This window comes from Paenibacillus sp. HB172176 (assembly GCF_011947265.1).
GTDB lineage: Bacteria > Bacillota > Bacilli > Paenibacillales > Paenibacillaceae > Pristimantibacillus.
Genome location: NZ_JAATHD010000021.1, coordinates 56,930 through 114,337 on the forward strand (window position 1 = coordinate 56,930; position 57,408 = coordinate 114,337).

Annotated in this window: 53 protein-coding genes (1 of these 53 running past the window's edge); 33 read left to right on the top strand and 20 right to left on the bottom strand. The window is 52.1% G+C overall.

The features are described 5' to 3' along the window. The 7 genes from HFP08_RS21985 to HFP08_RS22015 form a co-directional block, all read left to right on the top strand. Positions 1 to 14, top strand: the 3' end of a protein-coding gene (locus HFP08_RS21985) for an HRDC domain-containing protein (RefSeq protein ID WP_168122766.1). 991 nt of this gene lie to the left of the window's left edge; only the last 14 of its 1,005 coding nucleotides appear in the window; the start codon falls outside the window, past its left edge; it ends in the stop codon at positions 12 to 14. Positions 15 to 168: 154 nt separating this feature from the next. Next, positions 169 to 630: a chemotaxis protein CheX gene (locus tag HFP08_RS21990; protein WP_168122767.1), complete on the top strand. Its 462-nt coding sequence runs from the start codon at positions 169 to 171 to the stop codon at positions 628 to 630. Positions 631 to 717: 87 nt separating this feature from the next. Continuing rightward, the gene (locus HFP08_RS21995; protein WP_168122768.1) at positions 718 to 1,491 is read left to right on the top strand and encodes an SDR family NAD(P)-dependent oxidoreductase; all 774 of its coding nucleotides are present in this window, start codon (positions 718 to 720) and stop codon (positions 1,489 to 1,491) included. 26 nt (positions 1,492 to 1,517) lie between these two features. Continuing rightward, the gene (locus tag HFP08_RS22000) at positions 1,518 to 2,978 is read left to right on the top strand and encodes a DEAD/DEAH box helicase (RefSeq protein WP_168122769.1); all 1,461 of its coding nucleotides are present in this window, start codon (positions 1,518 to 1,520) and stop codon (positions 2,976 to 2,978) included. A gap of 118 nt (positions 2,979 to 3,096) precedes the next feature. Further along, positions 3,097 to 4,314, top strand: coding sequence for an S-layer homology domain-containing protein (locus HFP08_RS22005; RefSeq protein ID WP_168122822.1), 1,218 nt, complete (start codon positions 3,097 to 3,099; stop codon positions 4,312 to 4,314). A 129-nt stretch (positions 4,315 to 4,443) separates the two neighbouring features. After that, a complete protein-coding gene (locus HFP08_RS22010) occupies positions 4,444 to 5,196 on the top strand; it encodes an ABC transporter ATP-binding protein (protein ID WP_168122770.1) in 753 nt (250 codons plus the stop codon). Then, a complete protein-coding gene (locus HFP08_RS22015) occupies positions 5,193 to 6,440 on the top strand; it encodes an ABC transporter permease (RefSeq protein ID WP_168122771.1) in 1,248 nt (415 codons plus the stop codon). Before HFP08_RS22010 ends, HFP08_RS22015 begins: the two co-directional genes overlap by 4 nt. Positions 6,441 to 6,558: 118 nt before the next feature. Here HFP08_RS22015 and HFP08_RS22020 read toward each other — a convergent pair whose 3' ends face one another. Then, entirely contained in the window at positions 6,559 to 7,857 is a 1,299-nt protein-coding gene (locus HFP08_RS22020; protein ID WP_168122772.1) for an aminotransferase class I/II-fold pyridoxal phosphate-dependent enzyme, read from the bottom strand. A gap of 220 nt (positions 7,858 to 8,077) precedes the next feature. Here HFP08_RS22020 and HFP08_RS22025 point away from each other — a divergent pair, with 220 nt between their 5' ends. After that, positions 8,078 to 8,863, top strand: coding sequence for a helix-turn-helix domain-containing protein (locus tag HFP08_RS22025; protein ID WP_168122773.1), 786 nt, complete (start codon positions 8,078 to 8,080; stop codon positions 8,861 to 8,863). A 36-nt stretch (positions 8,864 to 8,899) separates the two neighbouring features. Here HFP08_RS22025 and asd read toward each other — a convergent pair whose 3' ends face one another. Further along, complete coding sequence (gene asd, locus HFP08_RS22030) at positions 8,900 to 9,715, bottom strand: archaetidylserine decarboxylase (protein ID WP_168122774.1); 816 nt, start codon at positions 9,713 to 9,715, stop codon at positions 8,900 to 8,902. Positions 9,716 to 9,913: 198 nt separating this feature from the next. Here asd and HFP08_RS22035 point away from each other — a divergent pair, with 198 nt between their 5' ends. Beyond that, complete coding sequence (locus HFP08_RS22035) at positions 9,914 to 10,597, top strand: HAD family hydrolase (RefSeq protein ID WP_168122775.1); 684 nt, start codon at positions 9,914 to 9,916, stop codon at positions 10,595 to 10,597. Positions 10,598 to 10,686: 89 nt separating this feature from the next. Here the strand turns inward: HFP08_RS22035 and HFP08_RS22040 are convergent, their stop codons facing one another. Genes HFP08_RS22040 through HFP08_RS22065 form a run of 6 tightly spaced genes read right to left on the bottom strand, consistent with a single transcriptional unit; the run spans position 10,687 to position 17,481 of the window. Beyond that, entirely contained in the window at positions 10,687 to 11,862 is a 1,176-nt protein-coding gene (locus tag HFP08_RS22040) for a YheC/YheD family endospore coat-associated protein (protein ID WP_168122776.1), read from the bottom strand. Continuing rightward, a complete protein-coding gene (locus HFP08_RS22045) occupies positions 11,819 to 12,316 on the bottom strand; it encodes a GNAT family N-acetyltransferase (RefSeq protein ID WP_168122777.1) in 498 nt (165 codons plus the stop codon). The genes HFP08_RS22040 and HFP08_RS22045 overlap by 44 nt, the downstream gene beginning before the upstream one ends. Before the next feature lies 1 nt (position 12,317). Continuing rightward, the gene (locus HFP08_RS22050) at positions 12,318 to 13,472 is read right to left on the bottom strand and encodes a YheC/YheD family endospore coat-associated protein (protein WP_481856595.1); all 1,155 of its coding nucleotides are present in this window, start codon (positions 13,470 to 13,472) and stop codon (positions 12,318 to 12,320) included. Further along, complete coding sequence (locus tag HFP08_RS22055; protein WP_168122778.1) at positions 13,469 to 14,842, bottom strand: YheC/YheD family endospore coat-associated protein; 1,374 nt, start codon at positions 14,840 to 14,842, stop codon at positions 13,469 to 13,471. The genes HFP08_RS22050 and HFP08_RS22055 overlap by 4 nt, the downstream gene beginning before the upstream one ends. Positions 14,843 to 14,890: 48 nt before the next feature. Further along, positions 14,891 to 16,078, bottom strand: coding sequence for a YheC/YheD family endospore coat-associated protein (locus HFP08_RS22060; RefSeq protein WP_168122779.1), 1,188 nt, complete (start codon positions 16,076 to 16,078; stop codon positions 14,891 to 14,893). A 14-nt stretch (positions 16,079 to 16,092) separates the two neighbouring features. Next, the gene (locus tag HFP08_RS22065) at positions 16,093 to 17,481 is read right to left on the bottom strand and encodes a YheC/YheD family endospore coat-associated protein (RefSeq protein WP_168122780.1); all 1,389 of its coding nucleotides are present in this window, start codon (positions 17,479 to 17,481) and stop codon (positions 16,093 to 16,095) included. A 185-nt stretch (positions 17,482 to 17,666) separates the two neighbouring features. Here HFP08_RS22065 and HFP08_RS22070 point away from each other — a divergent pair, with 185 nt between their 5' ends. After that, complete coding sequence (locus tag HFP08_RS22070) at positions 17,667 to 17,969, top strand: hypothetical protein (RefSeq protein WP_168122781.1); 303 nt, start codon at positions 17,667 to 17,669, stop codon at positions 17,967 to 17,969. A 51-nt stretch (positions 17,970 to 18,020) separates the two neighbouring features. On the opposite strand, the gene HFP08_RS22075 is transcribed toward HFP08_RS22070, so the two are convergent. Further along, positions 18,021 to 18,371, bottom strand: coding sequence for a helix-turn-helix domain-containing protein (locus HFP08_RS22075; RefSeq protein ID WP_168122782.1), 351 nt, complete (start codon positions 18,369 to 18,371; stop codon positions 18,021 to 18,023). Between the two features lie 152 nt (positions 18,372 to 18,523). Between HFP08_RS22075 and HFP08_RS22080 the strand changes: the two genes are divergently transcribed. Further along, the gene (locus HFP08_RS22080) at positions 18,524 to 19,021 is read left to right on the top strand and encodes a hypothetical protein (protein WP_168122783.1); all 498 of its coding nucleotides are present in this window, start codon (positions 18,524 to 18,526) and stop codon (positions 19,019 to 19,021) included. A gap of 83 nt (positions 19,022 to 19,104) precedes the next feature. Next, on the top strand, positions 19,105 to 20,451 hold the full coding sequence (locus HFP08_RS22085; protein WP_168122824.1) for a DRTGG domain-containing protein: 1,347 nt from the start codon (positions 19,105 to 19,107) through the stop codon (positions 20,449 to 20,451). A 27-nt stretch (positions 20,452 to 20,478) separates the two neighbouring features. Here HFP08_RS22085 and HFP08_RS22090 read toward each other — a convergent pair whose 3' ends face one another. The 3 genes from HFP08_RS22090 to HFP08_RS22100 all read right to left on the bottom strand — a co-directional run bounded on the left by HFP08_RS22090 (position 20,479) and on the right by HFP08_RS22100 (position 21,967). Further along, the gene (locus HFP08_RS22090; protein ID WP_168122784.1) at positions 20,479 to 20,793 is read right to left on the bottom strand and encodes a YtpI family protein; all 315 of its coding nucleotides are present in this window, start codon (positions 20,791 to 20,793) and stop codon (positions 20,479 to 20,481) included. Between the two features lie 328 nt (positions 20,794 to 21,121). Then, a complete protein-coding gene (locus tag HFP08_RS22095; RefSeq protein WP_168122785.1) occupies positions 21,122 to 21,637 on the bottom strand; it encodes a sporulation membrane protein YtrI in 516 nt (171 codons plus the stop codon). A gap of 3 nt (positions 21,638 to 21,640) precedes the next feature. Next, positions 21,641 to 21,967, bottom strand: coding sequence for a YtrH family sporulation protein (locus HFP08_RS22100; protein WP_168122786.1), 327 nt, complete (start codon positions 21,965 to 21,967; stop codon positions 21,641 to 21,643). 81 nt (positions 21,968 to 22,048) lie between these two features. On the opposite strand from HFP08_RS22100, the gene HFP08_RS22105 reads away from it, so the two are divergent. The 9 genes from HFP08_RS22105 (at position 22,049) to ppk1 (ending at position 33,592) form a co-directional block, all read left to right on the top strand. Beyond that, positions 22,049 to 25,633 (top strand): DNA polymerase III subunit alpha, encoded by a 3,585-nt coding sequence (locus tag HFP08_RS22105; protein WP_240941717.1) that lies wholly within the window; start codon positions 22,049 to 22,051, stop codon positions 25,631 to 25,633. 70 nt (positions 25,634 to 25,703) lie between these two features. Continuing rightward, entirely contained in the window at positions 25,704 to 26,195 is a 492-nt protein-coding gene (locus tag HFP08_RS22110) for a phosphatidylglycerophosphatase A family protein (RefSeq protein ID WP_168122787.1), read from the top strand. A gap of 153 nt (positions 26,196 to 26,348) precedes the next feature. Then, positions 26,349 to 26,537: a glutamate decarboxylase gene (locus HFP08_RS22115; protein WP_168122788.1), complete on the top strand. Its 189-nt coding sequence runs from the start codon at positions 26,349 to 26,351 to the stop codon at positions 26,535 to 26,537. Positions 26,538 to 26,579: 42 nt separating this feature from the next. Continuing rightward, positions 26,580 to 27,449: an acetyl-CoA carboxylase, carboxyltransferase subunit beta gene (gene accD, locus HFP08_RS22120; protein WP_168122789.1), complete on the top strand. Its 870-nt coding sequence runs from the start codon at positions 26,580 to 26,582 to the stop codon at positions 27,447 to 27,449. Continuing rightward, positions 27,439 to 28,521, top strand: a complete 1,083-nt coding sequence (locus HFP08_RS22125; RefSeq protein WP_168122790.1) for an acetyl-CoA carboxylase carboxyltransferase subunit alpha — start codon at positions 27,439 to 27,441, stop codon at positions 28,519 to 28,521. The genes accD and HFP08_RS22125 overlap by 11 nt, the downstream gene beginning before the upstream one ends. A gap of 96 nt (positions 28,522 to 28,617) precedes the next feature. Next, a complete protein-coding gene (gene pyk / locus HFP08_RS22130) occupies positions 28,618 to 30,372 on the top strand; it encodes a pyruvate kinase (RefSeq protein WP_168122791.1) in 1,755 nt (584 codons plus the stop codon). A gap of 134 nt (positions 30,373 to 30,506) precedes the next feature. Next, complete coding sequence (locus HFP08_RS22135; protein WP_168122792.1) at positions 30,507 to 30,974, top strand: acyl-CoA thioesterase; 468 nt, start codon at positions 30,507 to 30,509, stop codon at positions 30,972 to 30,974. Positions 30,975 to 31,012: 38 nt separating this feature from the next. After that, positions 31,013 to 31,408 carry an FxsA family protein gene (locus HFP08_RS22140; protein ID WP_346768755.1) on the top strand — a complete coding sequence of 132 codons (396 nt, stop codon included), beginning with the start codon at positions 31,013 to 31,015 and terminating at the stop codon, positions 31,406 to 31,408. Between the two features lie 117 nt (positions 31,409 to 31,525). Beyond that, a complete protein-coding gene (gene ppk1 / locus HFP08_RS22145) occupies positions 31,526 to 33,592 on the top strand; it encodes a polyphosphate kinase 1 (protein WP_168122794.1) in 2,067 nt (688 codons plus the stop codon). 3 nt (positions 33,593 to 33,595) lie between these two features. Here ppk1 and HFP08_RS22150 read toward each other — a convergent pair whose 3' ends face one another. Further along, positions 33,596 to 35,125 (bottom strand): Ppx/GppA phosphatase family protein, encoded by a 1,530-nt coding sequence (locus HFP08_RS22150; RefSeq protein ID WP_168122795.1) that lies wholly within the window; start codon positions 35,123 to 35,125, stop codon positions 33,596 to 33,598. Between the two features lie 272 nt (positions 35,126 to 35,397). Here HFP08_RS22150 and citZ point away from each other — a divergent pair, with 272 nt between their 5' ends. The 7 genes from citZ (at position 35,398) to HFP08_RS22185 (ending at position 43,494) form a co-directional block, all read left to right on the top strand. After that, positions 35,398 to 36,510, top strand: a complete 1,113-nt coding sequence (citZ, locus tag HFP08_RS22155; RefSeq protein WP_168122796.1) for a citrate synthase — start codon at positions 35,398 to 35,400, stop codon at positions 36,508 to 36,510. 77 nt (positions 36,511 to 36,587) lie between these two features. Next, positions 36,588 to 37,883, top strand: a complete 1,296-nt coding sequence (gene icd, locus HFP08_RS22160) for an NADP-dependent isocitrate dehydrogenase (RefSeq protein WP_168122797.1) — start codon at positions 36,588 to 36,590, stop codon at positions 37,881 to 37,883. 87 nt (positions 37,884 to 37,970) lie between these two features. Then, entirely contained in the window at positions 37,971 to 38,918 is a 948-nt protein-coding gene (gene mdh, locus HFP08_RS22165; RefSeq protein ID WP_168122798.1) for a malate dehydrogenase, read from the top strand. Between the two features lie 101 nt (positions 38,919 to 39,019). After that, the gene (gene recQ, locus HFP08_RS22170; RefSeq protein WP_168122799.1) at positions 39,020 to 41,200 is read left to right on the top strand and encodes a DNA helicase RecQ; all 2,181 of its coding nucleotides are present in this window, start codon (positions 39,020 to 39,022) and stop codon (positions 41,198 to 41,200) included. Positions 41,201 to 41,302: 102 nt separating this feature from the next. After that, positions 41,303 to 41,722, top strand: a complete 420-nt coding sequence (locus tag HFP08_RS22175) for a hypothetical protein (protein ID WP_168122800.1) — start codon at positions 41,303 to 41,305, stop codon at positions 41,720 to 41,722. Positions 41,723 to 41,752: 30 nt separating this feature from the next. Next, positions 41,753 to 42,709, top strand: coding sequence for a sugar kinase (locus HFP08_RS22180; RefSeq protein ID WP_168122801.1), 957 nt, complete (start codon positions 41,753 to 41,755; stop codon positions 42,707 to 42,709). A gap of 2 nt (positions 42,710 to 42,711) precedes the next feature. Next, the gene (locus tag HFP08_RS22185) at positions 42,712 to 43,494 is read left to right on the top strand and encodes a DeoR/GlpR family DNA-binding transcription regulator (protein WP_168122802.1); all 783 of its coding nucleotides are present in this window, start codon (positions 42,712 to 42,714) and stop codon (positions 43,492 to 43,494) included. Here the strand turns inward: HFP08_RS22185 and nagA are convergent. Then, complete coding sequence (nagA, locus tag HFP08_RS22190; protein WP_168122803.1) at positions 43,491 to 44,687, bottom strand: N-acetylglucosamine-6-phosphate deacetylase; 1,197 nt, start codon at positions 44,685 to 44,687, stop codon at positions 43,491 to 43,493. The genes HFP08_RS22185 and nagA overlap by 4 nt on opposite strands. After that, positions 44,677 to 45,414, bottom strand: coding sequence for a glucosamine-6-phosphate deaminase (gene nagB / locus HFP08_RS22195; protein ID WP_168122804.1), 738 nt, complete (start codon positions 45,412 to 45,414; stop codon positions 44,677 to 44,679). The genes nagA and nagB overlap by 11 nt, the downstream gene beginning before the upstream one ends. A 203-nt stretch (positions 45,415 to 45,617) precedes the next feature. Between nagB and fni the strand changes: the two genes are divergently transcribed. Continuing rightward, entirely contained in the window at positions 45,618 to 46,694 is a 1,077-nt protein-coding gene (fni, locus tag HFP08_RS22200) for a type 2 isopentenyl-diphosphate Delta-isomerase (RefSeq protein ID WP_168122805.1), read from the top strand. Here fni and HFP08_RS22205 read toward each other — a convergent pair. From HFP08_RS22205 to HFP08_RS22215, 3 genes are read right to left on the bottom strand one after another with little or no spacing between them, the layout of a single operon-like run. Further along, positions 46,687 to 47,778: a Ger(x)C family spore germination protein gene (locus HFP08_RS22205; RefSeq protein ID WP_168122806.1), complete on the bottom strand. Its 1,092-nt coding sequence runs from the start codon at positions 47,776 to 47,778 to the stop codon at positions 46,687 to 46,689. The two genes, fni and HFP08_RS22205, sit on opposite strands and share 8 nt — an antisense overlap. After that, positions 47,778 to 48,878 carry a GerAB/ArcD/ProY family transporter gene (locus HFP08_RS22210; protein ID WP_168122807.1) on the bottom strand — a complete coding sequence of 367 codons (1,101 nt, stop codon included), beginning with the start codon at positions 48,876 to 48,878 and terminating at the stop codon, positions 47,778 to 47,780. Before HFP08_RS22210 ends, HFP08_RS22205 begins: the two co-directional genes overlap by 1 nt. Continuing rightward, the gene (locus tag HFP08_RS22215; RefSeq protein WP_168122808.1) at positions 48,875 to 50,206 is read right to left on the bottom strand and encodes a spore germination protein; all 1,332 of its coding nucleotides are present in this window, start codon (positions 50,204 to 50,206) and stop codon (positions 48,875 to 48,877) included. The genes HFP08_RS22210 and HFP08_RS22215 overlap by 4 nt, the downstream gene beginning before the upstream one ends. A 152-nt stretch (positions 50,207 to 50,358) precedes the next feature. Here HFP08_RS22215 and HFP08_RS22220 point away from each other — a divergent pair, with 152 nt between their 5' ends. Next, on the top strand, positions 50,359 to 51,357 hold the full coding sequence (locus HFP08_RS22220; RefSeq protein ID WP_168122809.1) for an MBL fold metallo-hydrolase: 999 nt from the start codon (positions 50,359 to 50,361) through the stop codon (positions 51,355 to 51,357). On the opposite strand, the gene HFP08_RS22225 is transcribed toward HFP08_RS22220, so the two are convergent. Together HFP08_RS22225 and HFP08_RS22230 are read right to left on the bottom strand one after the other, a co-directional pair. Continuing rightward, a complete protein-coding gene (locus HFP08_RS22225; RefSeq protein WP_168122810.1) occupies positions 51,344 to 52,951 on the bottom strand; it encodes a response regulator in 1,608 nt (535 codons plus the stop codon). The genes HFP08_RS22220 and HFP08_RS22225 overlap by 14 nt on opposite strands. Before the next feature lie 12 nt (positions 52,952 to 52,963). Beyond that, positions 52,964 to 54,577: a sensor histidine kinase gene (locus HFP08_RS22230; protein ID WP_168122811.1), complete on the bottom strand. Its 1,614-nt coding sequence runs from the start codon at positions 54,575 to 54,577 to the stop codon at positions 52,964 to 52,966. A 381-nt stretch (positions 54,578 to 54,958) separates the two neighbouring features. Here HFP08_RS22230 and HFP08_RS22235 point away from each other — a divergent pair, with 381 nt between their 5' ends. From HFP08_RS22235 to HFP08_RS22245, 3 genes are all read left to right on the top strand, one after another. Continuing rightward, complete coding sequence (locus HFP08_RS22235) at positions 54,959 to 55,813, top strand: ABC transporter permease (RefSeq protein WP_240941738.1); 855 nt, start codon at positions 54,959 to 54,961, stop codon at positions 55,811 to 55,813. Positions 55,814 to 55,846: 33 nt separating this feature from the next. After that, the gene (locus tag HFP08_RS22240) at positions 55,847 to 56,725 is read left to right on the top strand and encodes a carbohydrate ABC transporter permease (RefSeq protein WP_168122813.1); all 879 of its coding nucleotides are present in this window, start codon (positions 55,847 to 55,849) and stop codon (positions 56,723 to 56,725) included. A 188-nt stretch (positions 56,726 to 56,913) separates the two neighbouring features. Beyond that, positions 56,914 to 57,408 (top strand): transposase family protein (locus tag HFP08_RS22245; protein ID WP_481856596.1); only part of this gene is annotated, 495 nt, incomplete at its 3' end.

Here is a 57,408-nt window from a genome sequence, read left to right on the forward strand (position 1 = left end):
AGCAGGCTGGATAATTCTGTTAAATATGCTTCTTGGCATGGTATTCCGATAGGTCTAAAGATCGATATACAGAATTTGTAGTATACTTGTCCTATGGATTCGAGTATAATAATAGCAAATTAGACAAATTGCGAATATTGTCGAAAAACAAAGGAGCGCTCCCTCTTTATGAAGGCAGAATATATAAACCCGTTTCTTGAATCTGCAAAAATCGTAATTGAGCAAGTCGTTCAAATCCGACCTGCGACAGGACAGCTTGGTCTCAAGGACATTAAGTTTGTTGAGAATTATATATGGATACAAATCGGACTCAACGGACAGATGAACGGTGATATCGTATTCGGACTAAGTGAACAGGTTGCTCTCAAGATGGTGTCAGCAATGATGGGCGGCTACGCCATATCGGAGATAGACGAGATGGTGCGAAGCGCGATTTCCGAGCTTGGCAATATGATTAGCGGCAATGCCAGCACCATGCTGTACAATCAAGGCGTGCGCGTGGATATTACGCCTCCGAAGGTTATTCAATCCGCTCAATCCGCCGGCTTCTACGCGAAGCAGGCACTCACGATTCCGTTGATTATGGAAGGAATCGGAGAACTGGATATTCAAGTATTGGTCGCAAGTTAGACATGGGATACATTCAAAGCTCCTAAGGGAGCTTTTTTTTTGCTTCAATGGCAGGGATGAAGTAAACTTAGAGTTGGGTGATGCTGGGTGTTGAAAGACAAAGTGGTATTAATCTCCGGAGCCTCAAGCGGGATCGGCGCATGGACGGCGGCATTGTTGGCGGAAAAGGGAGCAATCCCGATTCTGACAGGTCGTAATCGGGCGAGGCTGGAAGAAGAGGCTCGCCGCATCAAAGGAAAATGCGCCTATTATGTTATGGATGTCACCAAGCAGGAGCAGATTGATCAAACGGTCGAGGCGATTATAAGAAAATACGGGAAAATCGATATTTTGTTGAACAATGCGGGATACGGTCAGTTTGAATCCTTCGCGGACATGCCGGCAGAGAGCTTCTCGGCGATGATGGATACGAATTATATGGGCATTGTTCGCTGTGTCAAAGCTGTCCTTCCGCAAATGTTGAAACGAGGCAGCGGGCATATCGTGAACATTGCCTCCATGGCGGGAAAGATCCCTTCGGCCAAATCAACCAGCTATACGGCTACCAAGCATGCGGTGCTCGGGTTTACCAATTCGCTTCGCATGGAGATGAGGCCTCTCGGCATTGCGGTGTCCGCGGTTAATCCCGGTCCGATCGATACGGCTTTCTTCACGCTGGCCGATCCATCCGGCTCCTATGTGAGCAATGTTCGTTGGTTCATGATGAAGCCGAGGTATGTGGCGAAGAAGATCGTCTCGGTTATGGAACGCCGGAAGGAGGAAGTGGATTTGCCGCTTGCGGCGGCAATAGGGATCAAGTTATATGGAATCGTTCCGCGTTTTGCAGATCGGGTTTTCGGCGGTCTGTTTAATCGAAAATAACGGTTCAGATAAGCGAGGGTAATAGAATGAGCGAAAAAACATGGAGCGGACTCGGCATTCGAGATCTTCTAATCGAATGCTTGAATCAGAACGGTATTGAACAACCCACCGAGGTGCAGGCGAATACGATTCCTCTACTATTGAAGGGAGAGGATGTCTCCGCTCGATCGCAGACGGGAACGGGGAAAACGCTGGCCTTCCTGCTGCCGCTGCTGCAGCAGCTTCAAGCGAATTCAAGCGCGATTCAGGCCGTCATACTCTCGCCGACGCAGGAGCTGGCGATGCAGATCGTTCGCGTTGCCGAGGTATACGCGGAGCCGCTTGGCATTCGGGTACAGCAATTAATCGGCGGTGCGGCAATGAAGCGGCAAATCGAGAAATTGAAGCTTCGTCCTCAGCTTGTCATAGGTACGCCGGGCAGAATTCACGAGCTCTTGAAGCTGCGCAAGCTCAAGCTTCAAGAGGTGAAGCATGTCGTTATTGACGAGGCGGATCAGGTGTTCCAGCTTGGCTCGACGAAGGAAGTGGAGACGCTGTTGTTCAGTATGGGCAAGGAGCGTCAGATGGTGTTCTTCTCGGCGACGCATCCTGAACAAATGGCCAGGTTCGAAGGCCGATGGATGCGTAATCCGATTCGAATTCAATTGACGCCCGAGCATCGCGTGTCCGAGAAGGTAAGCAATTATTTTGTCGTGAGCGACAAACGGGACAAGGCGGATACCGTTAGACGGCTTGTCCGAATGCTGAAGCCGCGGACTGCCTTATTGTTTTTGAACGACACGGATGAAATTGCGAATTGGCAATCCAAGCTGAGCTACGAAGGCTTTGACGTCGAAACCCTGTACGGGGATTCGGATAAGCAGAAGCGGGCGGCGACGCTCGCCAGATTCCGGGAAGGACAATGTCAGCTGCTATTGGCGACGGATGTAGCGGCCAGAGGTCTCGACATTGAAGGATTGCCCTTGGTGCTGCAGCTTGATCCTGCGACAGACTCGGATCATTATGTGCATCGCGCCGGCAGGACCGGACGCATGGGGAGAGAGGGCACGGTTATTACGATCGTCACGCCTCAAGAGCTGTTCATTATGGAGAAATTCCGCAAACAGCTCGGCGTCAATCTGCAGGAACGAATCATGTTCCGGGGCAGCCTGCTGACGAGCGAGGAGCTTCGGGAAGCGACCAAGCCGAAGCTGGGCCAAGCGGCTCAAGGAAAGCGCAAGACTGTCGCTGCCCGAAAGGTGGATGAATCCAGGACGGAAGAGCTTAAGCATCCTGACAATCATTCCAGCGAAAGCGCGGCGGTCAGCTCTAATCAAAGCGCCAATCCCAAACCGCAGTCTTATGGGAATGCTGGGAAGGTGAGCGATGGCAATTCCCGTCAACTAACTCCGAAGCCACCTAAGAAGAAGATCGTGAAGAGCGAAGGCAAGAACAAAGGTGCTCCGAAATGGTTGAAAGAGAAAAGGAGCTCCGCAAAGCCCGAATAGGTAAATAGTCATGAAATTGAAAACCACCCCTTGAAACTTTTTTCTATGCCCGAAAGGTATGGGCGTAGGAAGAAAGCGGTTCATCCGCAAATCGAATCCAAGGAGAGTGGTTTTCTTGATGAAGAAAAATTGGCTTAAAAAGGCTACAATAGCGGGTATGACAGTGGTAATGATGACAGGAGGCGCATCGGCGGCATTCGCGCATGGAAACGGGCATGACGGCAACAACGGAAGAAATAAAGATGACGGGAAAGGCGAATACAAAGAGAAAAATCATAAGATAACGTGGAAATTCAAGGATGAAGACGATTTGAAATGGGCGCTTGAATATATTATGCGCCTGGCGTCAAAGGGCGTATTCAACGGCTACGAGGACGGCACCTTCAAGCCGCAGCAGAAAATTTCGAGAATCGAAACTTTAACCGCGGCGGTCAGGCTGATGGGCCTTCAGGATCAAGCGGAATCCGCGGCCGAGATGAGCACAGAGCTGAATTTCAAAGATGCGGATAAAATCGCTTCGAAATATCCTTGGGCGGTTGGTTATGTAGCTGTCGCGCTCGAGAACGACTTGTTCGCGGAGACAGAAACAGAGGTTAAGCCTGAGCAGAACGCGACTCGTCTATGGTCAACGATTCTGCTCGTAAAAGCGCTCAAGCTTGACGATGAAGCCAAAAAGATGAACAATGCCCAGCTTGACTTCAAGGATGCCGACCAAATTCCGGCCGGAGCCGTCGGTTATGTCGCATTGGCCTTGGAGAAAGGTATAATTACAGGCTATAACGACAATGGCGTGAAGACCTTCCGTCCGAATCAACCGGTCACTAGAGCGGAGCTGGCGGCATTGCTTGACCGCACGGACGGCGAGATGCCGGATCAGGACGCCCAAGCGATCTATGGTGAGCTTAAAGCCGCTCCATCCGGCGGCAATATGACGTTGGTCAAGTCAGATGGAAGCGAACAAACTCTTGCGATTGACCCTACTGTGTTCATATTCAGAGATGACAAGAAAGCGTCGATCAGCGATTTGAAGGCTGGTGACGAGCTGTTCTTGCGCACTTATAATCAGAAGGTTGTATTCATCGAAGTAACGAAGAAAGCGGAAGAGAACGCGGCGTTCACGAAGCTGGGCATTGTCCAAAACCTCGGCTTTGATTCGAAAGCGGATCTCAATTCGATCACCATTACGAATATTCCGGCAGAAACCACGGTAACACAAAGTACTTACGCAGTAGATGATGATGTTGCGATCGTCGGAGATTCTTCCTTGTTGAAGGTTGGCCAATTAGTCGAAATCGCGGGTCATCACGAAACAGTCGAATCGATTACCATCAAGTAACCGCAGTCGTTCCTGTTTCAACCTCGAGCCCGTGCAGAATTATATTCTGCATGGGCTTTTGATATTAACGGATATTTTCGGTATGCTTAAGGCTGGGAATTATAATCTGGCTATTTGAAGGTGATAGGAATGAATACCATATTGCAAGTCGATCAGTTGTCAGGCGGCTACAGCCCGAAGCGGCCAGTGCTGCACGGGATCGACTTTCAGATTAAAGCTGGGGAAATGGTTGGATTAATGGGGCTCAACGGCGCCGGAAAAAGCACGACGATCAAGCATATTCTGGGCCTTATGACTCCGCATCAGGGAGAAATAAGAGTTGCCGGCTCGAGGCTGGAGGATGATCCGGAACGGTATCGGGGAGCATTCGCCTATGTGCCCGAATCCCCTGTGCTGTTCGATGAGTTGACAGTTGAGGAGCATCTGCGGTTAAGCGGCATGGCTTACGGCGTTTCGGAGCAGCTATACGAGCAGCGGAAGGAGATGCTGCTGGATGAATTTCAGATGAAATCGAAGCGCAAGGCTTTTGCAGCCCATCTCTCCAAGGGCATGAAGCAGAAGGTAATGATTATGAGCGCGTTTCTGTCCGCGCCCGCTCTCTACATTATCGACGAGCCGTTCCTCGGCCTTGATCCGCTTGGCATACGCTCGCTGCTCGACAGGCTGGTCGAAGTGAAGGAAAGCGGGGCGGCTATTCTCATGAGCTCCCATGTGCTCTCGACTGTCGAGGCCTACTGCGATCGCTTCATCATTATGCATCAGGGACGAATTGCCGCACAAGGCGAGATGAATGATATTCGAGCCGCAGCGGATCTTCATCCGAATAGCGGAACGCTGGAGGACGCCTTCTACAAGCTGGTGGCAGGAGGAGCTGCTCCATGACCGAACGAGAAAGCCTTGCCGCATTATGGAAGACGAGGGCGAGAAGCTTTCGCAAGGAAACGATTCCTTATTTCCGCTATATGGGCCAGAGTGGTTTTCCTTCCTTCTTGTCACTGCTCTTCATTGCGTCGGCTATAGGCTATTTCAAGCTGATCAGGGATTTGCCCGCTCACTTTCCAATCGCTGCAGTAGGCATTGTCGTCTTGACGCTTGTTATGGGCTGGAGTCCGCTTCGCACCTATCTGACTCAAGCGGATATTGTGTATTTAATGCCGAGGGAGCACGGGATGGGCGAATACATAAGACTTTCATACCGTAGATCGCTTTTCTTCAATGGTTTGATTGCAGCGGCTGTGCTGCTGCTTTATCTTCCGATTTATGTGCAAGGCGACGCGAACATCAATCCTTGGCTGCTTGCTTTGGGCGTAACGGCTTTGCAGTTCGGGAATGCCGCTCTCGGCTGGCAGGAGCGCAAGCTGGCATGGTCCGGAAGGAGACGAATCAACCGTCTCCTTCGCTGGATGCTGACCGCGGCCAGCCTTGCGGCGTGGCTGCTATGCGTTTGGTGGCAAGCGAGCTTGTTTATGCTGCTATGCGGTTTGCTCGCCTATTCCGTGAATCGAGCGACGAAGAAGCAGGCATTTCCATGGTATCGGCTTATTCAGGAGGAAGAGCGCATACGGAAAGCCTATTACGTCTTTTTCGGCATGTTCATCGATGTGCCCATCTTGTCCGCAACCGTCTCGAGACGCTCCTATCTCGCCTGGATGCTGCCGAGAATTGGATTCGGACGGCGCAATACCTATGTTTATTTGTTCGCTGCTTCCCTCTTCCGCACCGAAATCGCGGGAATACTGATTCGAATCTTGCTGTTGGGAGCGTTGGTCACCTATTGGTCCGCAGACGCCTTGACCTGGGATGGCTGGGCAGCCGCGCTTGTCTATGGTTTGTTTTCTTCCATCTATAGCTTGCAGTTAGGCGGTTTAAGACAGGTGCATCGTTTCTCCGTATGGAAGCATGTCTACCCGCTGCCAGGCGATGAGCTTGTCCGGCAATATATTCGAGTAGACCGAAGCGCGCTGCTGATTGGGCTCTTGCCTTTGTGGCTGGCAGCTGCCGCGCCAATGCTCCTGCATGGCGTATTCCTGCCGGCGTTGGCGGCTATAGCCGCAGCGCTGGGCTACGCTGCGATTCGTCCCGCGCGCATGCGGAAGAAGCTTGCCCTGGAAGCAGAGGAAGAGTGACAAGCGGGTTCGCATAGGGCAGATCGCCGCAAAAGTAAGATGAGACACAAAAAGCCCCTCCAGACATTATTAATCCAATGTCCGGAGGGGCTCTTCATCATTGCCAGGCGACGGAGGCTTAGTCGGCAAGGACATCTTGCACGGCTTGGTGAATCGTATCGAACAGCTCCTCCAGATTCTCTTCTTCAATGCAAGAGAAAGCTACCCGAAGATCATGCTCGCCAAGTGCGATCGTGCCTATACCGTATGGATCAAGCAACCGGCTGCGAACCGCTTCGGCTGAAGCTTCGGTTAGCTTCAGGCACATAAAATAACCGGAATTGAACGGATAGTAGGTCCACGCTCCATCATATCTGCCGCTGTCAAGCAAATCCTTGACGCAGTTGGCGCGTCCCTTCATGACCGCGTATTTCTGAGCCTTCTGATCATCGAATTGGGAAGACTGGAGCGCATGAAGGACGAAGGTCTGCGAAGGATGCGGGCCGCTGGAAATCGTAGCCCGAATGATGCCGAGCGTCTTCTGCTCCAAGGCGGCAAGCGCAGCCTGCGAGTTCGAAGCGTAGGTGATGAAGCCTACGCGGAAGCCCCAAACATATTCTTCCTTGGTCGCTCCGTCAATTTTCACCGCCAGCACGCGAGGGTGAACATCCGCAAGCTGCGAGAATAAAGATTCTTGCATGGAATCCTCGAAGAACAATCCGAAATAGGCGTCATCCGTCACGGCGACCACATTCACGCCTTCATTCGCCGCATCGACAATCGCCGCGGCAATTTCCGCTCCTTCCTTCGGTCCGGGCGTATATCCCGTAGGGTTGTTCGGGAAATTCAGCACGACGATGGCTTTGCCTTTATCCTTCTGAGCCAGCAGCGCTTGACGGAAGCCTTCGCTGTTAAACTGCATTTCTTCATTATATAGCGGATATTCGACCATCTCCGCGCCGCGGCGCACGCCGAAGGTGAGCTCATAATTTTCCCAGTTTTTGTCGGGAATAACGACGGCGTCTCCGCTGTCAGCGAACAGATCCGCGACGATGCTCAGTCCATGCGTAAGCGCGTTGGTGACAATCGGGTTGCCGAAGCCCTTGGCTTCAACGGCCGGATTTTCTTTGATCATTTTCGCGCGCCACGCGGAGCGAAGCTCGGGCTTTCCCGCGGGAGGCGCATATTCGTACAAATCCTTTGGTTTATAGCTGCTAAGCGTATCCTGAATCAGCTTCAGATGCATAGGCTCGCCGTTTTCAATCGCAATGCCGATCGTTGCATTGAACTTCTTCGCCTTCGCCTTTGCTTCAGCGGATTGACTGAGAATTCCCTCTTTTGGAAAGTAGAGGTCGCGGCCAAGCTTCGACAGCATGGCGAAGATATGCGGGTTTTCTTTCTGCAAGGTTTCGTTTAATTGCTCTGCTAATGGGTTCATGGATTGCATTCCATCCTTCCGAATTCTCCGTTTTGAAATCTTATTGAAATATAGAAAGGTTCGCATTTTCAATCTATGTTTGACTCGTGATATTATATCATCTTTAAGCGTGTCAGACCATGATCGTTTTGATTTTTTTCGATAATGGGCGTACTTTGATCCCGATTGATGTTGCTTGAAAAAAAGGATGAATTATAATGGGAATAGAGGAGGTTCGTACATGCTGCATGTGTCACCTGATTCACTTGGTTTGCTCCCGTCATTCGCGAAAATCGTCTGCGAGCCGGGCTGGAGATGGGCAAGGCGGGAGAAGCCCATGGCAAATTTCGACTTGTTCTATGTTTGGAGCGGCGAAGGAGAGGTCGAGGTTAACGGAACGCACTACGAGGTGGGTCACGGAAGCTGTTTTCTGTTCCGTCCGGGCGATTATACGAGCGCCACTCATCATCCGCAGAAGCCGCTTGTTTTATCTTATATTCATTTTGCCGTCAATGAGCAAATCGAACAGGTTCCAGAGCGATATCGCGTCTTGTCGGACACCGTCGATTTCGAATATATGCTCTCGCGTTACGTGAGGCTGTTCCTGGTTGAGACATACGCGGCGGAGGAAGAGGCGAGGCTGGTGCTGAAGCAGCTCTTGATCGGGCTGCTTCGCGCGGACAATGAAGCGCCGATCGAGAAGAAGGTCAGCAATCAATTGACGGAAGCGATTCACGAAATCGCCAACTATATTCGTCAGAATCCGGGCATACCGCATCGGGTGGAGAATCTGGCCTCGAGAGCGCAGCTTTCGCCGCGCTATTTCTCCATGAAATTCAAGGAGCTGATCGGCATGTCCGTGCAGACTTACATGATACGCACCCGCATCGAGCGGGCGCAGCATCTGCTCATGCATGCCGGCATGAACGTGACCGAGGTGGCGGATGCGCTCGGATATCGGGATATCTTCTTCTTCAGCCGCCAATTCAAGCAATATACGGGCAGAAGTCCCTCTGAAATTCGCTAATGCGTCATGAACGCATGAAGAACCCCAATCGTCTCTCTAGGACGATTGGGGTTCTTCATGCCTGCTATGCCATTCGCCGAGGGCTTCGCCCATGCGAATCTTCGATGGAACGGCGAGATTTGCGCGAGGCTCGAAGGCGCTCTCTTCGAGAAGGAGCACGACGGTGGAGCCGAACTCGAAGTAGGCGAGCTCGTCACCCTTCGCCATGACATCCCTCAGCGGAAGAACGTATTTGATGCTGCTGACATTCATGGCGCCTACCTTCACGATCGCAGCCTCTCCATGCTTGTGCGTCATATAAGTGACCAGCCGTTCATTGCGGCTGAGCACTCTCTTCATATGCGTAAGGCCGAAGTCGTTGACGGGATATACTCTGCCTTTCAGATGATCTCTTTCCATAATCTTGCCGCTGACAGGGACGTGGATGCGGTGATAATCCGTCGGGCTGAGGTAGAGAACGAAATAATAGCCATTATCATATTGGGCTGCCCGCGGCGATCCGCCGAGCAATTCGTTAATGGTGTAATTCTGTCCTTTAATATTAAGCAAGATGCCCCGGGAGACATGACCTGCCGCGGTTATCAAGGCGTCTACGGGAGAGGTCAGCGTATTCTCGTCTCCGTGAACGGGGCGCAAGCCCTTCTTCAGCCTTCGCGTAAAAAATTCATTCAAGGTGCGATATTCGGAAGCCGCCTTCTCTGCGTCTTGCTCGGCGATGCTGTAGAGCTTAATGAAACGGGGGATAAACAGTCGGCTTGCGGAAGATTGCGCGATTGACCCTGCGAGCTTGGATAACCACTTGCGAGAGCTTAATTCCGTCAATGTTCTCGCTACCCATTTGGAACCAGCCAATACCAACACATCCTTTTCTGAAAAAGAAACAGCAAAGCCGCGACGAGCTCCTGTTCATCCAACAGTTTGACATAATCCTTCTTAAGAATCAATAGTTTGCCGGAGGCTGATCCTGCGAGAATTCGACTGTATAACCCCTTTTCGATTAGAATAGAGAAAGTGGTCGAAGCCAGATTCATGATCAGGAGGAAGACAAGAATGAACAACATCGCTCAGACAAAACCCCTTGCCGTCATATTCGATATGGACGGTACCTTATTCGAGACGGATACGCTGTTGATCGAGGTGCATCGACGGGTATTTCAAACCTTGCGCGAGGAAGGCTTATACATGCAGGATGCTCCGCCGGTAGAGAAGCTGCTGGCCTGTCTTGGCATGGTTCTCGACGATTTGTGGCGCAAGGTGATGCCGGATAGCACGATCGAGGCGAGAAGGAGAGCGGACGAGCTGCTGCTGCAGTATGAATTGGAAGGACTGCAGGCGGGAGAAGGCATGCTGTACGCGCATGTAAGGGAAACCTTGGAGGAGCTGCACGTTCGAGGCGTGAAGCTGTTCGTCGCCTCCAACGGTCTGGAGGATTATGTGAAGGGAGTGGCGAAGTTCAAAGACATCGACCATTTGTTTCAAGGCTTGTACAGCGCGGGCGAATTTGCGACCGCCAGCAAGGTCGATCTTGTCGCCAGGCTGCTGCGCGATCATGGGCTTGATAACGTGGACGACAAATCGTCGATCTGGATGGTCGGTGATCGATCCTCCGATGTGGAAGCGGGCAAGAAGAACGACATTCAAGCAATCGGCTGCGCGTATGCGGGCTACGGGAAAGCTTCCGAGCTTGGAGGAGCAGACCGGCAAATATCCGATTTCAGAGAGCTGCTCTGGTAGCGACAACCAAAGCCGGCTTCAGGCCGTCAGCGCTCCGCCTATAGCAGAATCAGCCTGCCCGGCATGGAACGGGCAGGCTGATTTCGTATTCATCCATTTGTTTCTCTCTCGTCATAGTCGCGTTCGCCGGAGAGAGCAGCCTCTCTCGTCCCGTTTGGGCGGGGGTTCTTCTGTTTCTGTTGATGCTTCCAGATTGCGTATTCAAGAGGCCTTCGAATCGCCGTCATATAGGCATTTCCCTCTCCGGCGCGGGCGAACACCTCTCTGGCGGGCTTGGGATTGACCTCGATCATCCATATCTTTCCTTGTCTGTCGATGGCGATATCGATCGCAAGCTCGCATAAGGCGCCGTAGCAAAGCTCCAGATATTGCGACACGGCTATTCCAAATTCGGATACGCTCGATTTCACGCTGCTGATTTTGGTTTCATCCGTTATCCATTCCTTAAGCAGCTCATCCATCTTCACCGCTTTTCCTCCGCCGTGAAGGTTGGCCGTAATGCTTCCAGGCGGGCCGATTCTTCCCGCGCAGCCTGTTACCTGCCATTCACCGCTGCCGTTCTTCTGCACGAGAAGACGGTAATCGTGAACTCTTCCATCCTTCAGCTTTAATTGAATGCCTTGCTGAACAATATAACGAATGTTCTTCAGATCCCATCTGCCAAGATAGCTGTCCAGCTGACTCTCGTTCATTCGCTGCGGCTGCACGATGCGCCTGTCTTGATTGCGTCCTTGCACGAGCAGACGTCCGCCTCGCAGCTTCTCGATGCGCAGGATGCCTCGCCCGCCCGTTCCGTTGACGGGCTTCAGATATAACAGTCTGTGACTGCGAAGCATGCTGTGAATGTCCTTCACGCTGTCGATGTATCGCGTCTTCGGCAGGAAGGAACTGAATCTCTCGTCCTTGGCCAGTAGGGAGTGGATGGTCCATTTGTTGCGGAGCGGACGATTCAAGAAGGTCAAATGCTGATATCGCGAACGGAATTTCAGGAGCTGCTGGAACCTGGGCGTCTGCTGGATGCGGCATCGATCGAAAATCATATGGGGGAAGGAGGTCCATTTCCTGTACCAGGCACGTGTGGATTCGTTATAATGCAGCCCGCGAATGCGCTTCTTGTCATGATTCACATCCTGGGGCGTGAAGACGAAAACCCTCAGACCCAGCTTTCGTCCCTCGATGGTCATCTTGCGGAACATCGCCTTTTCCTCCACTACGCCGGCGTCATTGAGATATAGAGTCAATATGCCCAGTATGGGCTGGGTCATGCTGGATTCCCCTTTCGAAGCGGAGGGTTGATTTGCCGGTCGGTCCTCTATGAATGGAGACGGCTTTCATGCCCAGAGCGAAGCATAACGCCATGCTGGGCACATTGTCCGAAGCGACATCGCAGGTCAGGAAGCCGATGCGTTTCATAATCGCCCTCATAATCGAGGAGCCCGTGCCCAGCCTGCGTGCGCTTGGGTGCACGACAAGAAAGCAGCCGCCTTCGCCTCCGTCAGCGGCAAATCCGAGACCGGTCATCCGGCCTCCATGCTTCGAAATAACGACGGCGGCTTCGCTGCAGCCCCTCTCATCGGGCTGCAGCGATTCCGGCTTCAAGCTGCGGAGAGAATGCAAGGCGGCGACGGTAATTCTTTTCTCTCCGAAGCGAATGGCGAAGTTCAGCAATCGCTTCTTCTCTTTCAACCAATCCTCAGGCGTAAGGTGCTGGAGCTCCATATTACGATCCTCCCGTTCGTTTTGTCTTTTTCTTTGCCAGATAGGCGCTGTAGTGGAAGATCCGCTCGAGCGATTTCTGCCTGATATGCGGTTCATCGAATTTCATTGGCTTGGAATTGGCTTCGAAGAACCAGAGATTTCCGTTGGTGTCGATTCCCAGATCCATGGACATCTCTCCCAGCCTTTGCCTTGATGCCCGTTCGATTTGCTTGGCGATAAGCAAGGAGGCTTTGTTCGCTTTCTGTAATAGAATATGAGCCTGCTCGGCGTCGAATGATTGGGTCAGCAGCTTTTCCGGATCATCGATTCTTCCGCCGCGCGGCACATGGGTCGTAATGCTTGACGCGCCGGCGATGCGCGCGCCCAGACCGGTAAGCTCCCAGCGGCCGAACCGATTTTTCTGCAGGAGCGCTCTCAGGTCGAAGCGTCTGTCCTTGAAGGAGGCGAGATGAATGCCTTGCTGCGCAATGTAGGCCTCGCCGCCGCTCTGCTTCTGAATGCGCGACCAAAGCTTGGGGACGCTCGCGCAATTATAGGTGGAGCTGCTCTTATTTTCCTGTATTTTCAATCGGTAAGGCAACGGCTTGCCGCTTTGCATTCGAATCGTCATAATGCCGTTGCCGGCTTTGCCGCTTTCAGGCTTCAGATACAGAAATTCGTGTTTTCGCATTAATCGGTCCAGACTGCCGATGTTCATCAATCTGCGCGTGGCGGGAATATAAGGTCTTGTCAGCTTGGATCTCCGGAGCCATTCGAATAATTCCCATTTGTTGAAGAAGGAGGGGTTGAATATTTTGACCCGCGTATGTCTTCGGCAAGCGCTGATTTTCTGCCGGACATGGGGCAGCATCTCGTCTTCCCTCTGGGGAATGCGATTGTAGATGACGTCGGGAAACGGCAGGAGCTCTTGCTTCCAGCTGTTCGTCTCCTTCTGATAGACATAACCTCTAAGCTTCTTGCGCGCAAGCATGAGATGCTTGATGGTGAGCACGTAGACCAGGAAGCCCATTGTTTCTCCCGTGCGCGTCAGATCGGCGAAGTTTCTGCGGTTGCCGCGGAACTCGCCGCGCGAATCGTCTATTGTCAATATCGCGAGCACCGGCTTTTTGCGCGGAGTTTCGATCGTCGGACGTTCTTCTTGCAGGAGACTCATCATCTCTCGCCTCCTTGGAAGCGGCTTAGATAGAGGCAATGATCCAGGATATAGGATATCGACGCTTTGCCCTCGGAGCGAAGCGCAGGATGCTTGAAGATGGATCTGCCAGGCTTCGCGTTTGCTTCGAACATCCACACCTCGCCTCCCTTGTCGATGCCGATATCGAGCCCGAGCTCGCCGAGGCGATGCGGATAGTTGCGCTCGATCGCTTCCGACAGCTTCACCGCAACGCGCTTTGCTTTCTCCAGAATCGCTCCCGCCTCCGTGCCGAAGGTTCTGCTGAGCGCTTGTTCGGGCGTCATTAGCGAGCCCCCGCTTTTGACATGGGTAGTGACGCTGCCTCTTCCCGCCTTCTTCGCGCCGATTCCCGCAGGCACCCACTGATTTCTGCCGTTTTTATGCATATGGAATCGGAAATCGAGGGGGCACTTGTCGATTTCGACAAGTCTTATGCCTTGTTGCGCCACATATTGCTCCATGCGCGAGCCGAGTCTGAGCTGAAGCATTCGCATCAGACTTTGAAAGCTGCTGTATCTTACCAGCACGTTTTGGTTGCCTTTGCGATATCTTGCGAAATAACCGCGGCTTGAATGCCGGGTTAATCGATAAATGCCGATGCCCAGACTGCCGCCGCCGGGTTTGAAATACAGAAATTGATATTTGTCCAGCATTTCCTTGATTTTGGCGGGGGAGGGATTGGTAACGGATTCCGGGAGATGGGCAAGCGCTTCGGGATCGTTGTCCAGCAGCTTATAGACATCCGCTTTATTGAGGAAGCTCCAATTGAACAGCGGAATTTGCCGTTTGACGAAACGTTCCCTGACCGCGCTAATGTAGGACGAGGTTTCCGCTTTGCGGTTGGGCAGCCGGTTGTAGACGACGTCAGGCAGCGGTACGATCCTCCGATACCATCCTCCCTGGGCATTCAGGAAATAGCCGTTGACCGTCTCCTGCTGCCAGTTGATGTCGCTGGGCGTAAAGCCGAACATGTATGCCTTGCGATCGCCGGAACGCATAATTTGTTTGATAAAGCCGGAACGCGTTCCGAAGGGATAGCTCTCTCCCGGATGAATGGTGTCGGTTAGAATGCCTACGAGGGGCCCGAGCTTCAGTTCGTTCTCGCCGCTTTTCTGCACGTACACATGGCCGGACTTCGGAATGCGTATCGAATGGCGGACGGAGGAGGGGAGATAGAGATGATTTCCCGACCGTTTTAGCTGCTTGACGGATGCCGTTATCATTTCATTGCCCAGCTTGAGAAGAATCAATCTATTGCCGGACAGCCCAAGTTGCTTGAATAACGGACTGGACAGATATACCATTTTGTCGGATTGTTGTGAGAAATGCACATTGCAAGTTGTCAAACTCATCGATGAACCTCCTGAACGTTTAAGGACCATTGTCCAGCTTCACTATCGTTATTGAGACGCGGCTGGATGGTCATATGCGGACTCTCTGGCTTTGAAAGCCGGCTCGGGGCGATTAACGAGATAGCGGGCATAGCTCAGCGGTCTGAGTACGGACAATTTCAAAGCGTTCAAATCTTGTATTTGTCGGAAAGCTTCTCTGCCGGGCTTCGCATTCGCTTCCAGCATCCATATTCTGCCGTTCTTTTCAACGCCGAAATCGAATGCAAGCTCGCCGAATCTGCCGAAGCAAGATTCAAGACTTGTTGCTGTATGCCCACTTATTGTATGGATTTTCCGTAACAAACGTTCGGCAGCGGGCTTGCCAAAATTTTCGGACAGCGCGTCCAGAGCGGGCCTCGCTTCTCCGCCGCCATGCAAATTCGACGTTATCGAATCGGCTTTGCCGATCCTCATGGCGGAGCCTGTGCGCCTCCAGTTGCCGTGCCCGTCCTTCTGCATCAGCACGCGTATATCATAAGGTCTGTCGTGGAGGTCCGTAAGCGGCAGATAAGGCTGGACGAGAAAAGGCGATTCTCCGGTAAATGCCTTCAGCCAGTCCGACAAAGCCTGTCTCTTCGAAAAAGAAAGGGAGAAGGGCTTGTTGCTCCGGGCTCTTCCTTCCGCAACAAATCCTTTCCCGCTCCGTGAGGGCTCAACGCGGATAAGGCCCCTTCCCTGCATGCCGGATGCGGGCTTGAGAATGACTCCGCCGGAGTCTCCGCCGCGCGATAGAAGCCTGTCAATCTGCTCGAAGGCTTGATAGAGAGCGGTTGGCGGCAAATAGGCTGCTATCCGCCCCTCCTTGCCGAGACCCTCGTAGACGGCAAGCTTGGACGGCAGCCCTCTGCCGAGCAGCTTGAATGGATGGACGGATTGAAGGAGAGAGAGCGCAATAGCTGTCGCCCTGCGCATATCGCCGCGGAAGTGAAAGGAACGATCATAGACGACATCCGGGAGGGGAACGAGCCGCTTGCTCCACGCGCCCTTCTCGTAGCAATAGCCGCTGAGACGGCCGGTGTCGCGATCAAAATCATCCGCCGGCGAGAAAGCATACGCAATCATCGACTGCTCGACAGCCGCCAAACAGAGCTCCTTGCACAACAGGGGCTCCGGGGGGATGGAACTTCCGTACTCGCTTTGCAAGCCTCCGCCGATTCCTGGCGCAATCATAATGCCGAATGCAACTCTTCTCTCCATTTCGGCTTCTCCTCCTAGAAGCCCGACAGATATCGGGAGTATTGTATCATCATGCGGACGGAGGGCCGGATTTTCCCTTCCGTAAGCGGTGTATTGTCGTTCTTGGACGGCTTGGAATTAACCTCCAGAAGCCATACTTTTCCGCCGGTGTCGAGCGCGAGATCAATGCCGAGCTCTCCGAAATGAACGGGAATCTGCGTCTCGATTCCCTTGGCAATCTGCAAGGCGGCTCGTCGAAGCCGATTTTGAGCATCCAGTTTGGGGGTCCCGCTGCTCAAATTGCTCTTGGCGATAGCCGAGCTGACGGTGCTTAAGGTGCCGCCCCGCGCCAGATTGGACACGAAATGCTGATTGCCCGCCGTTCTGGCGACAATCGACGTAATCGTCCATTTTCCCGCCGCGTTCTTCTGCACCAGCGCCCGGAAATCAACGGGCCGCTTCTGAATGTCAATTAACTGAAGGCCTTGCTGTATCTGATAACGAGCCGTCTTCATCTTCGTCGAAACGGCGGAATACAGCTTGCCGAGCGTTGGATAGACTTGCCTTCGCGATCCCGCTGCCGTGGCGTAAAGCGCCTGATAGCTTTCTCCGTCGGCGCGCGAGACGCGAATAATGCCTTTGCCGAGGCTGCCTCTTGCCGGCTTCAGAAACACATTGTTGTAGCGCGAGCACATGTTGTACAAATTCGCGTAATTGCGAAGATGATGCGACTCCGGCAGGTAGCGCGTAAGGCTGCTGTCCTTCTTCAAAGCGTCGAACACTTCCGTTTTGTCAAGAAACTTCTCGTTGAATACTTCAGCCGAATGAAGCAGCTTGACGTTTTTCAGAAACTGCTGCACCGAGGGATCGTTCTCGAGCTTTCTTGTGGTTAAGCGATTGTTGATGACATCGGGAAATGGCATAAGCGTTTTGCGCCACCCTCCCGAATAGATCCAGCTCTCCATCTGATCCGAGCTCGAGACGGATGGAATTTGGCCGGGAGTGAAGAAACAGACATAAGCGCCTCTCGCTCTGCAAGCATCTACGAGTTCTCGGCAGAATAGGGTGATATTGCCGAATGGCTTGCCCATGTCCTGCGGATAATCGCGACTGATCAATACTCCGATTAGAGGTCCTAGCGACAGCGTAGCCGTAAGCGAGCGATAGGTGATTCCTAAATGCGAGTTTTGCGTCAAGCCTTGCAGAAGTCCCGTGCGCTGAGCCAAGGTCTGGCTGATGCGCAAGCCGTCGAGCTTCGGGACAGGCATCACTCTTACCGTCTGGCGGAAGGAACCGAATTTCAAGGTAATGGGCTGTCCGCGGGGAATTTTCCATTGCCGCGCGGCCATTTCGCCAATCATTATCGCATCATCGGGCAATTGGCCTGAATGAATCGCCTGTATGGCAATTTTTGATTTTGGCATTATTAATCTCCTTCCGGATCAGGGAGGAATGACGGATATAAGATGGATGGGTATTTCACACGAATTAGTTCATCATATGAGGTCGAGGAGTAGATTGTGATTCGAAAAATAACCGAAAGCGAGGCTTGTCATGATACGCCTTGCTTCGGCATACAATGTAGGGAATGCGGAGGAGGTTGGTTCGAATGAAAAAAGAGGATAAGCCCAAGGGGAGAATGCGCCATTTCTTCTATCTGCTCGCTGCGGCGGGAATGCTGCTGTACGCATCGACGAGAGTCGAGGGAGCAAGAGAGGATCAGACGTCGCTGCTGTTCTGGGCCATATGGCTGCTGCTTGCGGCATTCATTGTTGCCGCCAATGTAAATATACTGCTGATGGGCGCGGAGGAGCGGCGGAGGCTTTCCGCAGTCAAAGCGGCGAAGATCAGGCTGTGGGAGAATGGAATTGCGAGCCGTCTGGAGAAGAGGCAAAAAGAACATTTGCGTTGACTGACGCAAAAGGATAAGCCGCCCCGGTGTTCGGGGCGGCTTATTCGCGCGTCAAGAATCCATTTCGCGGAACTGGACAAGCTGCTTCACGAATTTATAGACGACTTCCTGCTCTTTCAAGCTTAGGCCGGACAACTGATTGGCGATCTTGTCGGCGTAACGGTCATCGTCTTGATCCGGCGCAAGCGCGGCCGGCACATTCACAAGTTTCTCGAGCGGCGTTTGCAGGGCGGAAGCGATTTTGCCCAGCACTTCGATCGTTGGGTTCTTCTCGCCGCGTTCGACTTGACCCATGTAGGAGGCGTTTATTTCCGCACGCAAGGCGAGCTGCTCTTGGCTGAGGCCTTTTGTTTTGCGAATGATTCGAATATTTTCACCGATTTGTTGTCCGATGCTGTTCATAGGTTCACCTCAGCCTAACGATAGAGTTTTGCGGCAACGGGAACAACGTAATATAGAGTGTATATATAACAATGACTATAGTCATTGACTAAAAGTGGATTTATTATTATAATTAACATAAAAATGACAATTGTGTTAGAATGGTGGGAGTCATGGTTAAGGAGCTGGGTGAGGATTCGATGATGGTAGAAGAGTTTGAGTTTTTTCGGAAGGTAAGGGCATCTTACTGCAATGTTCCTTTCCATGTTGTGTTTACTTATCGCCTCTCGCATCGCCATCATAAGATGGCAAACGCGAAGGGCATGTTCTCATGCAGCGTGAACGCGCACACCCAGACTGTCGAATATCGCATGGGATTGAAGTCGGACGCCATTTCGCGCCCCTTCAATGAGAGCGGATCCTTCCTGTTTACGAGCAGGTATGAGGAAATTCCTCCGCAATGTATTGTTTTCGAAGACTATTCGATCCATAAGCAGCGCTACAAGGTGCCGATTGCCTATGACTGGCAGGCCTTTATCAAGAAGGGTGCGGAGCAGGCAATTAATGTCGGTACGATTCAGCAGCTGTTCAAGAGATGGAAGCTGAAGGACAAGGAAGGCAATGACGTTGAAGCCAATCTCAAAGTAATCAAGGTAGAGCTGGACGGGTAGAGGTCATTTTGCCGCGGCTGGTCGTTATTTGCTGCGGTTTCTCTTATAATGGGAGAAACAGAGGCACAGGGACGGTGGCATCCATGGACGATTCCAACAACATGACAAGCACAAAGCATGAGCAAATTGTAAAATATATTCAAGCATTGGAGATCGGGACGAAGATTTCGGTCAGAGCGATAGCGAAGAAGCTGCAGATCAGCGAGGGAACGGTGTACAAAGCGTTCAAGGATGCGGAGGCTTCCGGTCTTGTCAGCACGAAGGAGCGTATCGGCACGGTCCGCATCGACAGAAAGAGACGAAACACGGTAGATCAGTTGACCTTCGGCGAGGTGGCGCAGATTGTCGAGGGCAGACTGTTCGGCGGAGCGTCGGGCCTCAAGAAGCCGCTGCATAAGTTCGTTATCGGCGCGATGGAGCTTGACGCCATGCTTCGATATATTGATGGGGGCAGCCTGCTTATTGTCGGCAATAGAGTCAGCGCGCATCGCTGCGCGTTGGAGCAAGGAGCCGGCGTTCTGATTACAGGCGGCTTCGAGCCCGGTCCGGAGATGATCTCGCTCGCCGACGAGCTGTCTCTGCCCATTCTCTCCTCGCGTCACGATACTTTCACCGTCGCATCCATGATCAATAGGGCGATGTACGATCGTTTGATCAAACGAAAGATCATGTTGATTGAGGATATTGTCACGTTCAGCAGGCCGGCAAACGTGCTTCGTACGGGCGACCGCATCGCCGACTTCCATAAGCTTTCCAGGGAGAACGGCTATTCGCGCTTTCCCGTGATAGATGATCGCGGCAGAGTCGCGGGCATGATGACCTCGAAGGATGCGGCGGGCAGCGACGATGAGGCTGCGGTCGACAAGGTGATGACGAGACATCCGATTACGGCCGCGCCGAACATTACCGTTACCTCGGCGGCGCATACGATGGCTGCTGAAGGCATTGACTTGCTTCCTATTGTCGACCATCACCGCAAGCTGCTCGGCGTGATTACGCGGCGGGAGGTGCTCGATGCCATGCGTTTTGCCGGCAAACAGCCGGAGCTCGGCGAGACCTTCGAGGATTTGATGTGGGCGGGCTTTATGCAGAGCGAGGAGAACGGCACGGAGGATGTCAGCGTCAGCTACAAAGGCGCGATTACGCCGCAGATGTCGGGAGCGCTTGGCATGGCGTCGGAGGGACTGCTCTCTACATTGATGTCGCTTGCCGCGAGGCGAATGATTCGGGAAACCGGCAAAAGGGATTTCCTGCTGGAGAGCATGACGGTCTATTTCGTAAGGCCTGTGCAGATCGACAGCGAAATTACGATAACGCCGAAAGCGCTCGAGCTGAGCAGAAAGTTTTCCAAGCTGGAGATTGAAATCGTGGACAAACAGGGACTGGCCGCCAAGGCGATGCTGACGGCGCAGATGATCGATCCCTACTAAGGGATGGGCGGGAAATCGCGACCTTTGTCAGGGCATGCGATTTTCGCTGTGGTCCAGTTGCCGATACATGCTAAGGTTGCGCAGACCGGCGAATAGATTGAATACGCCGATGACAATGAACAAAGCTCCGATTACGATGCGCAGCGTGGATTGATCCGAGAGAAACAACTGAATCAGCGCAAGGAAAATGAGCATCGCTCCCATGCTGATGTTCATCCGGGCGGAATTGATGCCCTTCGTTCTTTGATCGGCGGCTCTTCTGGAGCGAAGGCTGAACAGCGCCGAAAGCGTTAAGGTAATGACCGTCAGCGGAAAGAGCAGCCATTGAATGAAATGATCCATGTCCATATTCTCCTGTCTAATAGATGCTTCGTGATCAAAAGCGGACTTTTTGAACTTCCTGCTTAGTGCATGTTCAAAAAGTTTGCTTTTCAGCACATGAGCTTAAGCTTACGAAGCAGCGTTTATCCAAAACGCTTCAGAAGATTGAAAGAAGCTAGAAACCGAGGAACGGAGCGTAGCGGAGCTACGTGAGTACCGGAAGTTTCGGCTGAATTCAATATTCGATGTCGAATATGCTTCTTGGCATGCTTCGTGATCAAAAGCGGACTTTTTGAACTTCCTATTTTGAACTTCCTCTAGCATTGTATCATGTTTGGGCGAAAATTTCTCAAGTAGCCGGCGGCTTCGCGTAGGGAAGGACCGTCATCCAGATTTGCAGCGCGTTATCCACCAGCAGCACGGTGCTGAGCTCGACGCGGTAATCCTTGCCGGACACATCCGTATAGACTTTGCGTTCCAGCAGTCTGCGGGCGAATTTCGCATCGGAGTCGATGTCGAAGATGCTCTGTCCGATGAAGATTGACAGATCGGATTTCACTCGCTTGATCAGCTCCGCCTGCGTCACTTTATCGAGCGTCGCGCGCGACTTTTGATCCTCGTTCTCCGCAATGCGGAGTTGAATGGTCTTAATAACCGTATGTTGATTCTTGTACTGATTCAAGCTTTTGATTTCGAGCTCGTATTGCTCAAGCTTGTTCTCTAGCTCGTTCCGCGTCATGTAGAAGGCCTCGAATTGCGCCGCGAACAGCGCGTTCAACACAATCGCTCCGACAATCGCTCCGATAAGGAACACCCCCAGAAGCCGCAAGCCCTCCAAATATCTCTCGAATGGCGGCATCCGCATCGGCTAAACAGCTCCCTTGCAAATCAGCCTTACCAGCTCCGTCGCCATATGCGCGCCCAGGAAAGCGAAAAGGATAAAGCAGATTTGCTGCGCCGCGGGAGACAGCAAGCCTAACGATATATTGCTCTCGATAACGCGAACCGGATCGATTGAGCCGCCAATCGCGGCGACAATGGCCCATATCTTCAATCTGGCGGCCGTATCCAGCATGACGGTTGCCGGAGGCATCAGCATGAATACAGAACCAATGCTGGCGAGCATGGAGCCTCCGATAACGATGCCAAACGCGATGAAAAAATCCATGCCGGCTTTCGACAGAAAATAACTCATGGTTCAAGCCCTCCTCTCGCGGATATTCCTTTTGTACCATTGTATGGGCGTGTCCAGCCCGATTATGATAAACTGGAAGTAATGATTTTCTGGCAAACAGGAAGGGAAGGGGATGCGATGGAGGCGGCGAACAACCCATCATTCGTGCATCTTCATGTGCACAGCGAATTCAGTCTGCTGGACGGAGCGGCGCGAATCAAGGATCTAGCGGCAAGAGCCGCCGAGCTTGGCATGAAGTCGCTTGCCTTGACGGATCACGGAGTCATGTACGGCGCGATTCCTTTCTATCGCGCCTGCATCGCAAGCGGCATCAAGCCGATTATCGGCTGCGAGCTGTATTATACGGCAGGCTCCCGTTTTGACAAGGGCTCCCGCAAAGATAACCCGATCTATCATCTGATCGCGCTCGCCAAGAATGAGACAGGGTACCGCAATTTGATGAAGCTGTGCTCGATTGGCCATTTGGAGGGCTTTCACTATAAACCGCGCGTGGATCATGAATCGCTCGCTCGTTATGCCGAGGGATTAATCTGTCTCAGCTCCTGCCTCGGAAGCGAGGTGTCGCAGCATCTCCTGCATGATCGCAGGGAGGAAGCGACGGAAGCAGCGCGGCGTTATCATGCGATATTCGGCGACGACTTCTATCTGGAGCTCCAGGATCACGGCATGTTGGAGCAGAAGAAGGTGAACGCGTCCATGATCGAACTGGCGCGGGAGCTGGACATTAAGCTGATCGCTACGAATGACGCGCATTATTTGCGCCCAGAGGATGCGGAGACGCAGGATGTGCTGATCTGCATCGGCACGGGCAAGACGGTCGAGGATCCCGATCGGCTTAAGATGGAGACGAATCAACTGTATTTGAAAAGCGCCGAAGAGATGCATGCGCTATTCCGACATGTGCCCGAGGCGCTGGCGAACACGCTGGAGGTTGCCGCCAAATGCGAGCTGTCGCTTGAGTTCGGCAGGGCACCGCTGCCGGTATTCAGGCCTGTGCCGCAGGAGATGAGCTCCGGAGACTATTTGGCAAGCCTTTGCCGGGAAGGCATGCTTTCGCGATATGCGGGACTCGCCGCATGGCAGAGCGACGGAGGGCTCCGGCAGGAAGCGGAGGAACGGCTTGCTTATGAGCTCTCGGTCATCGAGAATATGGGCTTCAGCGATTATTTTCTCATCGTGTGGGATTTCGTTCGATTCGCGCATGATCGCGGCATTCGCACTGGTCCGGGCAGGGGCTCCTCGGCAGGCAGTCTTGTCGCCTATTCGCTTCGCATCACCGATGTGGATCCGCTCAAATACAAGCTTCTGTTCGAGCGCTTTCTGAATCCGGAGCGAATCTCCATGCCGGATATCGACATCGACTTCAACGATGAGCGAAGAGACGAGGTCATCTCCTATGTTGCGGCCAAATACGGCGAAGAGCATGTCGCGCAGATTATCACCTTCGGCACGATGGCGGCCAAGGCGGCGGTTCGCGATGTGGGGCGCGTGCTGGAGGTGCCGTTCCATGAGGTGGACGCGGCGGCGAAGCTGATTCCGAATCAGCTTGGCATTACGCTCGAGGAAGCGCTTCGCGGCAGCAAGGAGCTGCAGGAGGCTTGCCGTCAGAAGCCTGCGACGAAGAAGCTCGTCGACATGGCCATGAGAGTGGAGGGCAAGCCGCGGCACGCCTCTACGCATGCCGCGGGCGTCGTTATCTCTCAAGAGCCGCTAACCCAATATGTGCCGCTTCAGGCAGGCAGCGAGCAGACGCCTCTTACGCAATATGGAATGGAGAATCTGGAGGCCATCGGGCTGCTGAAGATGGACTTTCTGGGCTTGCGCACCTTGTCCATTCTCGATCGAACCTTGAAATGGGTCAAACGGCAGTACGGAAGAGACATCGATTTTCGCATGATCGACGATGCGGATCCGACAACATACGCCATGCTTGGCAAGGGCGATACGACCGGAATCTTCCAGCTCGAATCGACCGGCGTCAGGCGCGTGCTGCGAGAACTGAAGCCGAACGGCTTCGAGGATATGATCTCGGTGCTCGCGCTCTACCGTCCGGGACCGATGGAGTTTATTCCGAAGTTTATCGCGGGCAAGCACGGGCGTATTGAGGTCGAATATCCCCATCCCTCCCTGGAAAGAATTCTGTCCGACACCTACGGCATTATCGTGTATCAGGAGCAGATTATGCAAATCGCGTCGCTTATGGCGGGCTTCTCGCTCGGCGAAGCGGATTTGCTGCGGAGAGCTGTGTCGAAGAAGAAGCGCGAGGTGTTGGACGAAGAGCGGTCCCATTTCGTCAAGGGCAGTCTGCGCCAGGGTTATTCGGAGGAAGACGCGCACCGCGTTTACGATATGATCGTGCGGTTCGCCGATTACGGATTTCCGCGCGCGCACGCGGCCGCTTACGGGGTGTTGGCATTTCAGACGGCATGGCTGAAGGCCCATTATCCGGTGGAATTCATGGCATCCATGCTAGTCTCGGTAACGGGAAATATGCGCAAGACGGCAGAGTATGCGGATGAATGCCGAAGGAACGGCATCGACGTGCTGAAGCCGGATGTGAACGAGAGCGGCGTGTCCTTCATGCCGGTCGGTGACACGATTCGGTTCGGGCTCGCCTCGATCAAGAATGTCGGCACGCAAGCGATCGAGGCGCTGATGAAGGAGCGGGAGGAGCGGCCGTTCGAAAGCTTGCTTGATCTGTGCAAACGGGTCGATCTCCGCGTCGTCAACAAGCGCGTGCTGGAATCGCTCATTCAAGCGGGGGCTTGCGACTCCTTGCCGGGTCATCGCGCACAGCTGCTGGGCGCTCTGGAAGAAACCGTCGAGGCGGCAACCAAATGGCGGAAGGAACGCGAAGAGCTGCAAATCGAGTTTTTCGGCTTCGACGAGGTTCAGAATTGGGATGTCGAGCTGCCGGACATTCGCCCCTTCACGCAGGCGCAGGAGCTCGAATTCGAGCATGATTTGCTGGGCATGTATTTGTCCGGGCATCCGCTTGACGAATATACGAAGCAGACGGACGAACTTGCGCTTGATCGACTGGCCGAGCTGGCGGAAGCGCCTGACGGAGCGCAGGCGCTTCTGTGCGTCATGGTCGCAAGCTTGAAGCCCTACACGAACAAAAAGGGCAACGCAATGGGATTTATCGAGGTCGAGGATCGCATCATGCGTGTCGAAGGAGTCGTGTTCCCGACCGTATGGAAGCGGATTGGAGTCAAGCTGAAGAAGGACGAAATGTTGCTCCTGCAGGCAACCGTACAGCATCAGGACGAACAATTCAAGCTGTTGGTGGAGGACGCCGTCCCGCTTCGCGAGGCGGAAGGGCAACTGGAGGAGCGGGCGAAGCGGATGCGGCAGGCCGCGAGGGCCCGCGAAGCGAGATTGGGAAGCAAGTCAGCCGGCGCATCGCCCGCGACGGCAACGAATCACTCCGCCTCGAAGAAGCGTTTTTATATCAAAATTACCGCAAGCAATGAAAGAGCGGATATTTTATCAAAGCTCAAAGCTTTGCTGCTGTCGTATCCGGGACAGCTCGACACGGCGTTGTTCTATGAAAAGCAGGGCCGGATGATCGCGCTTAGCGACAGTCACCGCGTACGGCCGGACGAGGAATTGATCCGGAAGCTCGAGGAGCTGCTGGGCAAGGGCACAGTGGCGCTCAAATAATAATATGCACATTGGGGCCCGCAGCTGCATATGCATAGAGATACAAGCTGCCTGCGGGAGGAATGATAGCATGACAGGAATCGAGAGCTGGCTCGCGAGACGCGGAGTAACCGTCGAGGATGTCGCAGAAATCGTGTTTTCGCTGCAACGTCCCTATAATGCCGATTTGAATATAGTCGAGTGTGAAGAAAGCGTAAGGGCCGTGCTAGAGAAGAGAGAAGTGCAATATGTGCTTTATACGGGGATCGCGATGGATGAATTGGCGGAGCGCAGGCTGCTGCCTCAGCCGCTTCAAGCCATTATGGAGAAAGACGAGTCCTTGTACGGCGTCGACGAGACCTTGGCGCTGGGCATTACGAACGTGTACGGCATGATCGGTCTAACAAGCTTTGGTTATTTGGACAAGGTGAAGCCCGGCATTATTCGTCAGTTGAATCTGAAAGGAGAGAAGATTCACGTGTTTCTGGACGATCTGGTAGCGGGACTTGCGGCGGCAGCCTCCGCCCGAATCGCGCATGGAGACCCGAAAGCCAATCAATATCATTTGCCGGATTCGCCATGACTATGTTATCATTATGAGATCATATGGCCTTTGCTGGAATGGTGTGTAATAAAGAGTATAGGCTTTGCTTGAAATATAAGAATTTATAAGGATAATCTTATAAATTCTTATATTTTGTTTCTTCTCTTATGCGAAGTTTCAGGAGGTACCATGATGTGGACGGTAATTTACATCGCACCAACAGAACGAATGGCAGAGAACATCAGGAAGCGGCTTACGGAAGAAGGCTTTCTCGTTAAGATCCGCCCCGTTAATCTGTCCAAACAGCAATATGAGATTCTAGTTCCGTCAGGCGAATTGGAGGAAGTGCAAGAAGTATTCAACGCCATTATTCGTTCTTGAGTCAAGAATCTATCCTATTGTTCCTTGAGAGGTGTCACATACGTGCAAATAAAGGATTTGTTTTCCAAGAAGAAATACGCAACGATTCCTTCGGAGAGGCCAAAGCGCGATATTCCCGAAGGTTTGATGAATAAGTGTCCCAAATGCGGCACCATTCAGTACAGCAAGGAGCTCGAGAAGCATTTGAAGGTATGCTCGTCCTGCGGGCATCATTATCGCCTCAATGCCTGGGAGAGAATCGGCATCACGCTCGACGACGGGCAATTGGATGAATTCGACGCCGAGATGGAATCGGTCGATCCGCTAGAATTTCCCGGCTACGCGACGAAGCTTGAGCAGCAGAAGAAGAAATCCAATCTGCGGGATGCCGTTATTACCGGGCAAGGCAAGATCGGCGGGTTCACGGTTATTGTAGCCGTGATGAGCTTCGACTTCTTCACCGGCAGCATGGGTTCAGTAGCAGGCGAGAAGATTACGCGGGCGATCGAGGCGGCGCATGAGCGGAAGCTTCCGCTTATTATTTTCTCCACCTCGAGCGGCGCCCGCATGCAGGAGAGCATTCTGAGTCTGATGCAGATGGCGAAGACCAGCGCGGCGCTGGCGAAGTTCCAGAACGGGGGAGGTTTATATCTCTCTGTGTTTACCGACCCTACTACAGGGGGAGTTTCCGCAAGCTTTGCAAGTCTTGGCGATTATAATTTGGCCGAGCCCGGCGCGCTTATCGGCTTTGCCGGCAGAATTGTAATCGAGCAGACGATTAGACAGAAGCTGCCGGATAACTTCCAGACGGCTGAATTCAATTTGCAGCACGGTCAATTGGACAAGGTTGTTCATCGCAAGGATATGAAGGCTACATTGACGAAGCTGCTTGACATGCATTGCGTGAAGGAGGAGTCGTCCCATGGCGAATGAACTGCCCTTTGAGAAGCCGATTACGGAATTGCGCCAGAAGATAACGGAGTTGAAAAGCTTAAGCGTGGGCAAAGGCATCGATTTCTCGGAAGAAATCGCTCGGCTGGAGGAGCGCTGCAAGCAGCTGGAAGAAGAGCTCTACAATGAGCTGACCCCTGCGCAGAAGATGCATCTCGCGCGTCATCACGGAAGACCTACATCTCTCGATTTCATTAACGAGATATTTACGGATTTCATCGAGCTTCATGGCGATCGACTATTCGCCGATGATCTTGCCATAGTAGGCGGACTCGCCAAGCTTAACGGCATGCCGGTCACGGTTATCGGACATCAACGCGGCAAGGATACGAGAGACAATATCGCCCGTTTCTTCGGAAGTCCCCATCCGGAAGGGTTCCGCAAGGCATTGCGCTTCATGCAGCAAGCGAACAAATTCAATCGTCCTATTATAACTTTTATTGATACGAAGGGCGCATACCCGGGCAATACTGCAGAGGAGAGAGGTCAATCGGAAGCGATTGCCCGGAATCTTCGCGAGATGGCCGGCTTCGGCGTGCCTATCGTCTGTATTGTCATCGGGGAAGGCGGAAGCGGCGGAGCGCTGGCTCTCGGCGTCGGCAATCGCGTGTTAATGCTTGAGAATGCCATTTATTCCGCCATTTCGCCTAACGGCGCGGCGTCCATTCTGTGGAAGGATGCGTCTCGCGCGGATCAAGCCGCAGAGGCCATGAAGATTACTGCGGAAGATTTGCTCGCGTTCGGCGTAATCGAAGGCATTATCGAAGAGCCGCAGGGCGGGGCGCACCGGGATCTCGAGACTCAGTCGGCGAATATCAAAACGGCGTTATGGCAGCATCTTCAAGAGCTGCTTGCGCTCAGCTCCGAGGAATTGATTCAGGATCGATACGAGAAATTCCGCAAAATCGGCTATTTTCAAATGGCTGTAAGGGATGACGAAAAAAGAAACGACATGGATGACGGTCCGGAGGCCCGCGATGCGGCGCAGGAAGACGCGAATTCGTCCGCCGCGGCGCTCGAGCAAGACTTGGAAACCGCGCCTACGCTCAATTAAGCAACGTTACATTCGTCTTGATGCCGGACAAGCCGCGCGGAATAGACGTGTATATAAAGAATAGAAACTTCAAGCATTAAACGGAGGAAACTTAACATGCGCAAAACAAAAATTGTTTGTACGATCGGTCCTTCCAGCGAATCTCTGGAAAATACGAAAAAGCTGATTCAAGCCGGCATGAATGTTGGCCGTCTGAACTTCTCTCACGGCGACTTCGAGGAACATGGCAATCGAATCAAGAACATTCGCCTGGCCAATAAGGAACTTGGAACTTCCGTTGCGATCCTGCTGGATACCAAAGGACCAGAAATCCGTCTCGGCAAGCTGAAGGAGGAGCCGATCGAGCTCATCCAAGGCGACGCGATCACGCTTACGACGGAAGAAATTCTTGGCGATCGCAGCCGCATCCCGGTAACGTACAGCAATCTTCCCAACGATATCTCGGTCGGTTCCACGGTCTTGATCGACGATGGTCTGATTGGTCTTATTGTCGAAGAAGTCGAAGGAACGGAAATTCATTGCCGCATCGTCAACAACGGTCCGATTAAAAGCAAGAAAGGCGTCAATGTGCCAGGCGTGAAGATTTCGCTTCCCGGCATTACGGAAAAGGACGCCAACGATATCGTATTCGGAATCGAGCAAGGCGTCGACTTTATTGCCGCTTCCTTTGTCCGCAAAGCAAGCGACGTGCTGGAAATTCGCGAATTGCTTGAGAAGCATAACGCAGGTCACATTCAAATTATATCCAAAATCGAGAATCAGGAAGGCGTCGACAATCTCGATGAAATTCTTGAAGTGTCCGACGGCTTGATGGTTGCTCGCGGCGATTTGGGCGTCGAGATTCCTGCCGAGGAAGTTCCGCTCGTTCAGAAGATGATGATCAAGAAATGCAATCGCGCTGGAAAGCCCGTTATCACGGCGACGCAAATGCTGGATTCCATGCAGCGCAACCCTCGTCCAACCCGCGCCGAAGCAAGTGACGTAGCCAATGCAATCTTCGACGGTACCGATGCGATTATGCTCTCCGGAGAAACGGCTGCGGGCAAATACCCGGTTGAATCGGTGCAGACGATGTCCCGCATTGCAGAGCGTGCGGAAGACGCTCTGGAGCATCGCGAAATTTTCACGAAGCAGGCCAACGCGCAGCAAACCTCCGTTACGGAGGCCGTCAGCCAATCCGTTGCCAATTCGGCGCTTGATCTGAACGCCAAGGCGATCATTACTTCAACGCAAAGCGGCTTCACGGCTCGCATGGTATCGAAGTATCGTCCGAAGGCTCCGATTATTGCGGTAACGACGGATGAGCGCGTTATGCGCCGCCTGGCGCTTGGCTGGGGCGTTATTCCCGTTCAAGGCTCCGATGCGGATACAACCGATGAAATGTTCGAAATTGCAGTGAAGGGCGCTATGAGCACAGGCATTCTTAGCTTGGGCGATACGGTTGTCATTACGGCCGGCGTGCCTGTAGGCCGCGCCGGAACGACGAATCTGATCAAGATTCATCATATTGGCGAGCTGCTCGCGCAGGGTCAAGGCATCGGCAGCCAGACGGTTACCGGCAAGCTTGTTGTTGCCCGCACGGCTGAAGAAGCGAACGCGAAGACGCAGGCAGGCGATATTCTGGTCGCGGTCTCCACCGACAAGGAATATATGCCGGCCTTTGAGAAAGCCGGCGCGGTCGTTACGGAGCAAGGCGGCATTACCAGCCATGCAGCCGTATGCGGCTTGAATCTGGCGACACCGGTTATTCTTGGCATACCTGGCGCTACGGAAAAACTGAAGGACGGCATGGAAGTGACGGTGTATGCCGAAACGGGCTTTATCTATTCCGGACAATCCAAGGTTCTGTAATTCATCAGAACAATAGAGATGTATATAATCAAGCGAGGGTGAACTTCATTCACCTTCGCTTTTTGTTCAATTTAATGAAAGTTCACTAAGAAAGATCAAAATGAAAGTTCACAACCTTCAAAAGGAGAATGGTGATGAGCAGGGAGCTTGGCTGGTACCTCCATCCGCTGCGGGTCCGCTATCAGGAGACGGATCAGATGGGCGTCGTATTTCATGGGAATTATGTGAATTGGTTCGAAATCGGGCGGACGGAATGGATAAGAAATGCGGGTTATGCATATAAAAGGATTGAAGAACACGGCATGCTGCTGCCTGTGATTGATCTGACATGCCGTTTCATAATGCCGGCAAAGTATGACGACACGCTTCTCGTCTGTACGCGTATAGCTGAAATGACGCCGCTTCGCATTGCATTCGAGTCCGAAATTCGAAGGGTGGCATTGGAGGATTTTCATGGTCATGCAGCGAAATATGGCGAGGCTCTGCCGGGAGAGCTGCTTGTGCAAGGAGGCACGAAGCATGTTTGGGTGAATCGAAGCTTCCAGCCGACAAGGCTTAGCAAAGCTTTTCCGGAGCTGTATGATGCGATTTCCCGCAAATAAAGGCGATTGTCGACATACTTTTTCGCAAAGGGAGGAATATGATGTATAAATGGCTATTAGCGGCGTTCATCTGTGTTCCTATAGTTGAGCTATGGGGCATTCTTCAGATGGGCGCTTGGCTGGGCGGGTGGACGACATTCTTTCTTATTCTTGTCATAAGCGCCATCGGCGCTTTTATTGCAAAGAACGAAGGCAGGAAGGTTTGGCTGGAGGCGCAGCGGCAGATGCAATCGGGTCAAATGCCGGGAAGAGCGATTGTAGATGGATTATGCGTGCTGCTTGGCGGGCTGCTGCTGTTGACTCCCGGTTTTTTCACCGATCTGTTCGGTCTTGTTTTGCTTCTCCCGATAACCAGGCCGCTGCTGCGTACACTGGTGCTTCAGTGGCTGGAGAAAAAGATGAGAAGCGGAAGCTTTACAATCAGAAGGTTTTGAGGCAGTGCATTTCGATGTCTCAGGCAGGCGAGTTTTTACTTAGTCTTAACAATTCGTTAATATGCGGCTGATTATTTTCAGGCATGATAGAGCTATGAACTTATTTAGGAGGGGCCAATGAACAAGGGAATATCGCCATACGTCAATCGAGATTTAAGCTGGATTGAATTTAATCGCAGAGTTCTTCAAGAGGCCCAGGATCCCAGCAATCCACTGCTGGAACGAGCGAAATTTCTGTCTATTGTGTCGAGTAATCTGGATGAATTCATGAGCGTGCGAGTTGCGGGAATTCAGGATCAAATGAGGGCAGGCTTTACGAAGATGGACTTCTCGGGTTACACGCCGGCGGGATTATGGAAGCGTCTGATCAAACGGACGACGGAAATGGTCCATGAACAATATCGAACCTATCGGGAAATTTTTCGCGGACTCAGCAAGGAAGGCATTTTTATTCGTTCGATCGACGAGCTTAACGCTACGCAAACAAATGCCATCTCGGAATATTTTCATGAAATTGTGTTTCCTGTTCTTACTCCCATGGCCGTGGATCAGAGCAGACCGTTTCCTCTTGTACATACAAAGGAGCTTTATTTGGCCGTGCTGCTTAATCGCGTCGGCGCTCCAGAAGAGGAGGAGCCGTTGTTCGCGATTGTGCAAGTGCCGTCCATATTATCGAGATTTGTACCGGTACCGGGGAGAATCAATAGCAAGAAGGTAGAGTTCGTATTGCTCGAGAGCTTGATTGAGCAATACATCGATACGTTATTCAACGGGTATACGCCATTCTCCGTCCATCCGTTCCGATTGACTCGCAATGCCGATCTTACCCTTAACGAAGAAGGCGCGGAAGACCTGCTGGAAGAGATCGAGAAGGAGCTCAGACGTCGTCGTTGGGGCATTCCTGTTCGACTGGAAGTGGCCAAGGGGATGCATCCGTACGCGCTTCAAGTCTTAAGAGAAGAGCTCGAGATTGAAGATAACTTATTCGAAATTGAGGGGCCTCTCGATTTGAGCTTTCTGATGCGCTTCTCGAATCAATTGCCTGGCTATGATAATTTGCGCTTTGAGCGAATGGATCCGGTTTATCCTCGCGAATTTGAAGAGATCCCTGACATGTTCGAAATTATTCGCAGCCGCGACGTACTGATGTATCATCCTTACGAATCCTTCGAGGCGGTCAATGATTTCGTGTTACAAGCCGCGTATGATCCGGATGTTCTGGCAATCAAAATGACATTGTATCGCGTCAGCGGCCAATCCGCACTAGTCCAAGCGCTGGCGAAAGCGGCGGAATCCGGCAAGCAAGTGACGGTCGTGGTCGAATTGAAGGCAAGGTTCGATGAAGAGCGGAATATCGCATGGGCGAGGCAGCTCGAGAAGGCAGGCTGTCATGTCGTCTATGGACTGGTCGGTTTGAAGACGCATGCGAAGATATTGCTGGTCGTCCGGAGAGAGTTCGGTACGTTAAGAAGGTATGTTCATGTTGGAACCGGAAACTATAACGACAGTACGGCGACGCTGTATACGGACATCGGATTGTTCACGTCGCATCCAATCATCGGAGGAGACGCTTCGGCGTTGTTCAACGAGGTTACCGGCTATTCCTCTCCCTATGAGTGGAAAGCGTTCGGCGTCGCACCAACCGACTTGAAGGAGAAGCTCTACCGTTTGATCGATCGGGAAAGCAATCATGCCAGAGCGGGCAAGAAGGCGCATATTATCGCCAAGATGAATTCCCTGTCGAACAAAGAGATGATCGACAAGCTGTACGAGGCTTCGCAAGCGGGCGTGAAAATCGAACTGATCGTTCGCGGCGTGTGCTGTCTGCGGCCAGGCATTCCGGGAAGAAGCGAGAACATTAAAGTGTTCAGCATTGTCGACCGTTTCCTGGAGCATGCAAGAATTATGTACTTCCGCAATAACGGAGCAGAAGAGGTGTATCTTTCCAGCGCGGACTGGATGACCCGGAATTTAACGAAGCGAATTGAATTGATGTGTCCGGTATTCGACATCGAGCTTCGGAAAATTCTGATCAAAATGCTGAAGCTTAATCTCGAGGATAATGTGAAGGCCCGCGAATTGAAATCGAGCGGCTTGTACGAGCATGTGCATGGGGATGCCGACAAGCCGTTCCGCAGTCAATTCGAGGCCAAGCTGATTCCATTGTGGAAGGGGCATGCCTGACGCCTATGCTTTCACGTAATAATCAAGCTGGGGACTGATCTGCCAGTGCTTCTTGAAATCCGGAGCGAGCTCTTCGACCTCATGCCGCTCAATCGCGAGCGAGCCTCTTGGATGAAGGGGCAGAAGCAGCATGTTCGTGTCCGTAATACGCACAGACAACTGACCGATGGTCTGCGCCTCGCTGCGATCAAGAGCAGCCGCAAGCTGCAGCAACAGTCCGAGCCTGCAGATCAGCTCCATGTCCGCTTCGCTGATTAAAGCGGCATATGGCGCAAGCTGGCCTTTCGCTCGTCCTTTGCTCTTGAAGGAGGCAATAGCCGCTGTCATCAATATTTCGCGATGCGTGAATCCGTTCAGATGCGAATGAATGATGAGATAGAACGAATGTCTGGAGAAATCATAATAATCGATGGAAGCTCCGATGCGGTATAGCTGGGTAGCCGCATCGAGCAGAACTCTTGACGACTTGCCCAGCTTCTGTACCCGCGAGATCGCGTCGAACAGTTCCAGCGCCAAGCGATTCACTTGCATGACATGCTGCCTTGGCGCTTCGGTATGCAGAGCCGTTAGATTTCTTAAGGAGAAGGCTAACGGATCTTCAAGCTTGGAGTGATTCGGAAATCGGGTGGCATGGAATAAGCCGTCTCTCAGCCCGGCGCCGCAAATGAGATAGTGGGTCGATTTGGTCAGCTTGAATAGAACGCGCAGAACGGCTATGCCCGGCACAATAACATCCGCGCGATCCTTGGACAAGCCAGGCAGCTTTCGTCTTCGGTCAAGCGGCAGCTTGCGCATCTCGTGGAAGAGCCCGTCCACCTGCTCATGCCGGATCGTATAATTATGCGTCTGGGCGAAGGGATATTGCTCGGAGGCTTGTTGAAGCTTTCCAAGCGCGCGCACGGTACCTCCTACGCCGACGAACGGCAAGCCCGGATTGTCGGATATCCACGGATGCCGTTTGGCGGCGTCAAGCACCAGAGCTTCAATGTCTTTGAGCGTATCGTCGCTTAATTGCTCCTTCGAATCGAATCGTTTGTTCAGGCTGACGCAGCCAAACGGGAACGAGACCGACTCCAGCAGGACGCGATCCCGGAACAAGCTGAGCTCCGTGCTGCCGCCGCCGATATCGACGAGAAAGCCGTCTCTCGCATTCATGGAGTTGATCATGCCGAGAAAGCCATAGGAAGCTTCTTGCTCCCCGGAGAGCAGCTCGATCGACAGTCCGGTCTCCTTCTTGACGCGTTCGAGAATAGCGTGCTGATTGCCTGCATTGCGCACTGCGGCTGTCGCTACCGCGCGCATATCGCTTACGCCGTGATGGGAGCAGATGCGGATGAAATGACGCAAGGTGTCGATCAGCTCGTCGATGGCCTCGCGAAGGAGATTCCCTTCATCATTGATTTTGCTGCTAAGTCTGGCAGAGCGTTTGCCTCCGTCTACTACGCGATGGGCTCCGTTTTCCGTTCTTTCATAGACAACCAGCCGAATGGAGTTGGAGCCGATGTCGATAATGCCGATACGCTGACCTGTCATGACATTCCTCCGATACCGGCATGCTCGCATGCCGGATAGTGTTCTGGACATTTTAACATATTATGACGCGGGCCGCGAAGTATATTCTGCCTGTTCCCGTGGAATAATGAGCTGTCGAGCCGTACGATTCAAATATGTAATGATGCCGATAAAGCATTTTTATCCTTAATTTGTTGGCTTCAACCTCAAAATCATTTATGATTAATAGCGACGGTACAACGTGTTGACCTTTCAATAGGATGTAACGATTTGAGTATAAAGGAGAGAGAACGATGACAGCAACTAAAGGACTGGAAGGCATTGTCGCAGCGGCATCTTCCATAAGCTCTATTATTGACGGCGTACTTACTTATCGCGGCATAGATATCGACGATCTGGCTGCGAATGCTTCCTTCGAAGAAGTAGCTTATCTGTTATGGTACGGCAAGCTTCCAACCAGATCCGAGCTCGACAAGCTGAACGCGCAATTGGATGAATATGCTTCGATTCCGAATGAAGTCATTGAGCAAATAAAGCTGTACGGCAAAAATACGAATTCAATGGCAGCTCTCCGCACGGCGGTGTCCAGCCTGGCCTTGTATGATGAATCCGCTAACGAAATGACCCCTGAAGCCAATCAACTGAAAGCGATTAAACTGCAGGCGCAGTTGCCTACGGTAATCGCTGCTTTCGCGCGTATTCGCGAAGGCAAAGAGCCGGTAGCGCCGAAGAAGGGTGTATCCATCGCCCATAACTTCCTCTATATGCTGAAGGGCGAGGAGCCTGCCGAGGTAGCGGTCAAGGCATTGGATCAGGCGCTTGTGCTGCATGCCGATCACGAGCTTAACGCTTCCACCTTCGCTGCGCGCGTTACGGTTGCGACCCTGTCCGATATTTATTCGGGCGTTACGTCCGCGATCGGCGCTTTGAAAGGTCCGCTTCACGGCGGAGCGAACGAAGCGGTAATGGTTATGCTCGAAGAAATCGGCTCGTTCGACAAAGTAGAGGGCTATATCCAGAACGCACTCGCGAACAAACAGAAAATTATGGGCTTTGGTCATCGCGTGTACAAGAACGGCGATCCGCGCGCGAAGCATCTCCAGAAGATGTCCCGCGAGCTGGGCAAGCTGAAAGGCAACATGGAGCTCTACGAAATGTCGATCAAGATTGAAGAGCTCGTAACCGGGCAGAAGGGCCTCAAGCCGAATGTCGATTTCTACTCGGCATCCGTGTACACGACGCTTGAAATTCCGCGCGATCTCTTTACGCCGATTTTCGCGATCAGCCGCGTATCCGGCTGGTGCGCGCATATTCTCGAGCAATATCAGGACAATCGTCTTATTCGTCCGCGCGCCGACTATGTCGGACCGACGAATGTCAAATACGTGCCGATTGAACAGCGTTAAACCAAACCTGATCGATCATTTTTTGACCGCAATAACGATGCGCTTTAACAACAATACTTTTCAGGAGGATTTATATCATGGCTAAGTTTGAGAAATACGCGCTGCCAACTGAAGGCGAGCAAATTACAATCGACAACGGTGTTCTTCAAGTGCCGAACAATCCTATCATTCCTTTCATCGAAGGCGACGGAACGGGCCGCGATATCTGGGCGGCATCGAAGCGCGTGCTTGACGCGGCGGTCGAGAAAGCCTATAACGGCAGCAAGAGCATCGCTTGGTATGAGGTGTTCGCCGGCGAGAAAGCTTTCAACGCTTATGGCGAATGGCTTCCAGCGGATACATTAACCGCGATTCGCGAATATATCGTAGCAATCAAAGGCCCTCTGACCACGCCGATCGGCGGCGGCATTCGTTCCCTGAACGTTGCGCTTCGTCAAGAGCTGGATCTGTATACCTGCCTTCGTCCGGTTCGTTATTTCAACGGCGTGCCGTCTCCGGTGAAGCGTCCTGAGCTCGTTGACATGGTTATTTTCCGCGAGAATACAGAAGATATCTACGCAGGCATCGAGTATCAAGAAGGCTCGGCAGAGGTGAAGAAGGTCATCGAATTCCTGCAGCAAGAAATGAAAGTGAACAAAATCCGCTTCCCTGAAACATCCGGCATCGGCATCAAGCCTGTATCCTCCGAAGGCTCGAAGCGTCTGGTGCGCGCGGCTATCGAATATGCGATCAAGCATGGCAAAAAATCCGTAACCCTGGTTCACAAGGGCAACATCATGAAATATACAGAAGGTGCATTTAAAAACTGGGGCTACGAGGTAGCCGAGCAAGAATTCGCAGAGCAAACCTTCACGTGGGGCGAATATGACCGCATCAAGGAAAAAGAAGGTGTTGACGCGGCGAACAAGGCGCAGGCGGATGCGGAAGCAGCAGGCAAAATCGTCGTGAAAGACGCGATTGCGGATATCGCTTTGCAGCAGGTTCTGACTCGTCCGACCGACTTCGACGTAATCGCGACGCTTAACCTGAACGGCGACTATCTGTCCGACGCGCTTGCAGCTCAAGTTGGCGGCATCGGCATTGCGCCGGGCGCTAATATTAACTACTTGACTGGACATGCTATCTTTGAAGCGACTCACGGCACGGCTCCGAAATATGCCGACAAAGATGTCGTGAACCCGGGTTCGGTTATTCTCTCCGGCGTTATGATGCTCGAGCATCTGGGCTGGCAGGAAGCGGCTGACCTGATCTACAAAGGCATGGAAGCTTCCATTAACAACAAAACGGTAACATATGATTTCGCTCGTCTAATGGATGGGGCTACGGAAGTGAAATGTTCCGAGTTCGCGAACCAAGTCATCAACAACATGTAGAACAATAACGAGATTGCCCTTGCGAAAGCGAGGGCAATTGTTATCGGAGCACGCTTCATTATATTTTGGATTGGAGGAAGAAAAGGAATGGCTATTGCCCGTAAGAAAATTTCGGTCGTGGGAGCCGGATTCACTGGCGCGACAACGGCTCTGATGCTGGCGCAGAAGGAGCTTGGCGATGTCGTGCTTGTAGATATCGCGCCGCTGGAGAATCCGACGAAAGGCAAGGCTCTGGATATGCTGGAGGCCACACCGGTCATGGGAGTGGACGCTCATATCTCAGGCACGTCGAGCTATGATGATACGAGAGATTCCGATGTTGTCATCATTACGGCAGGCGTTGCCCGAAAGCCCGGCATGAGCCGCGATGATCTGGTGAACACGAATGCCGGCATCGTTAGATCGGTGTGCGAGCAAGTAAAGGCAACGTCTCCGAACGCTTATGTTATTATCCTGAGCAATCCGGTCGACGCGATGACTTACGCAGCCTTCCAAACACTCGGCTTTCCGAAAAATAGAGTGATCGGCCAATCCGGCGTGCTCGATACAGCGCGTTATTGCACGTTCATCGCCCAAGAGCTGGACGTGTCTGTAGAGGATGTTCGCGGCTTCGTATTGGGCGGACATGGCGATGATATGGTTCCGCTCGTTCGCTATTCGAATGTCGCGGGAATTCCGATAGAGAAGCTGATCCCGGCGGATCGCATTGAGGCGATCGTGCAGCGCGCGAGGGTTGGCGGAGGAGAAATCGTCAATCTGCTGGGCAACGGCAGCGCGTATTACGCTCCGGCGGCTTCCCTGGTGCAAATGACGGAAGCCGTGCTCAAGGACAAGAAGCGCATTCTTCCCGTCATCGCTTATTTGGAAGGCGAATTCGGCTATCGAGATCTGTTCATGGGCGTCCCGGCAGTTATCGGCGGAGACGGAATCGAGAAAGTAATCGAGCTTGAATTGACGCCGGAAGAGAAAGCGGCACTGGATAAATCGGCGGAATCGGTGAGGAATGTCATCAAAGTAGTGCAGGCTGGCCAGTAGTTGTCTTGCTCAGCTTATATAGCGTTACGCGATAAAATTCGTTTGGGAGGACCCTGACACATGCTGCCAGGGTCTTTCTATGTTTCGGGAGGCGAAGATTCATGATTGAACAAGCACAGCAGGCATTAAAAAAAATATACGGCTTCGATACGTTCAGAAAAGGACAGGAAGAGATTATATCAGGCATTCTGGAGGGCCATGACACCCTCGCGATCCTTCCGACAGGCGGAGGAAAGTCGGTCTGCTATCAGATACCGGCTATGCTGCTGCCGGGAACAACGCTCGTTATATCGCCGCTCATTTCTTTGATGAAGGATCAGGTGGACAGCTTGCGCAGATTAGGCGTCTCCGCAGCGTTCTTGAACAGCTCGCTCGGCGCAGCCGAATATCGCGGGGTGCTTCGGAGTGCCATGAACGGCGATTACAAGCTTTTGTATGTTGCTCCGGAGCGTTTGGACGCCCCGATGTTCCAGAGCTTGTCGGAGCAGCTTCAAATTCCGCTCATCGCAATCGATGAAGCGCATTGCGTCTCGCAATGGGGACATGATTTTCGGCCAAGCTATCGGCAATTGGCAGAATGGATCGGCCGCATGCCGAATCGTCCGTTAGTGGCCGGCTTTACTGCGACCGCAACCAATGAAGTGGCGGAGGATATCGTAAGAATGCTCCGGCTGCGGAATCCGAAAACCTATGTGACCGGCTTCGCGCGCCCCAATCTCTCCTTGTCCGTTGTCACGGGGGCGGATAAGAAGCGCTTCCTTCTTCGTTTCTTGAAGGAAAGAGAGCAGCAATCCGGTATTATCTATGCGGCAACCCGCAAGGAAACCCAGCAAGTAACAGAGCTGCTGCAGAGCGAAGGAATCGAAGCTAGCAAATATCATGGCGGCTTGTCGGATGCGGAGAGAATGGAGGCCCAGGAGCAATTCCGGTTCGATCAGGTCCGCATTATGGTCGCCACCAACGCATTTGGCATGGGCATCGATAAGCCGAATGTCCGATACGTCGTGCATTGGCAAATTCCCGGCGATCTGGAGTCCTACTACCAGGAAGCCGGAAGAGCGGGGAGAGATGGAGAAGAAAGCGAATGCGTCCTGCTGTTCGAGCCGGCGGATATGCAAATTCAGCGCTTCCTCATCGAGCAAGGAATGGCTGCGGAGGATCGCAAATCCATTCAGATGTCGAAGCTCCATAACATGATGAATTATTGCCGCACGGATCGTTGCCTGCAGCAATATATCGTCGATTATTTCGGCGAGAGCGATGTGGAGCCCTGCGGGAAATGCAGCTCCTGTCTGGATAAGAGCGAATTGACCGACCGGACGGAAGAAGCCAAGATGGCTTTATCCTGCGTGGGCAGGATGAAAGGCCGTTTCGGCGTGACGATGGTCGCCAAGGTGTTGAAAGGCTCCCGAGACAAGCGACTTCTGGAATCGGGGCTGGACCGTCTGTCCACCTACAGTCTCATGCGTCATTTGCCTGAGAAGGAAATCGCGGACTGGCTTTATTGGCTGGTCGCGGAAGGGTATCTCCGGCTTACCGAAGGACAATATCCTACCGTGACGCTAGCGTCTAACGCATTGCCGGTGCTTGAAGGCCGGGAAACGATCAAGCAGCGGGTCAGAGCCACGGTGAAGCAGGCGCATAGCGCAAGCGCTTCATTCGCATCGCCTGTTTTCGAGTCTTTGAAGCAATGGCGCAAGGAAGCCGCTGCGAAGGAAGGCGTTCCTCCGTTCATGATTTTCTCCGATGCAACCTTGAGGGAAATCGCTGTCGCAATGCCAGCCCATCGGGATGAGCTGCTAGCTGTGAAAGGCATTGGCGCCGCCAAAGCGGATCGCTATGGCGACGAACTGCTGCAGCTCGCGCAAGAGCTTCGCTCCTTGCATGGCGGAGCCGCTCAAAGGGTATCTTCCCCATCATCCAATCAGGGCGAGTCTCCCCAAGCAAGCCCTGTTGCTCGGGCAAGCCGTTCGGTCGGGGAGGAGGAGCCAAGTCATCTGGCTTCCTTCCAGCTCTTTCAGGAAGGGCATGACCCGGGAGAAATTGCGAAGCAGCGAGGCATGAGTCAGGTTACCGTGGAAGGACATATTATACGTTGCGCGACGGAAGGCATGGCAATCGACTGGAATCGCATTATCGTGCCCGAGGAAGAGCCGCTCATTCTGGGGGCGATTGAAGAGGCGGGAGCGGAGAAGCTGAAGCCGATCAAGGATTTGCTTCCTGAATCCGTATCTTATTTCGCCATTAAAGCGGTACTCTGCAAAAAAAGCATGATGGGATGACATCGGATTGTCATTTGAATTAAAGCGAGTTTCTGATAAACTGTTTAATAGAATGCGCTAGGCGAGATGAAAAAGAAATCAGGAACTTAGGAGGAAATGATTATGGAAAGAGCATTGCTTTTCTTGCATTTGCTTGGAGCGGTTGGAATGGGCTTCTACATTGTATTGCCATTTATCATTAGCAAGGCATCGAAGCTGGCAGGCGCGGGTCAAGAAGGGCTCGCGGCAGGCGTGCTTTCCGCGAATCGCATCGTGCAATATTTTCTTGTGCTGCAGCTTATTACGGGCGGTTACTTGATGTCCAAGTACGATCTGTCTGTCGCATGGATGATCATTGTCGTTTTGCTGTTTCTGGGCATTGCGGCCTTGGGCGGCATTATCTCCAAGCCATTAAAGCTCGTTATCAGCTCGATCAAGGAAGGCAAGGACGCCTCCTCCCATTTCGGCAAGGCGAAGGTGCTCAGCTATATCATTCTAATCTTGTATGTGGCTGTTATTTACTTCATGTATTATTCATTCTAAGAATTCAATGATAATCAGGGGGATTAAACCGTGCATGAAAATTCACCGCAGATCATAACATTCGGCGAATCGATGGCATTGTTCATGCCGCAGGAGCATCGTTCGATCGAAAGGGCTTCCTTGCTGGAACAGGGATTCGGCGGAGCAGAAAGCAATGTCGCGATCGGTCTTGCGCGTCTTGGCGCTTCGGTAGGCTGGTTCGGCGCCTTAGGCGACGATCCCTTCGGCAAGTTGATTTTGAAAACGCTGCGAGGAGAGGGCGTCGATATATCACGGGTCAGGCTTAGCGGGGCGGCTCCGACGGGCATGATGTTCCGCGAGCATGTGGCGGGAAGGCTTGCCGTCCATTACTTCCGCAAGCATTCGGCAGCGAGTCAGATGAGGCCCGAGGATTTGGACGAAAACTACATACGCAATGCCAAGCTGCTTCACGTGACCGGCATTACAACGGCGCTGAGCGATTCGTGCCGGCAAACGGTTCGAAAAGCCGTGGAGATCGCCAAGGATGCCGGCGTGAAGATCAGCTTCGATCCGAATCTGAGGCTGAAGCTGTGGTCCATTGAGGAAGCAAGGGAAACGCTGCTGCCGCTTATCGAGGACGCGGATTATTTCCTGCCGGGCTGGGATGAGCTGAAGCTTCTCTATGATACCGATGATTATAAGCTTGTGAAGGCGAAGCTGGAGAAGCTGAAAGCGATCTCCATTATTAAAGGGGTGGGCGATTCCACCGTTATTCTGGATGACGGGAAGGAGACGGAGGTGCCGTTCTATCCGGCCGAACAGGTTGTGGATACTGTCGGCGCGGGAGACGGCTTCTGCGCAGGTTTTCTCGCTGGCATCATGAAAGGCATGGAGCCGATTGAAGCCGTGCGTCTCGCCAGCATTAACGGTTCGCTCGTCGTGCAAATGCGCGGGGATTGGGAAGCTTTGCCTGCATGGGATGTCGTGGAGCAGCGCATGTCCTCCAAGGCTTGGGTGGAGCGCTGAGCATGGCGGAGTTAAGCGGTACGAAGGGCTCAAGAAGACGGGAAGCGATTCTTCAGCTGCTGAAGCAGCAAGGGAAGATTACGATTCAAGAGATGGTGGAGAGATTCGGATGTTCGGAAGCGACGGCCAGACGCGATCTGGAGCAGATGGAAGCGATCTATCCGGTTATTCGAACGATTGGCGGCGCGATGTACGACGGCATGGGCGCTATGCGCGAGCTTCCCTTCTCGGAGAAGGAAGGATTATCGATTCTCGAGAAAGAGAAGATTGCCAAGGCGGCAGCCTCGCAAATCGTGGAAGGCGATGTAATCGGATTATCCGGCGGCACGACCAATTTCCTGCTGGCCAAGCTGCTCAAAGGACGGCGGGGCATAACGGTCGTTACGAACGCAATCAATATCGCGATGGAGTTGGCCGACAGCAGGATTCAGGTCGTTGTTACCGGCGGCATCATGAGGCATAACAGTTTTGAGCTCTGCGGACCGCTCGGCGAAGAGATGATTGCCCAGCTTCATATCGGCAAGATGTTCATCGGCGTCGACGGCATCTCCTCCGAGGGAGGTATCTCCAGCTATTCCGAGCAAGAGGCTCAGAGCGCCAAAGCGTTGATCAAGCGCTCGCAGGAGACTTATGTCGTATTCGATCATACGAAAGCCAATCGCACGTCCTTGTTCTCCATCGCCGCTCTAACGGAAATAAAGGGAGTCATCACTGACTCCCCTCTTGACGGGCCGCTTGGCGATGCCATTCGTCTTCATGGCATCACAGTCTATTTGCCTGATTAGCGATCCTCGCTCGAGAAAATTCGGTTGCCTCTCACCCAGGTGCCGACAACGCTCATAGAAGGATCGGTCAATACGAGATCGGCTTGCTTGCCTGGCGCAATCGAGCCGGTCTCTTTGTCAATCCCGAGCTCTCTCGCCGGATTGCCGCTTGCCATGCGGCTAATCTCTTGAACGGAAAGCTTGGTATGCTCAAGCATGTAGCGGAAAGCGCGGATCATGCTGAGGCTGCTTCCCGCCAGCGAACCTCCATCCCGAAGTCTGGCTACGCTATTCTTCACCACTACATCGAGTCCGCCCAGATTATAGTTGCCGTCCGACATGCCGGCCGCTTCAATCGCATCCGTTATAAGAATGAGCTTGTCGATCGGCTTGGCTTTGATCATCAAGGCGATGGCTGCGGGATGCACATGCTCGCCGTCCGCGATGATCTCGGCATGAATGCGATCATCGGTCAATACGGCGCCAAGCGTGCCGGGCTCTCTGTGATGAAGGCCCTTCATCGCGTTATACGTGTGCACGGCATGGGATAGACCTCCATCAGCAGCTTTTATCATCTCACTGTAATTGGCATCGGTATGTCCGGCCGCCGCAAGGATGCCGTGCTCCGCGAGCCAAGAGATGGTCTCGGCAGCGCCTTCCTTCTCCGGAGCCAGAGTCAGCAGCTTAATGAGCTTCGGATATCGCTCCGTCCAGGCCTCAAGCCAGGAAAGCTGAGGTTCCCGAATATAAGCGGGATTTTGCGCGCCGGGCCATTTCTCGCTGATGAAGGGTCCTTCGAGATGGACGCCGAGCAATTGCGCGTGCGGCATGCCTTCCTTCTGATAGTCGGATACGGCCAGCAGCACCTTCTCGATGGCTTCCTTGGAGGCGGTCATGGTCGTTGCAAGCATGCCGGTTGTTCCTTGGGAAGCGTGATAGGAGGTAATACGATCGAAGCTTTCCCCATCCGCGTTCATGAAGTCGCCGCCGAAGCCGCCGTGAACATGCATATCGATGAAGCCCGGCAGAAGCCATCCTCCGTTGCCGTTAACGATCGAACTGCCCGGCGGCAACGAAATATCATCGATTGAAGCTTCCTCTGTATAGAGGGCGTCTATTATACCGTTCTTCACATGAACAGCGCCGATCTTAACTTCATCCTCCAGCACGATTTTTACATGATGGATGAACAACTCATTTTCATTAGCTTTCATTTGAATTCAACATCCTTCCTGCCTCTCGATCCAGCAGCACGATGACTCTTGGATGGGTTTGCAACAGGGAAGCGGGTACCTGTGTCGTGATCGGGCCTGTCAAAGCCTCTTTCACGATCGCCGCTTTGTCCGCGCCGCGAACGACCAGAAGAATCGACTTTGCTTTCAGAATGGAACCGACTCCCATCGTGTAAGCCCGAGTGGGAACCTCGTCCAAGGATTCGAAGAAGCGAGCATTTGCTTGTCGCGTTTCTTCCTTCAGAGTAACAACATGCGTGCCATTAATCAATTCTTCGTGAGGCTCGTTAAAACCGATATGGCCGTTATGGCCGAGTCCAAGTAATTGAATATCGGCCGGGGAGGCTTCAAGCAGAGCGTTATAGCGGACACATTCTTTCCCGGGATCGGCAGCCATGCCATCAGGCAGATTCGTATGATCGGTCGGGATGTCCACCTTGGAGAACAAATTCTCGGACATATAATAGGCATAGCTTTGGTCATTATCCGGCGCAAGACCTACATATTCGTCAAGATTGTAGGTCGTTACCTGTTTGAAGCTGACCTTGCCTTCGTTGCAGGCCTGAATGATTTCCCGATAGATGCCGATGGGGGTAGAGCCGGTGGCGAGGCCCAGCACCGCATCCGGCTTCTCGTTCACAAGGTCCACGAACAGCTTCGCGGCATGCTGATCTAATTGTTCATTGGTGTCAAAAATACGGATATCCATAATAGCCTCCTGAATATTTGCTGTCATTTGTGATTGATTAAATTGTACACCTAAACTCGCTTTATTACAATAAAAATGAAAATTTCAATCATTTAAATGATTGTAAAAATCATAACATAGGTCTTATAGAGCATGCGCAGGAGTATTATGGTATGCTGTAAAAAGGTGAATTTTATAGCTACGGAAGCTTGGAGGTTTTGAAATTGAAGTCGAAACAGACTGTTACCGATCACTCGCAAGATCTGGATACATCCTCCCGCAAGAGCGAGCATATTCGCATTTGCCTGGAGGAGCAAGTAACCGGAATCGGCATATCCACAGGCTTCGAAAATTATCGGTTTCGGCATAACGCGTTGCCGGAGCTTTCCTTCACCGATATTCGCTTGCATTCGAATTGGTTTGGCCGCTGCATAAAAGCCCCGTTGCTGGTCAGCTCGATGACGGGAGGCACGAATGCCGCCGGCGCCATTAACCGAAGGCTTGCGGTTGCCGCAGAGGAGCGGGGCTGGGCAATCGGGCTTGGCTCGATGCGCGCCGCGATCGAGAATGAGGCGCTGGCGTCTACGTTCCAAATCCGAGAAGAAGCTCCAACCGTTCCCGTTATCGCGAATCTTGGCGCCGTGCAGCTCAATTACGGCTTCGGCGTGGATGCTTGCCGAAGAGCGGTAGAAATTGCCGAAGCGGATGCTCTCGTGCTGCATCTGAACAGCATGCAGGAAATTTTCCAAAGAGAGGGCAATACCAATTTCAGCTTCCTGCTTGCTGCCATTGAACAGCTATGCAGACAACTCGACGTCCCGGTCGGTGTCAAGGAGGTCGGATGGGGCATTGACGGAGAGACCGCCGTTCGCTTATCGGGTGCCGGTGTCTCCTTCGTAGATGCGGCTGGGGCCGGGGGAACGTCCTGGAGCCAGGTGGAGAAACATCGATCAGGCAGCCAGATGCAGAAGGCCGCCGCAGAGGCATTCGCAGGGTGGGGAATTCCTGTCGCTGATTCTGTGTCCGATATCCGTAACCGGCTGCCGCATATGCCGCTCATCGCGAGCGGGGGTATGCGCACTGGGGTAGAAGCGGCGAAAGCAATCGCACTTGGCGCAGATCTCGTGGGGTTTGGCAGAGCGCTTCTGCCGCAAGCGGCAAGCGACGATTCGGCCATTTCCATCCGCCGGTTGGTTGAGCAGTTCGAGCGCATCGAATTCGAGCTGCGCGCTGCGATGTTCGGCATTGGAGCCGGCAACATTCAGGATCTGAAGCAAACGAACCGCCTCAGTCTTATTTGATAAGACCGGTTCCTTCAACCTTCACCTGCGCCTTCACGCTCAAGTTCGCATCGGGGTATAGATCCTTCCATTTCTTCCAGTTATTCTCGCCGGGGTGGTAAGCGCGGTATCGAAGACCGAAGCCGAAGGGGTCCAACCCGGCTTGTTGAATTTTCCTGAGCAGCTTATTCGCTGTTTGCTCGTATTCCTCTCCAAGCTGCTTTTCAAGCGGCGCCCAAGACTGGTTGAACAATCCGTCCGGCGCCTCTTCGAACACCACTTTCATTTTCACCTTCATTCTAATTTGGGCAGGCTCCGCTCCATGTTGAATATGGAAACTGGATTGAAAGCTGTTAATGGCGGACACGATTTTATCTCCTTTGAACATGCCATGCATTGACGATTTCGTGAAATGATTGGAAAGCTGTGTGAACAATTGCGAATCCGCGGGCGGAAGCGAAAGCTTCAGGCGCTGCTTATCGAACAGGGCGATTCGATTGATGATGAAGCTCTCCTTTCCATCGGTTGTTATGACAGGTAGAATGGGGTCCAAGCCGTCTTCGGTCAATCTTCTTTCGAGGCCGCTAATCGTCTCCACATAGGTATAAGAAGATTCCGTCCCGTCCGTTCCGAAGGAGAGGAGCAATGCGTTGCCGGGATACCGTTCGGAAGGCGGATGAATATTCAGTATATCCTTCGCGGTTGGTTCGCCTATCGCTACGTTGGCTCCATTCTGAATATCTCTTCTTCTCAGCATCCAGTTTATGACGGGACGTATATCCTGCTTGGCCATGCCGTCTCCGATGACGAACAGCTTGCAATGTCCGAAATCAAGCTCCTTGTCCACATAAGCCTTCAGCATGCGAATACCCTCTGCAATCGTTGGAGCGTCAATGGTTTCATATTGATTCTTCGAAGTGCCGGGTTCGATCTTCGGCGAAGGAATAGCAAGCTGTATCGTAATGCGATAAGGCTTATCCTTATTGCCCGACCAATCGATTCCTGTATTCACCACGAAAAACCGCTTGTCAATGTCCTTAAACCCGCAGCCTGCCACCATGAAAAGCATCAGCAAGGGCAAGCTGATTCGCGCAATCAAGTTCATTAGGGATGCGACCTCCTTCGGCTGTAGATGAATATAGCGAGTACCGTCAGAATTTCCGTGAACATTCGAAGGATTAGCCAATACTGCGTAATGATAAGATTAAGCTTTTCATTAATCCAATGATCGTACAATAAAGTGGCAAGCGCGAACACGACAATAATAATATAATTCGACAGCGGCGTTTCCCGACTATCCACAACAGGCTTCTTCTGGGGCATAATGCTGCTTTTCACAAACTCCATCGCTTGATGCCACCCCGACATTGTATAGGTCAAGCTCATATTCAGAAAGATGATGAGAAACAAGAATAATACACGTTCAATAAAGCCGTAGTGCATCATCAAGGAGTCGGCTGTAATCGGCCAGATATATATATATCGATCAACAGCCGCCGTCCCGTGGAATCCGATTGGAACGAAGAAGGAAGAAAGCAGAATCATAAATCCGATGACGGGATAGACCCAACGCAATTTAAACACGAATTGAGGCGGAAACAGCCGATTATAAAGCGATAGATTGATATAACCGGTGAAAATAAAGGTTGCCGCGGCCAGAGAAGCGATAGTCGGCATAACTTTAGCGTAATTGGCGACGATATGCATCGCATCGAAATTCAGTCTTCGACTGCTGAACATTTTGAACAGCATGAACAAGACTAGCGGCGCGTTAAGCACCAAAGAGATTTCTATCGAGAACATGACGGTAAGCGTAGACCGCGAGGCGGCATAGGCGCATACAACAAGCAACATAACGAGGATGGTCGTAATATTCGCATCCGGATTGAAGAATCGGTTGATGAGAATCGCATACGCCACGATGACAATGGCAGCGGAGAACCACCACATGACGGCATAGAACATCATCAAACCCGCGACGATCCATTTCGGGCAAAATTCCTTCAAAATCTCGGGCAATCCTTTGCCGGGAAACCGCTGCATGGCGCTGGTATACATATAGATAAGCGCCGTTCCAATGAACGGCGCGATGAGGATGGAGGAGACTGCGCCGGAGAAACGCTCCTTGATCAGGATAAAGGGAACGAAGAGCATAATGTTCATGATGCTGATAAGCAACACATTATAGAGCACATACCGATTCATTCCCCATTCACCTGCCCGATGTCATGCTTTACGGATTTGGTCAAGCCGGGCAGTCTGAAATACGGAATGCCGAAGCTGCGCAAATTGCAAATATAGACAAGATAGAAAAACAGCATAACTGCAATGCCCGAGATTCCGAAGAAAATGGAAACGGCAAGCAACGGATATTTCAGAAATCGAATCGCGAAGGAAAGCGTGTTGACTGGAATAACAAAGTTGGAGATTGCCACAACAGAGGTCACGATAATCATAATGCTGCTGACGAGGCCCGCCTCTTGAGCGGCCTGACCCAGGATGAGCCCTCCGACCGTCGTTGCCGTTGAACCGATAAATCGCGGAAGTCGGATGCTCGCTTCGATCAGCATTTCAATCATGAACAACATAATAAATACTTCAATGAACGAAGGATATGGTACTGCGGCACGGCTGGCGGCAACCGAGAAGGCCAATTGAATTCGAAACAATTCCGGGTTGTAAGATACGATGGCAACGTAGAGCGCTGGCAGCGTAATTGTCAGAAAGGTCGCGAAATATCGAAGAATAATAAGGAATCGGGTCATCCAGTACGCTTCGAAATTATCCTCCACCGCATGCATGAAATCAAAGAAGGTGGAGGGCAAAATGAGCGCAAACATGCTACCCTTCAACAAAATGACGACTTTCCCGTTGCTGAGCGCCATTGCGACGCGATCTGGGCGCTCGGTAATCAGAATGGTAGGAAACAGATGATGAAGCTTGCCCGCAAGCTGCTTCTCCAGTTCACCGGAAGCTTGAATCATCTCTGCCTGTATGCCGGTAATTTTGTCTCTGACATGCTTCAGAATTTCCGGATCCGCGAGCTTCTGATCGAAGACCGTCATAATCGGCGTCCTGGATATCGTTCCTGCGCTTCCCTGCTCGATTGTGAGCGTCAGACTGGGGTACATCGATCGGATCAAATTCAAGGATTTGTTGAGATCCTCGCTCAGAGCAATCTGCGATCCCTGCAGGGCGCTTTCTACCAATGTCTGCGATATATCGTTTGACAGGACATTCACTGCGAGCAAGGCGTACAGTTGCCCGTTCGCTTCAATGAGCGCATATCCTTTCAGAAGCCATTCTTGAAGCTCGGCCTCTTCGCCAAGCTTGTTATAATTGGGAAGGGTTCGTAGCTGCTCGCTGAACGAAGTCTCTTCCTTGACAAAGGGGACGGATATGAATTGACTGATGGTATCCTCGTCGCATAGAGATGCAATATAGGCGAATTCGATGGTGAGTTCGCTGTTGGTTATCGCATAGGTTTTGAGATCGACTGCCTGTGGAAATAAGGATTGAATCCGTTCATTCATGGCAAAGGGTTCCTCCTTAGCAGCCCATTCCCGAATTGGATCATTTCCCCTTAGTGTGCGCGGAGCGCTTCGGATTATGCTAAGATGAGAGAAATAGCTTCGTTGCAGACGAACTTGCGAGAGAATTGGAATGGGTGAATAGGGGAATGAAAATGACAGAATCAAGGGTTGCCGAGCTTGGGAATGGATTTCTGCAGGTGAAAATTCCGCTGCCTTTTTCGCTGAAATGGGTAAACAGCTATATCGTTCCCGAGCAGGACGGAGTCACGGTTATCGATCCCGGTCTTCGCACGGCGGAAGCGGAATCTGCTTGGTCGGAGGCTATGGCAGGATGCGGCTTGACGTATAAATCAATAAGGCGAATTATAGTGACGCATCAGCATCCGGATCATTACGGGTTAGCGGGCTTGCTGCAAGAGAAGAGCGGCGCGGACGTATACTTAACGCGCCGTGCTCATGCCTATACTCGGAAACTATGGGGCGGGGAAAGTCTTTATCCTGCGGAGCTGCGAGAGCTTTTTCTTGCTCATGGCATGCCGGAGGAGCTCATGGGAGCGATTGAACTCAATTTGGCATCCTTTGTCGCACGAGTGTCTCCCCAGCCGAAGGTTCAGTACCTGGAAGCGGGCGGGGTCATAGAGCTCGGGGGGGAAATATGGCAGTTGATTGACGCTCCCGGACATGCGTTCGGAGCCTTGTGCTTCTATCAAGAAGAGAAGCAGTGGATGATTTGCGGCGATCAGGTGCTGCCCAGGATTACTCCGAATATAAGCGTTGTTCCGGGAGAAGAGCGTGATCCGCTGCAAGCTTTCATTCTTAGTCTGAAGGAGCTGCGCGAATATCCGGTCAAGCTCGCCTTACCCGGTCATCGCGATCCCTTCGCGGATTTTCAGAAGCGAATCGATGAATTGCTGGCCCATCATGAACGAAGGCTGACAGCGATGACGGCAGAGCTCGAGGAAGGGCCGCTCAGCGCATTCGAGCTTTGCGAGAAGCAATTCGGCGCTCATCTCCGAAGCAATCCGCATAATCTGCGGTTCGCCATGTCGGAAACGCTGGCGCATCTCTTTCATTTGGCGATTAGAGAAGAGGTGACAGAGATGCGCAGGGCGGACGGATTAACGCTGTATCAGCAAGTTAATGCTCTCTGAATTCCTGCGGGGTGATGCCGTAACGATCCTTGAACACTTTGATGAAATAGCTCGTCTTCTGATAGCCGACATGCTCCGCGATTTCGTAGATCTTGTTGGTCGAGGAGCGCAGCAGATGGGCTGCGGTCTCCATCTTGAGACGGGACAAATAATCGCTGATTCCCTCGCCTGTCTCGAGCTTATAGAGCTTCGACAGGTAGGAAGGATTCAGATACACATAAGCGGCGATGGATTGCAGGGACGCGTCCTTCAAATGAGCGGAGGCATATTCATGCACCTTCTGTATGATCCCGGATCTGGAATCCTGAACTCTTCCGTTCATATAGTCCCGATAGGCGATAATGGCTTCATTCGTCCAGCTCTGCAATTGCTTGATCGTATGGAAATGAGGTCCTGCCAAAAGCTGATTGAACCCATTGCCGAGCAGTTCGCTTAGCCACAGCTTATTCTTATGCGCGGAATAGCTAAGCGCGCTTGCGATGGAATAGTAGCTTTCCAGGATATGCTCGTGCGAATCTCCGAATTTCTGCTCTAATTCCCCAAAAACCTCCTTCAGCTTCTCGGAGGCGGCCTCCCATTGACCAGCCTCAAGGAGATGGGTTAGCAGGGGAGGCTGATACAGCAAGGACAGAGAATTGGCTTCGTGCTGCTCATGTTCATCCTTCTGCAAGAACAAGAAGTCGCGCTCTGCGCCGATTCGTTGCCGAAAGCTGGCAAGCAGCTGCTCATACGCCGCAGCGACTCCTGACGGGAATGGGAAGGGCTTGCTTAGCACTAGCGAAACGGTTCCCTTCAGGTAAAGCTTCACATAATGCTGAAGCTGGGTTATCTTCTGCTCCAATGCAGATTCGGGGAAATTTTGTCCGGGCGGGAACCTTGGAAAGATAAGAAAGACATAATAGCCGTACTCGTCGCGGGTATACCACAGGTCGCAGTTGTCCGAGAATATTTCTTCCGCCATATTGCAGATGGCATATTGGAAGAGCTCGCGATCTTCTTCATTGTGATTGAGGAAATAATCTTCCATTCGAAGCAGCATCATGGCCGGACGGGCTTCGGCTGCTATCGGCATACCCAGCATATCCAGCTGTTTTTGCCAGTCCTCGTCTTTTCTCATCTGCCCCTTCAACAGTTGTTGAAGCCTGTAATTGCGCATGATTGGAAGGTTGACGCGAAGCGTATCGAGTGCTCCCTGATGCGAGGAAATCTCGCGCCAACGCGATTCTAGCTCGTCTATCGCCTTCGAAACGGCGTTCAACAGCTCTTCGTCCTCTACGGGCTTCAGCAAATAATTGCTGGCCTTGCTTTTCAACGCTCTCTGAGCGTATTCGAAATCATTGTAACCGGAAAGAAGAATACACTTGATATGGCTCCAGGAGCGTTCGATTGCTTCAAGCAAATCGAGACCCGATCTGCCAGGCATTCGAATATCGGATATGACAATATCGACCGGTGTCATCGCGATGAGCTCCAGAGCCTCCGCAGCCGAAAACGCGGTGTGGACCGTTTCAATTCCGATATTGCTCCAAGGCAGCATCGTTGCCAAATCCTCGACCAAATCAGGTTGATCGTCGACAATTAATAGTTGGTACATTCTCTTCAGCTCCTATTCTGATTGCCCTCTGGGCCAGCTTACCGATACGGCGACACCGCCTTCCGCTCTTCTCTCGAAGCGAAGGACGGCTTCTTGGCCGAATTGGAACAACAATCTTTGCCTGATATTCCAAAGCGCGCAGCCCGTGTTGTCATCCGGCTGTTCTCTGATGGCGAGTTCAAGCTTTGCAAGCTCCTCCTCTGTCATTCCGCTGCCGTTATCCTCGACGCGAATCGTATGCTTTCGCTCATCGCTCCATCCGACAATTCGAATCAAACCGTCGCCTTCGTATCTCTCGATGCCGTGAAGGACGGCATTCTCGACAATCGGCTGAAGCAGCAGTCTTGGCATTTCGAGCTTCAGCATCTCCTCCGGCACTTCAATTTCATAGGAGAGATGCTGAATATGAAATTGCTGAATTTCCAGATAGCTTTGCAGCAGCTGAAGCTCCTCTTGCAAGGCGGCTGTCTGCTTCTCCACTCGTGTCGTATAGCGGTAATAGTTCGAGAGATGCATCGATATGCGCATGACGGATTCCTTCTTGTCGAGTCGCGCCAAGCTCCGAATCAAAGCGAAACAATTGTATAAGAAATGGGGGTTGATCTGGGATTGCAGCTGCTTCAAATCGGCTTCCCGACGATGAAGCTCTTCCACGTACACCTTCTGAATCAGTCTCTCCGTTTCTGCCGCCATATCGTTGAACCGATGAAACAGATAGCTGAATTCATTTTTTGGATTCGCGGTAATTCGCGCGGCGTAGTTGCCTTCCTGCAATCGTTTGACGTTGCGGATCAAAAGACCGATCGGCCGCTGCACATTGCGGTACAGCAGGTAACCGGCAAGAAGGCTCATCGCGAGCAATAGAGCGACGGAGCCGTAGAATAGATATTGGCTCTTCACGATGGGTTGAAGCACGCTATGCATCGGCACGTAATCGACCAGATACCAGTTCAAGGTCTCGACCTTGGCCATGCTGATCAGATAATCATCGCCTCGAATGCTTACGATATGGCTTCCGCCGGTCAGTATCAAGCTGTCCGTTTTAAGCAAATCTTCAATCTCGCCCGCCATTTCCTTATTGGAGCTCTTGTTCAGAATGACGTTGCCGTCCTCGCTCAGCATGAAAGGATCGCCCTTGCCCGCGAGCTTGAACGTGTCTAAATCCTTCGTAATATACTCAACCGGGAATGAAATCTCGACAATAATGCCCGCATTCTCAAGATCGGCCGCTTTGCTTTTCGGCTTAACGATATGCCTGACAAAGCGCATATGCTTAATGTTTTGAATCGTCATTTCCTTATAGCTCCAATCGGGAGAGAGGATGCGCTTCACTGCGGCCAGATCGTAATTGACATAGGTATTCGTGGATACGAGCTGCTTGGAGGCCGGAGCAAGCACGCTGTATTGCGTATCCCAGCGCTGCGCCACGTTGAGCAGTCGCAGCCGCTCCATGATGCGCAGCTTCTCGCTGTTGCGATCGTAGGCGTTATCGATCAGGTTGATGTTCTGCAACTGTTGAATGTTCACGTCCTCGCTCAGCAGAAAGCCCAAGGTGGAAAGCGTGGTTGCGCTTTTGTCGATCTCACTGGAAAGGAATGCAAGATCCTTGTATTTCAGCGAATTCATCTCGTCTTTGATGACTGTTACACTCGTACGAATTGAAAGCGTATACAAAACAAAAATTGGGATTAAAAGAAAAATAATAGAAATAATGATTTTGGCAAATGTATTTTCCCTGAATCGCATGGAACAACCCTCGCTTATCGAAATGGCATCGCAAAGCATGATGAAGACAACAAAATGGCATCGTTCCAAAGAACGAGGTCTATTAGCGAGCGAGCGCTCGCTGATAGAATGGGGATACAGGACAGAAGCATAACACAAAATGATTTTTTTTGGGAAGGGGCAAAAATGGTGAATCAGGCAGGAAGCGACGCTCAGCGTTTTCCGGTACCGCCGTCAAAGCGTCAAAGGGAGAGATGGAGCCGCACCTGGCCCTTGCATGTCATGCTGCTGCCAGCAGCTATCGTCATTTTCATCTTCGCCTATGTGCCGATGAGCGGCCTCATAATGGGCTTTCAGGATTTCAAGCCTTACGACGGCATGTTCGGAAGCAAGTACGTGGGTCTCAAGCATTTCAAATTCATGTTCGATTATCCGGACAGCAAGCAGGTCATATGGAACACGCTAATTATTTCCGGCTTGAAGATTGTGTTCGGGCTGCTTGTGCCGTTCGTGTTCGCCATTTTGCTGAATGAAATTCGCAAGCTGCTGTTCAAGCGAGTGGTTCAAACGTTGGTCTATCTGCCGCATTTCATCTCATGGGTTATCCTCGGCGCGATTCTGACGGATATGCTCGGCAGCAAGGGCATCGTGAACCAGACGATGGAGTCGCTCGGACTTCCGTCGATATTCTGGCTCGGGGACGGCGATTGGTTTCGATTTACGGTTGTCGTAAGCGATATTTGGCAGAACTTCGGCTTCAACACGATTGTGTTCCTTGCTGCTCTTGCCGGTGTTAATCCATCGCTGTATGAAGCGGCGGAGGTGGACGGGGCGACAAGATGGAAGCAGACGCTTCATATCACAGTCCCGGCTATGATACCGATTGCGGTCGTTGTCGGCACGCTCTCCCTTGGCAACATATTGAACGGAGGTTTCGACCAGATCTTTAACCTGTACAACTCGCTTGTATACGACAAAGGCGATATTATTGACACTTTTGTTTATCGTACGGCGATCTTGAACGGACAATACAGCTTCGGTACCGCAGTAGGTCTTTTCAAGTCGATCATTGGCCTCGGGATGATTGTTTTCTCTTATCGAATGGCTTATAAGTACGCGGGATACCGAATTTTTTAGACGACCTCTTACAGAGAGAAGGGCTGCTGAGCCATGTATCACAAAACCATAAGCTATAGAACGTTTTCGGCATTCAACTATATACTGCTGAGCCTCATCTGCATCACCTGCGTACTGCCCCTGCTGCATATTCTTGCGGTAAGCTTCAGCGCTTCATCGCCTGCGAATTCGCATCTGGTCGGCTTATGGCCGAAGGGCTTCAATCTGGACGCCTATGCCAAAACCTTCAATAACGCCAACTTTCATCGCGCCTTGCTGATGGGTCTCGAGCGGACGGCGCTGGGGACAGCAGTCAGCATGTCGCTTATGATGCTGGCTGCCTATGCGCTTTCGAAGGACAGAGGAAGCTTCCACAGCCGCTCCCTCTATACCTGGTATTTCTTGTTCACGATGCTGTTCAGCGGAGGAATCGTTCCCTCGTACATGCTGATTCGCAATTTGCACATGATGAACTCGGTCTGGGCTCTGGTGCTGCCCGGGGCCATCAATGTGTTCAATATGGTGCTGCTCATGAATTTCTTCCGCGCGGTGCCGAAGGAGCTCGAGGAGGCTTCCTTCATTGACGGCGGCGGTCATTTCCGTACATTATGGAATGTGTTCCTGCCAATCTCCATGCCGGCAATCGCAACGATTTCCTTGTTCACGATGGTTATGCATTGGAATTCGTGGTTTGACGGCTTATTATATATTACAGATTATAGGAAATACCCGCTTTCAACTTTTCTGCAAACGATCATTGTACAGCAGGATTTCAATAAAATTAATCCGGATGTCAATGAATTGAAAAATATTTCGCAGCGCACGGTAAAGTCCGCGCAAATTTTTATCGGCACGCTTCCGATTCTTCTGGTATACCCGTTTCTGCAGCGGTATTTTGTGAAGGGCATTATTCTTGGAGCGGTGAAGGAATAGGCGACAGAATGGCATCGATGACAAAAGTTTGGTCTTTCGACTGTCCGCAGCTGACGCTATAGTTAAGATAACCTGAATCCGTGATCTGAATGATTAAATTTTCTTGAAAAATGAAGGAAATCATACCTCCAGCGACGAAATCAAGAGATAACCAACGATTATCTACTTTCACCTGTGAGGTGCTTAATTTGAAGATCCAATTCACCCAAACTAAGGAAATTCTATTAACGACGCATGCTGGCCTAGCTTCGGTCGGTGCATTGCTTTCCCACACACAATTGTCGCAACGTTTGAATCGCTCCGTCGTGAAAGGGATGGAGAATCCCCTTCATGGAAATGGTGATGTCATAAAGAGTTACCTGGGTCTGCTTTGTCAAGGCAAAAGCGATTTCGATCATATTGAACCCTTCCGCAAAGATTCTGTCTTTCATACTTGCCTCGGCGTTCGTAAGGTTCCATCCAGTCCCACGCTTCGTCAGCGCTTAGATGCAGCTGCTCAAACCATGGATGCCAATTGGAATGACATTTTGTTGCAGGAATCCGCTGACTTAATCCAGAGCGTAAAGGCCCCAGTAACAGGGCTCATTGCTGGCGAACACACGCTCATCCCACTGGACATTGATGTATCGCCTTTCGATAACTCCGGTACAAAAAAAGAAGGCGTTGCACTCACGTATAAGGGA

Coding starts and splice junctions, on each gene's coding strand:
- HFP08_RS21990 (WP_168122767.1), top strand. CDS start 169: ATGAAGGCAGAATATATAAACCCGTTTCTTGAATCTGCAAAAATCGTA.
- HFP08_RS22000 (WP_168122769.1), top strand. CDS start 1,518: ATGAGCGAAAAAACATGGAGCGGACTCGGCATTCGAGATCTTCTAATC.
- HFP08_RS22005 (WP_168122822.1), top strand. CDS start 3,097: ATGAAGAAAAATTGGCTTAAAAAGGCTACAATAGCGGGTATGACAGTG.
- HFP08_RS22010 (WP_168122770.1), top strand. CDS start 4,444: ATGAATACCATATTGCAAGTCGATCAGTTGTCAGGCGGCTACAGCCCG.
- HFP08_RS22015 (WP_168122771.1), top strand. CDS start 5,193: ATGACCGAACGAGAAAGCCTTGCCGCATTATGGAAGACGAGGGCGAGA.
- HFP08_RS22020 (WP_168122772.1), bottom strand. CDS start 7,857: ATGAACCCATTAGCAGAGCAATTAAACGAAACCTTGCAGAAAGAAAAC.
- HFP08_RS22025 (WP_168122773.1), top strand. CDS start 8,078: ATGCTGCATGTGTCACCTGATTCACTTGGTTTGCTCCCGTCATTCGCG.
- HFP08_RS22035 (WP_168122775.1), top strand. CDS start 9,914: ATGAACAACATCGCTCAGACAAAACCCCTTGCCGTCATATTCGATATG.
- HFP08_RS22040 (WP_168122776.1), bottom strand. CDS start 11,862: ATGACCCAGCCCATACTGGGCATATTGACTCTATATCTCAATGACGCC.
- HFP08_RS22045 (WP_168122777.1), bottom strand. CDS start 12,316: ATGGAGCTCCAGCACCTTACGCCTGAGGATTGGTTGAAAGAGAAGAAG.
- HFP08_RS22050 (WP_481856595.1), bottom strand. CDS start 13,472: ATGATGAGTCTCCTGCAAGAAGAACGTCCGACGATCGAAACTCCGCGC.
- HFP08_RS22055 (WP_168122778.1), bottom strand. CDS start 14,842: ATGAGTTTGACAACTTGCAATGTGCATTTCTCACAACAATCCGACAAA.
- HFP08_RS22060 (WP_168122779.1), bottom strand. CDS start 16,078: ATGGAGAGAAGAGTTGCATTCGGCATTATGATTGCGCCAGGAATCGGC.
- HFP08_RS22065 (WP_168122780.1), bottom strand. CDS start 17,481: ATGCCAAAATCAAAAATTGCCATACAGGCGATTCATTCAGGCCAATTG.
- HFP08_RS22070 (WP_168122781.1), top strand. CDS start 17,667: ATGAAAAAAGAGGATAAGCCCAAGGGGAGAATGCGCCATTTCTTCTAT.
- HFP08_RS22075 (WP_168122782.1), bottom strand. CDS start 18,371: ATGAACAGCATCGGACAACAAATCGGTGAAAATATTCGAATCATTCGC.
- HFP08_RS22080 (WP_168122783.1), top strand. CDS start 18,524: ATGGTTAAGGAGCTGGGTGAGGATTCGATGATGGTAGAAGAGTTTGAG.
- HFP08_RS22085 (WP_168122824.1), top strand. CDS start 19,105: ATGGACGATTCCAACAACATGACAAGCACAAAGCATGAGCAAATTGTA.
- HFP08_RS22090 (WP_168122784.1), bottom strand. CDS start 20,793: ATGGATCATTTCATTCAATGGCTGCTCTTTCCGCTGACGGTCATTACC.
- HFP08_RS22095 (WP_168122785.1), bottom strand. CDS start 21,637: ATGCGGATGCCGCCATTCGAGAGATATTTGGAGGGCTTGCGGCTTCTG.
- HFP08_RS22100 (WP_168122786.1), bottom strand. CDS start 21,967: ATGAGTTATTTTCTGTCGAAAGCCGGCATGGATTTTTTCATCGCGTTT.
- HFP08_RS22105 (WP_240941717.1), top strand. CDS start 22,049: ATGATTTTCTGGCAAACAGGAAGGGAAGGGGATGCGATGGAGGCGGCG.
- HFP08_RS22110 (WP_168122787.1), top strand. CDS start 25,704: ATGACAGGAATCGAGAGCTGGCTCGCGAGACGCGGAGTAACCGTCGAG.
- HFP08_RS22115 (WP_168122788.1), top strand. CDS start 26,349: ATGTGGACGGTAATTTACATCGCACCAACAGAACGAATGGCAGAGAAC.
- HFP08_RS22125 (WP_168122790.1), top strand. CDS start 27,439: ATGGCGAATGAACTGCCCTTTGAGAAGCCGATTACGGAATTGCGCCAG.
- pyk (WP_168122791.1), top strand. CDS start 28,618: ATGCGCAAAACAAAAATTGTTTGTACGATCGGTCCTTCCAGCGAATCT.
- HFP08_RS22135 (WP_168122792.1), top strand. CDS start 30,507: ATGAGCAGGGAGCTTGGCTGGTACCTCCATCCGCTGCGGGTCCGCTAT.
- HFP08_RS22140 (WP_346768755.1), top strand. CDS start 31,013: ATGATGTATAAATGGCTATTAGCGGCGTTCATCTGTGTTCCTATAGTT.
- ppk1 (WP_168122794.1), top strand. CDS start 31,526: ATGAACAAGGGAATATCGCCATACGTCAATCGAGATTTAAGCTGGATT.
- HFP08_RS22150 (WP_168122795.1), bottom strand. CDS start 35,125: ATGACAGGTCAGCGTATCGGCATTATCGACATCGGCTCCAACTCCATT.
- citZ (WP_168122796.1), top strand. CDS start 35,398: ATGACAGCAACTAAAGGACTGGAAGGCATTGTCGCAGCGGCATCTTCC.
- icd (WP_168122797.1), top strand. CDS start 36,588: ATGGCTAAGTTTGAGAAATACGCGCTGCCAACTGAAGGCGAGCAAATT.
- mdh (WP_168122798.1), top strand. CDS start 37,971: ATGGCTATTGCCCGTAAGAAAATTTCGGTCGTGGGAGCCGGATTCACT.
- recQ (WP_168122799.1), top strand. CDS start 39,020: ATGATTGAACAAGCACAGCAGGCATTAAAAAAAATATACGGCTTCGAT.
- HFP08_RS22175 (WP_168122800.1), top strand. CDS start 41,303: ATGGAAAGAGCATTGCTTTTCTTGCATTTGCTTGGAGCGGTTGGAATG.
- HFP08_RS22185 (WP_168122802.1), top strand. CDS start 42,712: ATGGCGGAGTTAAGCGGTACGAAGGGCTCAAGAAGACGGGAAGCGATT.
- nagA (WP_168122803.1), bottom strand. CDS start 44,687: ATGAAAGCTAATGAAAATGAGTTGTTCATCCATCATGTAAAAATCGTG.
- nagB (WP_168122804.1), bottom strand. CDS start 45,414: ATGGATATCCGTATTTTTGACACCAATGAACAATTAGATCAGCATGCC.
- HFP08_RS22205 (WP_168122806.1), bottom strand. CDS start 47,778: ATGAACTTGATTGCGCGAATCAGCTTGCCCTTGCTGATGCTTTTCATG.
- HFP08_RS22210 (WP_168122807.1), bottom strand. CDS start 48,878: ATGAATCGGTATGTGCTCTATAATGTGTTGCTTATCAGCATCATGAAC.
- HFP08_RS22215 (WP_168122808.1), bottom strand. CDS start 50,206: ATGAATGAACGGATTCAATCCTTATTTCCACAGGCAGTCGATCTCAAA.
- HFP08_RS22220 (WP_168122809.1), top strand. CDS start 50,359: ATGACAGAATCAAGGGTTGCCGAGCTTGGGAATGGATTTCTGCAGGTG.
- HFP08_RS22225 (WP_168122810.1), bottom strand. CDS start 52,951: ATGTACCAACTATTAATTGTCGACGATCAACCTGATTTGGTCGAGGAT.
- HFP08_RS22230 (WP_168122811.1), bottom strand. CDS start 54,577: ATGAATTCGCTGAAATACAAGGATCTTGCATTCCTTTCCAGTGAGATC.
- HFP08_RS22235 (WP_240941738.1), top strand. CDS start 54,959: ATGCTGCTGCCAGCAGCTATCGTCATTTTCATCTTCGCCTATGTGCCG.
- HFP08_RS22240 (WP_168122813.1), top strand. CDS start 55,847: ATGTATCACAAAACCATAAGCTATAGAACGTTTTCGGCATTCAACTAT.